At 47.2% G+C, this 57,671-nt stretch carries 52 protein-coding genes and 1 pseudogene (1 of these 53 running past the window's edge); 7 read left to right on the top strand and 46 right to left on the bottom strand.

The genetic code is table 11. The features are described from left to right. The 16 genes from ROJ03_RS06680 to ROJ03_RS06605 form a co-directional block, all read right to left on the bottom strand. Window positions 1-1,171, bottom strand: partial view of a GGDEF domain-containing protein gene (locus ROJ03_RS06680; RefSeq protein ID WP_313726233.1) — the 5' portion only. 179 nt of this gene lie to the left of the window's left edge; 1,171 of the gene's 1,350 nt are visible here — the first part of the coding sequence; its start codon is at window positions 1,169-1,171; its stop codon lies off the left edge, out of view. 282 nt (window positions 1,172-1,453) lie between these two features. Beyond that, window positions 1,454-2,026 carry a chromate transporter gene (locus ROJ03_RS06675; protein ID WP_313726232.1) on the bottom strand — a complete coding sequence of 191 codons (573 nt, stop codon included), beginning with the start codon at window positions 2,024-2,026 and terminating at the stop codon, window positions 1,454-1,456. After that, window positions 2,023-2,628 carry a chromate transporter gene (locus tag ROJ03_RS06670; protein WP_313726231.1) on the bottom strand — a complete coding sequence of 202 codons (606 nt, stop codon included), beginning with the start codon at window positions 2,626-2,628 and terminating at the stop codon, window positions 2,023-2,025. Before ROJ03_RS06670 ends, ROJ03_RS06675 begins: the two co-directional genes overlap by 4 nt. Before the next feature lie 23 nt (window positions 2,629-2,651). Further along, window positions 2,652-3,722, bottom strand: a complete 1,071-nt coding sequence (locus ROJ03_RS06665) for a radical SAM/SPASM domain-containing protein (protein ID WP_313726230.1) — start codon at window positions 3,720-3,722, stop codon at window positions 2,652-2,654. A 22-nt stretch (window positions 3,723-3,744) separates the two neighbouring features. Then, window positions 3,745-4,875, bottom strand: coding sequence for a GntR family transcriptional regulator (locus ROJ03_RS06660; protein WP_313726229.1), 1,131 nt, complete (start codon window positions 4,873-4,875; stop codon window positions 3,745-3,747). Then, the gene (locus ROJ03_RS06655; protein WP_313726228.1) at window positions 4,838-6,226 is read right to left on the bottom strand and encodes a sulfatase-like hydrolase/transferase; all 1,389 of its coding nucleotides are present in this window, start codon (window positions 6,224-6,226) and stop codon (window positions 4,838-4,840) included. Before ROJ03_RS06655 ends, ROJ03_RS06660 begins: the two co-directional genes overlap by 38 nt. Beyond that, window positions 6,226-7,716, bottom strand: coding sequence for a tripartite tricarboxylate transporter permease (locus tag ROJ03_RS06650; RefSeq protein ID WP_313726227.1), 1,491 nt, complete (start codon window positions 7,714-7,716; stop codon window positions 6,226-6,228). The genes ROJ03_RS06655 and ROJ03_RS06650 overlap by 1 nt, the downstream gene beginning before the upstream one ends. A gap of 10 nt (window positions 7,717-7,726) precedes the next feature. Continuing rightward, window positions 7,727-8,251: a tripartite tricarboxylate transporter TctB family protein gene (locus tag ROJ03_RS06645; protein WP_313726226.1), complete on the bottom strand. Its 525-nt coding sequence runs from the start codon at window positions 8,249-8,251 to the stop codon at window positions 7,727-7,729. A gap of 68 nt (window positions 8,252-8,319) precedes the next feature. Continuing rightward, window positions 8,320-9,282: a tripartite tricarboxylate transporter substrate-binding protein gene (locus ROJ03_RS06640; RefSeq protein WP_313726225.1), complete on the bottom strand. Its 963-nt coding sequence runs from the start codon at window positions 9,280-9,282 to the stop codon at window positions 8,320-8,322. 234 nt (window positions 9,283-9,516) lie between these two features. Further along, window positions 9,517-11,037, bottom strand: coding sequence for a sulfatase-like hydrolase/transferase (locus tag ROJ03_RS06635; protein WP_313726224.1), 1,521 nt, complete (start codon window positions 11,035-11,037; stop codon window positions 9,517-9,519). A gap of 11 nt (window positions 11,038-11,048) precedes the next feature. After that, the gene (locus tag ROJ03_RS06630) at window positions 11,049-11,900 is read right to left on the bottom strand and encodes a carbohydrate ABC transporter permease (protein WP_313726223.1); all 852 of its coding nucleotides are present in this window, start codon (window positions 11,898-11,900) and stop codon (window positions 11,049-11,051) included. Beyond that, window positions 11,900-12,808: a sugar ABC transporter permease gene (locus ROJ03_RS06625; RefSeq protein ID WP_313726222.1), complete on the bottom strand. Its 909-nt coding sequence runs from the start codon at window positions 12,806-12,808 to the stop codon at window positions 11,900-11,902. The genes ROJ03_RS06630 and ROJ03_RS06625 overlap by 1 nt, the downstream gene beginning before the upstream one ends. Window positions 12,809-12,868: 60 nt before the next feature. Beyond that, window positions 12,869-14,155: an extracellular solute-binding protein gene (locus ROJ03_RS06620; protein WP_313726221.1), complete on the bottom strand. Its 1,287-nt coding sequence runs from the start codon at window positions 14,153-14,155 to the stop codon at window positions 12,869-12,871. 21 nt (window positions 14,156-14,176) lie between these two features. Continuing rightward, window positions 14,177-15,205: a LacI family DNA-binding transcriptional regulator gene (locus ROJ03_RS06615; RefSeq protein ID WP_313726220.1), complete on the bottom strand. Its 1,029-nt coding sequence runs from the start codon at window positions 15,203-15,205 to the stop codon at window positions 14,177-14,179. A 223-nt stretch (window positions 15,206-15,428) separates the two neighbouring features. Continuing rightward, a complete protein-coding gene (locus ROJ03_RS06610; RefSeq protein WP_313726219.1) occupies window positions 15,429-16,613 on the bottom strand; it encodes an AGE family epimerase/isomerase in 1,185 nt (394 codons plus the stop codon). Window positions 16,614-16,647: 34 nt separating this feature from the next. Continuing rightward, on the bottom strand, window positions 16,648-17,871 hold the full coding sequence (locus ROJ03_RS06605) for an amidohydrolase family protein (RefSeq protein WP_313726218.1): 1,224 nt from the start codon (window positions 17,869-17,871) through the stop codon (window positions 16,648-16,650). Between the two features lie 39 nt (window positions 17,872-17,910). On the opposite strand from ROJ03_RS06605, the gene ROJ03_RS06600 reads away from it, so the two are divergent. Next, on the top strand, window positions 17,911-18,735 hold the full coding sequence (locus ROJ03_RS06600) for an AAC(3) family N-acetyltransferase (RefSeq protein WP_313726217.1): 825 nt from the start codon (window positions 17,911-17,913) through the stop codon (window positions 18,733-18,735). Window positions 18,736-18,745: 10 nt separating this feature from the next. Here ROJ03_RS06600 and ROJ03_RS06595 read toward each other — a convergent pair whose 3' ends face one another. The 5 genes from ROJ03_RS06595 to ROJ03_RS06575 are packed head-to-tail and all read right to left on the bottom strand — an operon-like array spanning window position 18,746 to window position 24,202. Next, complete coding sequence (locus ROJ03_RS06595) at window positions 18,746-19,750, bottom strand: LacI family DNA-binding transcriptional regulator (protein ID WP_313726216.1); 1,005 nt, start codon at window positions 19,748-19,750, stop codon at window positions 18,746-18,748. Then, window positions 19,747-21,108: an FAD-dependent oxidoreductase gene (locus tag ROJ03_RS06590; protein WP_313726215.1), complete on the bottom strand. Its 1,362-nt coding sequence runs from the start codon at window positions 21,106-21,108 to the stop codon at window positions 19,747-19,749. Before ROJ03_RS06590 ends, ROJ03_RS06595 begins: the two co-directional genes overlap by 4 nt. Window positions 21,109-21,151: 43 nt before the next feature. Beyond that, window positions 21,152-21,985 (bottom strand): carbohydrate ABC transporter permease, encoded by an 834-nt coding sequence (locus ROJ03_RS06585; protein ID WP_313726214.1) that lies wholly within the window; start codon window positions 21,983-21,985, stop codon window positions 21,152-21,154. Continuing rightward, on the bottom strand, window positions 21,975-22,877 hold the full coding sequence (locus tag ROJ03_RS06580; RefSeq protein ID WP_313726213.1) for a sugar ABC transporter permease: 903 nt from the start codon (window positions 22,875-22,877) through the stop codon (window positions 21,975-21,977). The genes ROJ03_RS06585 and ROJ03_RS06580 overlap by 11 nt, the downstream gene beginning before the upstream one ends. A 26-nt stretch (window positions 22,878-22,903) precedes the next feature. Next, window positions 22,904-24,202 carry a sugar ABC transporter substrate-binding protein gene (locus ROJ03_RS06575; protein WP_313726212.1) on the bottom strand — a complete coding sequence of 433 codons (1,299 nt, stop codon included), beginning with the start codon at window positions 24,200-24,202 and terminating at the stop codon, window positions 22,904-22,906. A 203-nt stretch (window positions 24,203-24,405) separates the two neighbouring features. On the opposite strand from ROJ03_RS06575, the gene ROJ03_RS06570 reads away from it, so the two are divergent. Both ROJ03_RS06570 and ROJ03_RS06565 read left to right on the top strand, forming a co-directional pair. Next, window positions 24,406-24,930 (top strand): hypothetical protein, encoded by a 525-nt coding sequence (locus tag ROJ03_RS06570; protein WP_313726211.1) that lies wholly within the window; start codon window positions 24,406-24,408, stop codon window positions 24,928-24,930. A gap of 85 nt (window positions 24,931-25,015) precedes the next feature. Next, entirely contained in the window at window positions 25,016-25,306 is a 291-nt protein-coding gene (locus ROJ03_RS06565) for a hypothetical protein (protein ID WP_313726210.1), read from the top strand. Window positions 25,307-25,494: 188 nt separating this feature from the next. On the opposite strand, the gene ROJ03_RS06560 is transcribed toward ROJ03_RS06565, so the two are convergent. The 5 genes from ROJ03_RS06560 to ROJ03_RS06540 form a co-directional block, all read right to left on the bottom strand. Continuing rightward, a complete protein-coding gene (locus ROJ03_RS06560) occupies window positions 25,495-25,770 on the bottom strand; it encodes a hypothetical protein (protein ID WP_313726209.1) in 276 nt (91 codons plus the stop codon). Between the two features lie 246 nt (window positions 25,771-26,016). After that, window positions 26,017-27,576: an extracellular solute-binding protein gene (locus ROJ03_RS06555; RefSeq protein ID WP_313726208.1), complete on the bottom strand. Its 1,560-nt coding sequence runs from the start codon at window positions 27,574-27,576 to the stop codon at window positions 26,017-26,019. Between the two features lie 54 nt (window positions 27,577-27,630). Next, entirely contained in the window at window positions 27,631-28,506 is an 876-nt protein-coding gene (locus tag ROJ03_RS06550; protein WP_313726207.1) for a carbohydrate ABC transporter permease, read from the bottom strand. Between the two features lies 1 nt (window position 28,507). Then, window positions 28,508-29,446: an ABC transporter permease subunit gene (locus ROJ03_RS06545; RefSeq protein ID WP_313726206.1), complete on the bottom strand. Its 939-nt coding sequence runs from the start codon at window positions 29,444-29,446 to the stop codon at window positions 28,508-28,510. A 12-nt stretch (window positions 29,447-29,458) separates the two neighbouring features. Further along, the gene (locus tag ROJ03_RS06540) at window positions 29,459-30,526 is read right to left on the bottom strand and encodes a LacI family DNA-binding transcriptional regulator (RefSeq protein ID WP_313726205.1); all 1,068 of its coding nucleotides are present in this window, start codon (window positions 30,524-30,526) and stop codon (window positions 29,459-29,461) included. 178 nt (window positions 30,527-30,704) lie between these two features. Here ROJ03_RS06540 and ROJ03_RS06535 point away from each other — a divergent pair, with 178 nt between their 5' ends. Then, window positions 30,705-31,709, top strand: a complete 1,005-nt coding sequence (locus ROJ03_RS06535; RefSeq protein ID WP_313726204.1) for a hypothetical protein — start codon at window positions 30,705-30,707, stop codon at window positions 31,707-31,709. Between the two features lie 21 nt (window positions 31,710-31,730). Continuing rightward, entirely contained in the window at window positions 31,731-33,020 is a 1,290-nt protein-coding gene (locus ROJ03_RS06530; protein WP_313726203.1) for a hypothetical protein, read from the top strand. A 163-nt stretch (window positions 33,021-33,183) separates the two neighbouring features. On the opposite strand, the gene ROJ03_RS06525 is transcribed toward ROJ03_RS06530, so the two are convergent. Further along, entirely contained in the window at window positions 33,184-33,732 is a 549-nt protein-coding gene (locus tag ROJ03_RS06525; RefSeq protein ID WP_313726202.1) for a hypothetical protein, read from the bottom strand. Window positions 33,733-34,050: 318 nt separating this feature from the next. Between ROJ03_RS06525 and ROJ03_RS06520 the strand changes: the two genes are divergently transcribed. Next, window positions 34,051-34,938 (top strand): fructose bisphosphate aldolase, encoded by an 888-nt coding sequence (locus ROJ03_RS06520; protein WP_313726201.1) that lies wholly within the window; start codon window positions 34,051-34,053, stop codon window positions 34,936-34,938. Between the two features lie 99 nt (window positions 34,939-35,037). Here the strand turns inward: ROJ03_RS06520 and ROJ03_RS06515 are convergent, their stop codons facing one another. The 14 genes and pseudogenes from ROJ03_RS06515 to rfbC all read right to left on the bottom strand — a co-directional run. Then, window positions 35,038-35,256 carry an AraC family transcriptional regulator gene (locus ROJ03_RS06515; protein ID WP_313726200.1) on the bottom strand — a complete coding sequence of 73 codons (219 nt, stop codon included), beginning with the start codon at window positions 35,254-35,256 and terminating at the stop codon, window positions 35,038-35,040. Window positions 35,257-35,348: 92 nt separating this feature from the next. Continuing rightward, window positions 35,349-37,166: an aminotransferase class I/II-fold pyridoxal phosphate-dependent enzyme gene (locus ROJ03_RS06510; protein WP_313726199.1), complete on the bottom strand. Its 1,818-nt coding sequence runs from the start codon at window positions 37,164-37,166 to the stop codon at window positions 35,349-35,351. Between the two features lie 123 nt (window positions 37,167-37,289). After that, window positions 37,290-38,084, bottom strand: a complete 795-nt coding sequence (locus tag ROJ03_RS06505) for a LicD family protein (protein ID WP_313726198.1) — start codon at window positions 38,082-38,084, stop codon at window positions 37,290-37,292. A 197-nt stretch (window positions 38,085-38,281) separates the two neighbouring features. After that, on the bottom strand, window positions 38,282-39,502 hold the full coding sequence (locus ROJ03_RS06500; RefSeq protein ID WP_313726197.1) for a CDP-glycerol glycerophosphotransferase family protein: 1,221 nt from the start codon (window positions 39,500-39,502) through the stop codon (window positions 38,282-38,284). Between the two features lie 14 nt (window positions 39,503-39,516). Further along, complete coding sequence (gene yidC, locus ROJ03_RS06495; protein WP_313726196.1) at window positions 39,517-42,255, bottom strand: membrane protein insertase YidC; 2,739 nt, start codon at window positions 42,253-42,255, stop codon at window positions 39,517-39,519. A gap of 125 nt (window positions 42,256-42,380) precedes the next feature. Then, the gene (locus tag ROJ03_RS06490; protein WP_313726195.1) at window positions 42,381-43,373 is read right to left on the bottom strand and encodes a capsular polysaccharide synthesis protein; all 993 of its coding nucleotides are present in this window, start codon (window positions 43,371-43,373) and stop codon (window positions 42,381-42,383) included. Window positions 43,374-43,427: 54 nt separating this feature from the next. After that, complete coding sequence (locus tag ROJ03_RS06485; protein ID WP_313726194.1) at window positions 43,428-44,633, bottom strand: hypothetical protein; 1,206 nt, start codon at window positions 44,631-44,633, stop codon at window positions 43,428-43,430. Between the two features lie 20 nt (window positions 44,634-44,653). Next, the gene (locus tag ROJ03_RS06480; RefSeq protein ID WP_313726193.1) at window positions 44,654-45,550 is read right to left on the bottom strand and encodes a glycosyltransferase; all 897 of its coding nucleotides are present in this window, start codon (window positions 45,548-45,550) and stop codon (window positions 44,654-44,656) included. Window positions 45,551-45,662: 112 nt separating this feature from the next. Continuing rightward, window positions 45,663-47,198, bottom strand: coding sequence for a polysaccharide biosynthesis C-terminal domain-containing protein (locus ROJ03_RS06475; protein WP_313726192.1), 1,536 nt, complete (start codon window positions 47,196-47,198; stop codon window positions 45,663-45,665). 34 nt (window positions 47,199-47,232) lie between these two features. After that, window positions 47,233-48,261 (bottom strand): glycosyltransferase family A protein, encoded by a 1,029-nt coding sequence (locus tag ROJ03_RS06470; protein WP_313726191.1) that lies wholly within the window; start codon window positions 48,259-48,261, stop codon window positions 47,233-47,235. Then, the gene (locus ROJ03_RS06465; protein WP_313726190.1) at window positions 48,258-49,256 is read right to left on the bottom strand and encodes a glycosyltransferase family 2 protein; all 999 of its coding nucleotides are present in this window, start codon (window positions 49,254-49,256) and stop codon (window positions 48,258-48,260) included. Before ROJ03_RS06465 ends, ROJ03_RS06470 begins: the two co-directional genes overlap by 4 nt. Before the next feature lie 39 nt (window positions 49,257-49,295). Continuing rightward, on the bottom strand, window positions 49,296-50,555 hold the full coding sequence (locus ROJ03_RS06460; protein ID WP_313726189.1) for a glycosyltransferase: 1,260 nt from the start codon (window positions 50,553-50,555) through the stop codon (window positions 49,296-49,298). Window positions 50,556-50,806: 251 nt separating this feature from the next. Then, on the bottom strand, window positions 50,807-52,099 hold the full coding sequence (locus tag ROJ03_RS06455) for a UDP-glucose/GDP-mannose dehydrogenase family protein (protein WP_313726188.1): 1,293 nt from the start codon (window positions 52,097-52,099) through the stop codon (window positions 50,807-50,809). 38 nt (window positions 52,100-52,137) lie between these two features. Further along, window positions 52,138-52,572 (bottom strand): annotated as a pseudogene (gene rfbC, locus ROJ03_RS06450) (dTDP-4-dehydrorhamnose 3,5-epimerase); the annotation flags it as partial. Window positions 52,573-52,751: 179 nt separating this feature from the next. Here rfbC and ROJ03_RS06445 point away from each other — a divergent pair. Beyond that, window positions 52,752-52,895, top strand: coding sequence for a hypothetical protein (locus ROJ03_RS06445; protein ID WP_313726187.1), 144 nt, complete (start codon window positions 52,752-52,754; stop codon window positions 52,893-52,895). A gap of 183 nt (window positions 52,896-53,078) precedes the next feature. On the opposite strand, the gene ROJ03_RS06440 is transcribed toward ROJ03_RS06445, so the two are convergent. Genes ROJ03_RS06440 through ROJ03_RS06420 form a run of 5 tightly spaced genes read right to left on the bottom strand, consistent with a single transcriptional unit; the run spans window position 53,079 to window position 57,617 of the window. Then, complete coding sequence (locus ROJ03_RS06440) at window positions 53,079-54,341, bottom strand: acetyl-CoA acetyltransferase (RefSeq protein WP_313726186.1); 1,263 nt, start codon at window positions 54,339-54,341, stop codon at window positions 53,079-53,081. An 11-nt stretch (window positions 54,342-54,352) separates the two neighbouring features. Continuing rightward, window positions 54,353-55,672, bottom strand: coding sequence for a 3-hydroxyacyl-CoA dehydrogenase family protein (locus ROJ03_RS06435; RefSeq protein ID WP_313726185.1), 1,320 nt, complete (start codon window positions 55,670-55,672; stop codon window positions 54,353-54,355). 42 nt (window positions 55,673-55,714) lie between these two features. After that, window positions 55,715-56,269 (bottom strand): GNAT family protein, encoded by a 555-nt coding sequence (locus ROJ03_RS06430; protein WP_313726184.1) that lies wholly within the window; start codon window positions 56,267-56,269, stop codon window positions 55,715-55,717. Further along, a complete protein-coding gene (locus ROJ03_RS06425; RefSeq protein ID WP_313726183.1) occupies window positions 56,269-57,240 on the bottom strand; it encodes a hypothetical protein in 972 nt (323 codons plus the stop codon). Before ROJ03_RS06425 ends, ROJ03_RS06430 begins: the two co-directional genes overlap by 1 nt. A gap of 26 nt (window positions 57,241-57,266) precedes the next feature. Further along, window positions 57,267-57,617, bottom strand: a complete 351-nt coding sequence (locus ROJ03_RS06420) for a WbqC family protein (RefSeq protein ID WP_313726182.1) — start codon at window positions 57,615-57,617, stop codon at window positions 57,267-57,269. Window positions 57,618-57,671 lie beyond the last annotated feature (54 nt).

Raw genomic sequence — 57,671 nt, 5'->3', positions numbered from 1 at the left:
TGACGGACTGTCCTACCTCAAGGGCATCTGAGCGTGAGGCTCCCAACAGGACTACCATGAACTCATCGCCTCCCAGGCGGATGAGGATATCACCTTCGCGCAAGAGAGAGCGGGTTGTGGAGGCGATGGTGCGCAGCACCCTGTCCCCCACCGTATGGCCATAGGTATCGTTGACCTGCTTGAAGTGGTCGATGTCGATCATGAGGACAGACAAGGCAATGTTCTGCTTGACGGCACGGATGAACTCCTCATGCAGGCGTGAGAGGCCGAACCTACGGTTATAGACACCGGTCAGGGGGTCGATGGCTGCAAGTTTCTGAACCTGGTCATGGGTCAAGGCGTTATGGAGGGCAAGGGCGAGGCTGGTCCCAAAGAGGTCAAGGTTTTCCAACACCTCGGCCCTGAAGGCCAGGTTGGAAGCCAATACCACAATACCCAAAGGCAGCTGCTTGTAGACGATTGGTTCCACAATGATCTGCTGGGGACGGAAGGATGTCATTACCCCTTCAAGCAAGATGTCTTCAGGAATGTCGATGATGGTACGTTTCAAGGTCTGCATGGTGTTGAGGATCAGGGGGTTGTTGTGCAACGAGCTGGATTTGGTCAACCCGACCGTATGGTAGGCCCTAAGTTCCCCACCTTCCTCTATGAGGATTGCCCCAGAAGGAGCGCCCACCATCTCCATCAGACTTATGAGGGCACTTCGGCAGAGTTGGTCTGTCTCAAGGTGGGTGGTGAGCAGCTGGGTATATCTACGGATGTCCATCTCGATCTGGATGGACTTGGCCAGGGTATCGACCAGGTTGTTGAAGGCGAGGGAGCTTGCCCCTATCGCATCCTTGGAATCGACAGGGATGTGGCAGTTGGCGGGGGTGCAGTCCATGGCCTCTGACTTTCCCGCTATGGTCTTGAGGTGGTTCTCAATATCCTTCATATGCTTTGCTAGCACTTTTAGGCGGTCTCCCACAATACGTTGGGCCAAGAGAATATTGACGGCCCCTACAAACAGGCCAGCTGACATGCATACGAAAAAGAACCACCAAGTCATTGCAATGGCAGGGTCCATTCCCAACACTACCATGAAAAAGGGGAATACAATGCCGACCAGAATGCCGAAACCCATCATCCAAATAGCGAGGTCTGTAAAAACCCGTTTTGTTATCCGTATCATTGTAAGAAGCTCCTTGGTGCTTAGGGTAGTCCAAAAAAGATGAAAAGCCTGATCAAAGATTATAGAATCAAGTAAAAACCTATGACAAATGATAGTGGCAATTATCCTTTGATGATAGGGAAATGTATACGAATTTTTACAGATTTTTCATACCAAGCAGTGAAAGGCAATGGGAATTCCAGTTCTTCACTTGGGAGATACACAAAAATGGCAGAAAAGGTAGGCGGCAATGTCTAGCTAGAATACCAGGTGACATTACTTCTTTCGCGCAAGGCTTGTCCCCTACACCACACCAGTGACAACACCATAGCCAATCCCTACAGCTGCCCCGATGATCAGCAGGATGATAGGTCCTACGCGAAGCTTCTTGCTGTTCAGTATCACAAAGGCCAGCAAGAAGACTATGACAGCAAAGAGGTCAAAATTTTGGATACCAAGACTAAATGAGCCGATCGCAAGCTGCAACAGGGAGAGACCGGCGGTAAAGATGGCGGCTACCACAACAGGGCGGACATTCTCCAGGATGCTCTTGAGCAGGGTCTGCTTGCTGTACTTCTCATAGAGCTTTGCCAGAATGATCATGATGATGCAGGAAGGCAGGATATTTCCTAAGGTTGCGGCAACCACCCCACCAATGCCCGCAACCTTCATACCCACGAACGTGGCCGAGTTGATGGCGATAGGGCCCGGGGTCATCTCTGCAATGGTGATGAGGTCAGCAAACTCAGCAAGGCTGAGCCACCCCTTGAGAACAACTGTCTGGGCCTGGATAAGCGGCATGGCCGCATACCCCCCTCCGATACTGAACAGGCCTATCTGGAAAAAGCTGATGAAGAGTTGGATGAATATGCTCATTTGTGCCCTTCCTTCTTGATCTCGACAAGGCTCAGTATGACAGCGGCAACAACGCAGACCACCATAACCAGCATGATGTTCACCTTAAAGAAGTAGAGGGCAACAAAGGCGAGGAGAAGCATGGCTATGGGGAGGATCTTCTTCTTGTCCAGGAGAGGCTTGAGGAGAGCCCAGGTTACCTGCAGGACAATGGCAGCGACAACAGGGCGCATCCCATGGAAAGCAGAGGCGATCCAGAGGTTGGTCTTCACCGCCTCATAGCCGAGGCTGACCAGGCTAAGGATGATCATGGGAGGGAGAACGGTACCAAGGGCGGCTACCAAAGCCCCTGGGATGTTTGCCAGGTGGTAGCCCACCATCAGCGAACCATTGAGGGCAATGGGCCCCGGCGAAGATTGGGCAATAATGACGAAGTCCATCATCTCCTCGTCGTTGATCCACTTGAGGTTGACAACCATCTTTTTCCTCATCAAGGAAATAATGACAAATCCTCCACCGAAGGTAAAAAGGCTCAGGGTAAAGGTGGTCCAGAAAAGCTTCAGATAGAACTTGAGATTTACCTCGGGCTTCTTGGACTTGATGGGAAGGTCTGGCTGGGACACTATAGCTCTCCTCTCTTGTTTCTCTATCGTACCATAGTACGAGCCACATGCTCCATCCGTTCAATGACATAGGGGAAAAAATCTTGCATGGTCGAGCAGAAGCGGTACCCTTCCTCTCTCCTATACCGTTTGCAACCGCCACGGCAGAGGACCCTCCAAGGACATTGTTCACACGCATCGATGGTGTTGGGAGAGTCCTCGATGAAACGAAGAAGCGCCCTACGCTCATCAAGGGCAGAAAACTCATCGGTCAGGATATTTCCCAAGACTGAAGCATCGTCACAGTAGAAGTCACAGGGAAAGACAGTGCCATCACTTTCGACCACATATTGGACCGAACAGATGCCTGCCATGTCACAACTCTCAGGAGGGTAGCCTGCAAGCATGCCTACCAGGTTATCAAAGAACCTGATGGAGACAGGGTCTCCCTTCTGCCATGCTTCATACCAGAGGTCAAACAGGCGCTTGAGGAACAGGGAGTAGTTTTCTGCAGTCAGGAACGGTTTCCTTCCATCACTGTCCAGACTCTCCATGCAGGGGATGAACTGCAGATACCGGTGTCCATGGCCGATCATGTACTGCCACATGAGATCGACGTTCTGGGCAAGCTCATTGGTGACGACACTCAGGAGATTGAAATCAACCCCATACTCGCGAAGGAGGGCTATTCCATCCAAGACCGATCGCGCACTCTTCTTTCCTTGGCCATCAAAACGGTGCATATCATGCAACCGAGGGGAACCATCGAAGGAGACACCCACCAGAAAGTTGTTCTGCTTGAAGAAGAGGGCCCAGGCGTCATCGATATGCATCCCATTGGTCTGGAACGCATAGTGGATGGAAGCCCCCTCAGTATTGAGGCGTTTCACCTCTGCGACAAACCTCTCATAGAAAGGCAGCCCTATAAGGGAGGGCTCCCCCCCCTGAAAGACAAACGAACAGTGCTTTGCCTCTGCCAAGGCCTTGGTGATGATCGAAAGCATCACATCCTCGCCCATGAAGGGGCGGCACCCCACCTCGCGGTTTTCTGCTATCTCATGGTAGAAGCAGTAGTCACAACGGAGATTGCACGCTGAGGATGAAGGTTTTATCATGACAGTACTATGGTTTCTGATGCTAATTCTCCTTGGTCCGGATATCTTGGATCGAACTGCCGTTGAAAATGGTCGGCTTGAAGGTAAAGGAATAGTCGTGGATCTTGTACTCGTTGTCACAGATCATCTGATAGATTCTCTTGCCAACCTCAAAGCCCATCTCAAAACCAGGATGGACGGAGCAGGTTATGCCACTCTGTTGCCAATCGGTGTCGGAGTAGTCGAAACTGACGATCGAATAATCCTTCGGAATACTTTTATCATGCTTGGCCAATAAGCGCAATACGCACTTTAGGATCATGAAATTACAGCAGACAATGGCACTGCATTTGGGCAGGGTCTTCAGGAAATTCCACAAGGAGCGTGAAACCTCCTTTTCGTCGAAGGTATCGTCTGAAATGAACCACTTCACATAGCTGTCATCATAGGTCGCCCCATACTTCTGCAGGGCACGGACATAGCCCTTGTACTTCTCGATGCCCTGGTAGTTATCATAGACAAATATTCCGGCGATATGCCTGTGCCCATTGTCGGTAAGCCGTTTGACCAGTTCATCGGCACACTGACCGTCGGCGATCGTGACCTTGGGGAAGCTGGCCCCCGCATAGTAGTTGTTGTAGAAAATGATTGGGATATCCTTTTCATACAGGGCAGAATAGCAGTCAAGGTTGAAATTTATCATGCTCGCCTTGACGCCATCGACAATAAGGCCGTGAAAGCCCTTGGAGCATGCCAGAAGGCATTTGCGCTCATTGCGCAGCTTGTTGTCGGTGTAGAATATCTTCAGTTCGACAGAGCGCTGGGAAAGTGCGCTCCGAATCCCCTTCAGGAGGTTGGAATTGGCGTTATGGTCCTGTCCCTGGACGATAACGCCAATCTTGAGCTCCCCATTTTCCGGAAGGTTCTCATGCATGAGCACCCGTTTCTTGTTGAAGAACGTGCCACTGCCCTTGACGGCATAGACAACACCCTCCTCGACCAGGAGGGCGATGGCTGTCCTTACCGTCTCCCGGCTGACACAGAGTTTCTTGCACAGGTAGTTCTCGGAAGGGATGCGGGTATTCTCGGTAAACCTCTGCTGCTCTATATAGGTCTTGATATACTCATAGACCTGTTCATATTTCTTGGTGTGCAGACTTTCCTGTCGGGTCATCTTCTATCCGTACTTCCTTCTGTTCTGCCTTAAGGATCCAGTGGAGTAACCGCTCTCTCAACTGAAGCTTATCACGGGTATAGGCCTTGTCGTGAATAAGGTTGTTGAGCTCGAACGGGTCGCTATCCAGATCATACAGGAAATCATCGACATAGACATCACTATCCTGCTCGATGCCCCCATTCTTCCCTGGTGCATATACAGCATACTTGAAGTGAGGAGTCCGGATACACCGGCCGATCCTGCTTTCCGAAATCTGGGCAAATATCTCATTGGCACGATCGGTCTCCTTTTTTGCAAGAACATCTGCAAGGTCTTCCCCTATCATCGCCGACCCGACATCAATGCCTGCCATGGAGAGGATTGTCTTAGGCAGGCTTGCCGTACTGACCAACTCCTCAACCACAGTTCCTCCCAAGAATGAGCCGCCACGTACTACCAGAGGAATGCGCAAGGCTGCATCATGACAGGTACGCTTGTAGTCATCGTACCCATTCAAGTGTCCATCCCTGTTGCGGGTCCTGAAGTGCGAGCCATGGTCGGAAGAGAAGATGATGATGGTATCCTCATAGATGCCCTTCTTCTTGAGGGATTCAATCAGGCGGCCCAAATTCTCATCGATGCTTTCACAAGCCCCCAGATAGTCTGGGTACTCCTGCCTGAAATCCCCTTCCAAGGCGGCAAGGTCGCCAGGGACTGGGTAGGTGCGGAACTTCTCCTTGGACCCGATGGGGCCCTGGTAGTGGTTGCTGTCATTCTGGTGGTGGGGCTCGATATGGGAGACGGTCATGAAGAATGGCTTTGACCCTGTGTAGCCGTCGATGAACTCAAGGGCGTAGTCGGTGATGCAATCGGCACGGTAGCCAGAGAAATCGCACCTGTTCATCTCCTCGTCATAGACATACCCGCCATATCCATTGGAGGTGAACTCCAACACATCGGCAGCCCTCCAGAAACCCTCATAGCCTCCCCTCAACTCCCTGGGGATGGGTTTGGTGTGGTAGTCGATCGCCGGTTTCTCTTCCAGCCCCCCGGTGGAGGCAAGGTGCCACTTGCCGATGTAGGCAGTTTCATACCCAGCTTCCGTAAGATAGTTTGCCAGGGTCTTCACATTGGCAGGGAGGGCAATGTTGTTCCTGAAACACCCGGTCTCTGTAGGATAGAGGCCAGTCTGGAAAATCGATCGGCAAGGCCCACATACAGGCTGGGGCGAGAATGCGAGGTCAAAGCGTACCCCTTCATCTGCCATCCTATCGAGATTTGGCGTTATGAGCAGGCTCTGTCCGTAACAACCACAGGTATCAAAGCGCTGTTGGTCCGAGAAATAGAAAATGATGTTTGGTTGTGGCATCACATGCTCCTTCGTGATTCTTTCATTTTGTTTCCAACAATAATTGCGACGGTGAGGAAAATTACCACGAGAAATGCAATGGCTATCGGTGACTGCACAAAAATCTCCCAGCTACCATCGGAGAGGATGAGCGAACGGCGGAAATTCTCCTCAGTGATGGCGCCCAACACCAAGCCCAGCAAAACAGGAATGGTAGAGAACCCCAGTTTGTTGAACAGGTAGGCAATGATGGCAAAGGCCAGCGTAACACCGACATCAAACATCGAGGCATTCACAGAGAAAGCCCCTGCAAAACAGAATATGACGATGATCGGGGTAAGGATGGATACGGGGATGGATACCACCCTGGCAAAATACTTGGTAAGCGTCCTTCCCTGCAGGTACATGAACAGGTTCACGAAGATGAGCCCGATCATGATGGCATACATGGTAACCCCATGTTTTGCAAAGAGGTTGGGGCCCGGGGTAAGGCCGTTGATCATCAAGGCTCCCAGCATGATGGCTACAGCACCGTCACCAGGGATGCCCATGGTCAACAGGGGGATGAGGGTTGCCCCTGTTACGGCATTGTTGGCAGTCTCAGCTGCGGCAATCCCTTCAACCGAGCCTTTTCCAAACTCATCCTTGTGCTTGCTCATCTGCCTCGCCCTGTCGTAGCTGACAAAGGAGGCCATGGAAGCCCCGGTACCCGGGATGATGCCTATGATCACCCCGATGATGGCGGAAAGAAAAGCAGGAAGTGCCATGCGCTTGTACTCTTTCTTCGATATCTTGCCGCTCTCGGATTTGACCTCTGCAAGGCTTGAGAGGGTCACCTGGTTGCTCTTCTTGCTTTTGGCAAGGACCTCGCTGAGGGCGAACAGGCCGATCAGGCAGATTACCAGGTCAAAGCCCGAGTAGAGGTTGATGTTCTTGAAAATAAACCGGGTAGAGCCGGTCATGGGGTCGAGCCCTATGGTGGCGATGAACAGGCCAAAGGCACCTGAGATGATCCCCTTGATAAGGGATTTTCCTGAGACTCCGGCGATGACCGTCAGGCCAAACAGACAGACCAGGAAATACTCAGGGGTACCCATCTTCTGGGCGAACTTGGCTACCTGGGGGGCAAAGAACAGCAGGGTAAAGGCACTGAACATGCCACCGAAGGTAGATGCCTGCAAGGCGATGTTCAAGGCCTTCTTGCTCTGCCCCATCTTGGTGAGGGCATACCCGTCGGCCATCGTCGCCGTAGCATGGGGAGTACCTGGGGTGTTGATGAGGATAGCTGAGATCGAACCACCATACCCTCCGGCACAGTAGATGCCCAATAGGAACATGAAGGAGTCAATGGGGCCCATGGTATAGGTAAAGGGCAGAAACAGGACGATACACAAAATTACCGTCAGGCCTGGGATGGCACCAAACACCAAGCCAAGGAGCAATCCGATATTCATGTATACGAAGCTTGAAAGGGTAAAGAACTGCTGGAAACCTTGTATGAATAGATCCATGATTGTATTCCTATGGTAGGCGGACGCCCAAGAGATAGCGGAAGATAAGGCCGATGACCAGTGCCGAAAGTACCACGATGAGGTAATACGACCTCTTCTTGATCCTGAAGTAGTAGAGCATCGCAACCGAAAACAACAGGGAGCTTGCGATAAACCCTATCAAGGGCATCAGGAGGGCGTAGAGGCCAAGCAAAGCAAGGATTACCACAGCCTTGATCTCGGTGAGGATCTCTATCTCCTGCACCTCGATCGTCTTTTTGCGAATGATCTTGAATAGCTCTGTCGCCAGCAACACAACCGACCCAACGACGATGATTTCCAGCAGCAACGTCGGGAATGTCCTGGCTGTGGTGGCTCCCTCTGCCTGGATCTTCACCTGGCTTGGCATAGCGAGAAATGCGGCCAAGGCGAACAAGAGGAAAACAATGGGCCCGACAAGCGTGGGGTAGAATTTGACCTTCTTGTCCTTGAGGGTTTCCCCCATCCTGTCGATCTTGCTGTCAAGTCTCAGCAGCAGTGTAAAAAACTTTTGCATATGTAACCCTTTCATAGGTATGGGCCTTCCTAGGATAGAAGGCCCACCTGAACCTATGGAATCGTTTCCTAGATGTTGGATGTAACGATAGAAGCAACTGTGGAGATATGCTTGTTGATGGAAGCACTATCCATGGGGTCGATCTCGATCATCATTGACTTGTAGAACTCAACAATCTCCGGTTTCTGGAGAATCGTCAGGTAGGCATTGCGCACCTTGTCGATGATCTGCTGGTCGGTTCCCTTGCGGGCAAGAATGAAACATCTGTTTCTGAAGAATGCATCGGAGCCGTACTCGCCTACACCCTTCACATTCCTGAACACCTCATTGTTCACACCCTTCTCGTCAAACACGACTACTGGGTTGAGGATACCGGCTTCCACGCTACCCCTTGCCTGTGACTGGTGGGAAATGGCAAAGGAGGTCTCACCTTTGGAAGCTGCATCGAGGGCAAGGTTTGCACCGTTGTAGCTTACCAACTCAAGGTTGATACCCAAATCCTTGGCAAGGGCCTTGGCCAGGAAAGCCTCAGACCCGGCAACACCGTTTACGGCAACCTTCAGCTTCTTGCCCTGTGCATAGGCCTTGAGTCCATCGAGGTCCTTGATGTTCAGCTTAGCATCTGAGGTAAGGACAAAGATGGAGGAGTAGAGGTTTATGATAGGCACATAATCTTCATACTTGAACTGGATGGCATCGGAGCCATCTACGTTAGGGGCGATGGAGAATGCACCTTCACCACCGAAGATGAGGTTGTAGGAGTTAGGGCCATTCTTCAGATAGTTGGTAAGGGCGACGTTTCCACCAGCACCCAACTCGTTTGTTGCCAGGACAGGCTTGCCCAACACTTCCACCCCATAGGTGGCAGTCTTTCTGTTTACAATATCAGCCACGCCTCCGACAGCCCAAGGGCAGATGACCGTGACAGCCTCTTTTGGCCAGGTGTCGGCAGCAACCTCAGCCTTTCCTGCAGCAAACAATGTCCCAAATGAGATCAGGACAACCAACAATACGAGCACACTCTTTTTCATGAGAACCTCCAAGTTTTTATGGTATGTACGGCTAATCGTACCATTGGTTTGCCAGAACACAATACAGAATATCAGTAAATTGAATAGAAGTTGTATGGTAAATAACAAATCCAAAGCAGTTGTATGCTACTTAATTGAAAAAAAAGAAAAAGCTGTAGGGGCGTTGAAAAACAGCCCTACAGCCTACAGTACAAGCTTATCCAATGCAGGCAATCAGCTCCTCTTGCCTTTCCCCTACTTTTTCATGTCGTAGAGCTTCTTGTTTCGTACAGCTTCCTGCATGGGTAGACCGGTATCGTAGTCCCACTGCCTCTCTTCATACTCATCATTCTCCCGTTGGCGGGTGAAGCCACTGTTCTGCCAGGAAGGGCTCTTGTCCTTCCTCCAGGGTCTTGCAACCCACTGGTAACCCCTGTAGAGGTCACGGCTCTCGTCCATATGGCTGATGAGCACATCATGCAACTCATCCCGTTTCTTGCTTGCCTTCGGGTCATTGATGAGGTTCCTTACCTCATGGATGTCGTCCTTAAGGTTATACAGCTCGTCGCTGTCCATCAGGTTGATGGTAAGCTTCCATCGCCCGTCGGTGACGCTACGCATCATCTGCAGGCCTCCAAAGCCATCATGGTCCACCTCGTAGCGGGTAAACTCACAGAAGACATAGTCGTTGACCTGCACCTTGGGGTCCTCGATCTGCCTCATCATGCTTACCCCCTGGAGGGCCTTGGGGAGAGGAAGGCCAAAATAGTCCAGGACGGTAGGGGTCACGTCGATATGGGATGCAGGATAGTCGACCACAGCCCCGCGGTTCTTCGCACTGCCCTTCCCCGCCTTGATGAGCAGGGGGATGTTTGCAACTTCCTTGTAGAAACAGGCATTCTTGGTCTGCAGCTTGTGGGAGCCCAACATATCCCCATGGTCGGAGGTAAAGATCACCAGGGCATCGGGGGCCACGAGGGCTATCTTGTCCAGCACCCTGCCGATCTGCTGGTCAACAAAGCTGTTGCAACCCAAAAAGAGGGAGAGCATCTTCGAGCTCTTGTTGATGGCCGAACCATCCTTCTCCAGGTCCTCCCCTGCCCAGAGCCTCTGCAGCAGGGGCTTGTCCTTCAGGGTATCGTGGAAGGTGGGGTTGTCCTCAAAGACAAAATCCTTGTACATCGTGTTGAACGGAGAGGGACAGATGCAGGGGCCATGGGGCTCGTCGTAGGAGACGGAGAGGAAGAAGTCCTCATCACTGTGGTTTTCCAGGAAGGAGAGGGCCTTGTTGGAGACCCTATGGGCATAGGTCATCGTCTCGTCCCAATCCTCGTCAAAGGAGGTATCGGCCTTACGGGAACGGACCCTGTCCTCTTCACTGAGCTCCAGAAGGTAGCGGTGCATGTCATACCAGTAGTCGGGATCCCACCCATCGGGGCAGATCCCATTGCCGAAGTAGTCCCCTCCATCGAGATGCCACTTGCCTGTATATGCACACCTGATGCCCTTGTCGCTCAACCTCTGGCCGAGGGTCTTCACATTCTCCCCAAGGGGGACACAGTTGGTAACCATCCCATTGGTATGGGGAAAGGTGCCGGTGAAGATGGCAGAACGGGCAGGACCGCACACCGGCTGGGTTGTATAGGCCTGGGTATACCGGATACCCTCCTCCGCCATCTTGTCCAGGTTCGGGGTCACCATCCTCTCATTCCCATAACAACCGAGCATATCCTTACGGGTAGTGTCGGTCATAATAAACACAACTTGTCTAGGCATTATCCACTCCATCAGCCCTTGACGGCACCAGCCACCAGGCCCTTAATCATATATTTCTGGAAAAAGAAAAACAGCAGCACTACGGGAATCGTCCCTACGATCGAGATCGTATTGACCAGTGACCAATCATAGGAGAGTTCGCCCAGGTACCGCAAGGCAATTCCCACCGAAAGCGTCCGTTTCATATCGGCCTGGATGAGCGTTGCTGCGTGCAGGTAGTCATCCCAGGTCATCAGAAAGGCATAGATGCCGACAGCCACAAGGCCTGACTTCACCAAGGGGGTAACGATGGAGAAGAGGATCCGCCACCTCCCAGCCCCATCGACGTATGCCGCTTCCTCGATCTCCTTGGGAATTCCTGCAAAGAAGCTGGACATCAGGATGATGCAGAAGGGGGCCTGGGCTGCAAGCAGGGCAAGGGAGAGTCCACCCAGGGTGTTGATGATGCCCAGCTTTCCCATGATCGAGTAGAGGCTGATCATCCGGCTGATGACCGGAAACATCTGGGAAGCCAGCAGGAGGGCGAAGAACCAGGTGTTCCACCTGTGCCTGAACCGCGCAAGCGAATAGCCGGAGAAGATAGCCACCACACAGCAGAGCAGTGCAACAAACGAGGATACGATGATGTTGTTCTTGTAGTAGACAAAGAACTGGTTGTTCTCGTGGAACAGGCTCAAAAAGCTGGTCAACACAGGGTGCCGGGGAAAGAAGGTCGGCGGGTAGCGGTAGGCTTCCATGTTGGTCTTGAAGGCAGTGATGAGCACCCAGTAGAGAGGGAACAGCAAAAAGAGCAGGATTACCGCAAGGGCAGCATACTTGAAGAAAGAGAAGAGCTTACTGTCGGACTTCATGGTAGTTTTCATCACATCTCCTGCACTCTGAAGAGCTTGTTGTAGCCAAAGATGACGGCGATCATCATGAGCATCCACAAGGTGGTGATGGCAGCGCCGGAACCAAGGTTCATCCCCACAAACGCTTCACGGTAGCTGAGGACTGCCAGGGTGGTAGTGGAGTTGTTCGGTCCGCCTCCGGTCATCGTCCAGAAGAGAGGGAACTGCTTGAAGTTCTCGATGATGGACATGGAGACCGAGACCTTGATGACCGGGCTGAGGTACGGCAGGATGATGGAGAAGAAGCGGCGAATCTTCCCCGCCCCATCGATCATGGCCGCTTCCGAGATGTCCTGGGGGACATTCTGCAACCCTGCAAGCAAAAGAAGGGTCATCAGGGGAATCTGCTTCCATAGCGCAGCAACCCCTACCCCTGTCAGGGCAGTAGAGGGGTTGTTCAGGATGGCAAAGTCACTAAGGTGGCCAAAGGTCACCAGTGAGACCAGATACTTGAGAAGCCCGTACTGTGGCTGGAAGAGCCACATCCAGATGAGGGCTGAGATGACCGTCGGCACTACCCAGGGGGTCATCATGACACTGCGCATGAACCTGGCCCCCCTGATGTTGGAATTGAGGATCAGGGCAAGCAGGATGGCCAGGAGGAACTGGACCAGCACCACCCCGATGACGAAGGAGAAGGTGTGCAGGGTTGCTCCGACAAAGTCGTCGGTCTTGAAGAGGTAGAGGTAGTTTGCAAAATCATTCCACACCCCGGGCTTCTTTGTGATGATGTTCTTGACTCCGTAGGCCTGGAAGCTTTTGATGACCGAGTCCACGATCGGGACCACAATGAAGGAGAGCAAAAGCAAGAACGCAGGCAAGTCAAGCAGCAGGGAGAAAAGCGTGTCGCTTCTCTTGCTGGATAGTGGTTTTGGTTTCATAGGGCAGCGACTCCTTGTGAAGGGGGGCTGGTAGAGTACCAGCCCCCTGAGACAACTCTATTACTGGGAGATCTTGACTGTAGCCGATGCCTTGAACTTCTCGATTGCAGAAGAGACATCCTGCTTGCCGACTGTCACGGCCTGGGCAAGGGAGCAGAGTTCCAGATTCAGGGTAGAGATCTGTGGGATGAAGGTCTGCACCCGAACCCTACCTGCTGCAGGAGAAGCACCCTTGAGGATGCCATTGTTGACCACGCTCTCCATCGAAGCCATGGAGTTCTTGGCTGGGTATGCAGGGGTGAGGTCACGCAGGTAGTCGTTGAGCACATCGGTGGAGATGACATACTGGACGAACTTGGAGAGGGCTGCAGTACGAGCCTTGCCATTGTCCATAAGGATAAAGCAGTGGGCCTGCAGCAAGCTTTCGCCACTGCCTGAGCCGCCTTTGAGAGGTTCAGCAGAGGCTGTGAAATCCACTGCCTTGGCATTGATGGACTTCACGCCATTGAAACCCCATGACTGGTCGTAGTACATGGCCAGCTGCCCAAGGGCAAAGAGGTTCCGGAGGTCCTTGAGCTTTGCATTCTGGGGGTTATAGCCCTTCTGGTCGAGCAGTTGCACCATGGAAATGGCATCCTTGAAGCCCTGGTTGTCTACGGAGAGCTTGCCCTGTGCATCGAGAACCTGGCCACCGAAGTTGAAGACCATGGCGTTCAGGGATGCTCCAGATACGGGTACTGAGGCGGTTGTCTGGCCAAAGGCATAGACCTTGTTGCCGTTTGCATCCTTGAGCTTGGAGAGCTTTTCAGCATAGCTGAGCATCTCGGTATAGGTCTTGGGAGGCGTGTTGGGATCGAGGCCAGCCTGTTTGAAGAGGTCCTTGTTGTAGTAGAGCACATAGGGTGATACATAGAGGGGGATGCCGTATGGCTGTCCATTGACCTCAAAGGACTTGAGTACATCGGGATAGAAGTCGTTGACGAATTCAGGGGGAAGGATATCCCTGATGGGGGCGGCAAGGCCTGTGTCGACAAGGCCTGGTACCCAGTCGATCTCGCCGAAGATGACATCGACCTTGTCACCACCGCCGGCCATGTTCACCACCTGGTTCACAATCTCGCCATAGGGGGCGGTAACCCACTCGATGGTGATGTTGGGGTTCTGGGCTTCAAAGCCAACCTTGACGTTTTTCCAGAACTGTTCGTACCCACTCTCAAGCAGGGCATAGTTTGCCACCTTGAGGGTGACAGGTTTCTCTGTTGCGACGGTCTTTTCAGCTGCTCCTGCTGCAAACAGGATGCTTGTCGTTACCAGCACTACCAGTAGCATTGCAAGTAATTTTTTCATGATCAGTCTCCTTTTATACTTCTATACGCTTGAGCGCATAATCAACTGGGTTTCCAGGTGCTCCTCTATCCTTGCGGAAAAGGAGGACCTGTTGTCGATCAGGGAGATGATCATCTTCATGACCAAGGCCCCGATGGCCTTTTGTTGGATCTCCATGGAGGAGAGCCTGGGGGTGGTGAACCTGCACATACGGGAGTTGTCAAACCCGATGATCGAGATGTCGGAGGGTACGTTGTACCCAAGGGCCTTCACCGCTTCCATCCCCACCAGGGCCATATGGTCGTTTCGGCCGAAGATCCCGTCAGGGACAAAACCCCTGTCCTGTACCAGATGGGTGATGGCTTGCATAAGCTCTTCCTCACTTTTGCAGCCTGCGATGACATTGGTTTCGGAGACATCCAGGCCATATTCCTGGCACTGGTCGAAGAAACCCTTCAGACGCCAGTCATCCCTGTCACTCCTGTGCCCTTCCTTGCTGATCCTATCCAGGTACAATAGGTTGCGCCTGCCGCGTTCATGGAGGCAGCGCACACAGTTCCTTGCCCCCCTGTACAAACCAGTGTTGATAAGTCCATAGACCCCTGTTATGGAGGAGTAGTCACGGATTTCCAGCAGGACTACAGGGATCTCCGAGTTGACCAGACGCTGGATCTGCCTGAGGGGGAAGTTTGCCGACCCTATGACGACTCCGTCGAAGAACCTTGAGTAGATCCTGTCGACAAAATCCTCGTCGTTGTGGTCTGCGCAGAGGGTGATGAAATACCCTTCGTTGTAGGCAAAGGCATCGATCTCGCTGATGAGCTTGCCAAAGTATTCACCCTGGATGTCATCAGCTATGAAGAGGATGTGGTTGGATTTCTTCCCTTTCAGGGCCCTTGCCATCGCATTGGGCCTGTACTTGAGTTTGGCAATGGCTGCCTCAACCCGCTCCCGTTTTTCGCTGTTTACATACCGGTTTCCGTTGATGACGTAGGAGACTACCGTCTCGCTGACTCCTGCTTCCAGGGCTATGTCGGCTCTTGTTATGGTTTTCAGCGTTTTGTCTGACATAGGGCTCCCAACAAAAGAAAAACTAGAGTGTACACACCTGTGTACATACAAAGACTATGACGGTTTTTCTGTTCTGTCAATATAATTCGGGAGGAACGTCACCTGAGTCATGGTTCTGATACTGCCGGCACATAGACGACAAGGCCCAAAGGGAACTTCCCCTAGGGCCTTGTCTACCATTCTCTCAATGTTGTGAATTCTCTGTTTGCCAATCCCAAGCCTACTACTCTACCTTCGCTAGCTCGCTGAACAGGCTGTTGCAGACCAGGTACATCCTGGGGATGTGGAAAGGCCCCTTGTACATGTTGCCTTTCAACGGGGTGGAGAGGGAGTTGTCCTTATGGAGGTAGCCATACCACTCGCCAAACTCACCGTCGATAAAGTGGCGTTTCACATACTGGTCGGCCTGGCTGAACTGTTCGAGATAGTGCCGGTCTCCTGTCAGGGAGTAGGCCATGAGGTTTGCAATGGTCGCCTCACACTGGGGCCACCAGAACTTCATGTCATGCCAGTACTCGGTAGCGCTCTTGCCTAGGGCATCACGGAAATAGATGATGCCGCCATGCTCCTTGTCCCAGCCCACTTTCCACATCCAGTCGAGCATCTTGGTTCCTAGCTGCATGAGGGTGGCATCATTGTTGCGATACCTGGCCTCACGCATGATGAACCAGGCGCCTTCAATGGCGTGGCCAGGATTGAGCAGCCTTCCTTCAAAGTGCTCAAGCTCGAGGGCTCCATCCTCGGCACACTGCTCTACCACAATCTCCAGCTCAGGGCGGACAAAATAGGTCTCGATCTCCTTGAGCAACCCATCGATGAAACGATTCAGTTCCTCGGCATGCTCAGGACATGCCTCGCGTAGCTCCTGGGCAGTATTGAGCAGGATCATGGGAAGCCCGAAACCTCGGGATTTTCGTTCGTACTTGGGTACCAGGATATCATTAGCCAGGGTATCAAGCACCGTATGGAAGAGGTTGTATGCCTTGGTTGCATACTCCTTCTTGCCAAAGGCCCTGCTGTAGGAAGCAAAGCCGATGATGGCAAAGGTCTCGCTGAACACATACCTGATTCGCTTTACCACAGGCTTGCCTTCCCTGCTTACCCTGAAGTACATGCGCCCGTCAGAAGGGTCGAAGCCAAACCGTTCAATGAAGGAGACCAAGGAAGAACAGACCTCCTGGTACTCGGCCTGCTTGCCATGGAGGCGGGCAGCTTCACTGAACACCCACAGGGCCCTACCCTGGAACCAGATGGACTTGTCAGTCTCAAGTAGGGAACCATCACGGTCGAGACCGGTAAGCATCCCGCCATATTCACGGTCGAAGCCATGGTTCAGCCAAAATGGCAGGACATTGTCCAGCAGCATAAAGCGATACTCGTTGGCAAGAATCGAAAACTTGTTTTTCATACCACACCTCACTTATGATCAGACAGGGTAGGTCCTACCCTGCCGTAAATACATCCAATACATCCATTGTTTCCGAGAGTAGCACCAGGTCTGCACGATAGCCAACCTGGACCTTTCCCCTATCAGGGAGAGTGAGCACCCGCCCCGGGTTCTCCGAGGTAACCTTGAAAAAGGAGAGCTTATCGAGCAGGCCCTGATGGTAGAGATTTCTGGCAGTTTCCACTATCAGAGTTGCCGAGCCTATCAAGAGGTCATTTTCCTTGAAATAGCAGGCCTTCCCATTGGAGTAGATGGCCTTTCCCGCATAGAGGCCTTCACATGCACCCAGGCCAGCCAAGTTCATGCCATCGGAGACGATGCAGAGCCGGGAGGTCCCCAAGGTGTTGAGGGTAAGGTCCACCACAGAAGGGTGGACATGCACGCCATCACAGACCAACTCGTAGGTTGCATGGCTATAAGCCCTGACAAACGGCAGGGTCGCCAAGCCAGGATTCTTGTGGTCGATGGGGCTCATGGCGTTGAAGAGGTGGGTCAGATGGTGTTTGGGCTTCACCTGAAGGTGGGAAAGCAGGGCGTTGCTATGGCCGTAGGCAACTACCACCCCATGCTCTTCCAAGACAGCAGAAAGTTCTTCACTACCCTCCAGCTCTGGGGCAATGGTCATTGTCGAGACAAGCGGGGAATTGGCATAGGTAAGGGCAAGGATGGAATCAAGATAGGCCCTATCATAGGCTTTGATGCTATGGGGGAAGATTCCACCCCGTTTCTCCTGTGCGATAAAGGGGCCTTCGGTGTAGACCCCAAGCAGGTGGGATGAAAGGAAGGGGCTTGCCTGTAGGGCTTGCCTTACAGCATTGAGCACGTCCATATCCATGACCGTGGCAAGTTGGAAGGCTGTTATGCCCCGCTCTGCAAGAAAGGAGGCCATCCCTTCCAGGCTAGCCTGAACATCATCTTGTGTAGGGTCAAACCCACCACAGCCATGGATGTGCATGTCGATCAGGCCAGGACCCACAAGGTTGGCCTTGGCATCGAAGATAGCCAGGCCTTGCAGCAAGGAAGCATCATACGGCCCAATGGAGGAGATAACCCCACCTCTGACCACTATGGTGGTATCAAAAAGCAACCCATCTGGGGAAGCAACAAGGGCATTGGTTATAGCGTAGTCGGCTTCATGGTGGATCATTTGGTAGTCGTTTCCATCCAGAAATAGCGTATCATGCGTCTCACACTCCTCACCTTCAATTCCACCTACCAATCTATCACAACTGCTCTTTTAATACGATAGGAGCTTTCTTTGAAAGATGAAATACGGATCATCCCGCCCATCCTTGATTCTTCCCCTCCCCTATGGCATCATGGCGCAATGCACACGAAAACCTCATTACAAGAAGATCTGAAAAAGATGGGAATTGACCCTAAGGGGACAGTTCTGGCCCACTTTTCCTACAATAGCCTAGGGGAAGTCGAAGGCGGAGCAGAAACCGTCATTGATGCCTTTATCGAGTATATGCGCGATGGCCTGATGGTCTTCGTTACCCATACCTGGGCTACCGTTGATGCAAGCCAACCTAGCTTTAGCAGGGAACACTCTGCCTGCTGTACCGGTATTGTCCCTGAGCTGGCAAGAAAGAGGAAAAACGGCTTCCGCTCCGGCCACCCTACCCATTCGGTTGTCGCCTTTGGCAAGGATGCCGAGAGTTTTGTTGCGGGTGACGAGCATTGTGGCACCCCGTGTGCCAGAGACTCAGCGTGGGGAAGGTTGCTCGACCGTGATGCCACCATCCTCCTGGTAGGGGTCGGCATGAACCGCGACACCTTCTTGCATGGTGTGGAGGAGTGGGTCGATGTCCCTGGTCGCCTGAGCGAACAGCCCTATATGCTTACCAGCAACCTGGGTGAGGGAAATACCGTCCAGGTCCTTTCAAGACGGCACATCGGCCATCCTGCCAACCAGTTTCCCAAGGTGGAGGAGCAGTTCAAAAAAGCGGGCATCATCAAGGAAGGGACGATTGGCGATGCCAAGGTCCTCTACCATCAGGCCCAGGCCATCTATGAAGCCCTTATCCCTATCCTGAAAGAAAACCCCAACCTGTTCGATGATGAAAGCATCAAAGAGTAGCTAAAGGTCCTCAATGCAGGGCCGAACTCTCCGCTATGATCAGATAGAGGGGGGTAAGCTTCTTCAAGGATTCCAGGGGAACGTCGGAAAGGAGTGCCGAAAGGTGCTCCACAGCCAACGAACCCAGTTCCAGACGTTGGTTTGTCCAACGGGTCCAGTTCTGGTGGCTACCCTGCCAGTCATCCTCCAACACAGCACCCCTGACATCACTACCCAGGGTCAGACCCCTCTTCTTGAGCTGCCGTTCAAAGGAATCGAGCAAGAAAAGGCGGTCGAATACCACCACCTGATGCTCCAGCACCTGGGCCCAGGCCTGTTCATCCAGATGGTTCTTCCCGTCGGCTTCCACAATGATGACATCCAAATCTGCCTTTTGGGCACTCTCCAACAGATAGGTCCGCTTGTCTCGCCTGGGCTCGTGCTCTGCTTCCATGGCCTCGACATAGATAAGAGAGCCAGTCTTGCATAGAGGACGCAAATGGGCAACAAGCTCGGCAATGACGGTGCGGTAGTCGAAGGTCACCCAGTGGGTCTGGACTCCGGCTACCTCTCGCCTACCGACAAACACCAGGGGAAAATTGTTCTTGACCAACCGCTCAACGCCCTTGTCATCCCTGTTTACACCCATCATGACAGCACCATCGGCAAGCACGATGCGTGAGGAGTTCTCCTCGGTCGGGCGGTTGTTCAGGATGAGGATGTCGTAGCCATGCTTTTCGGCACTCTCCTGGATACCCACGAAGAACCGATAGTACTCGTTCAGGGACTCTACCGGAAACATCTGCTCATAGGTAAAGACGGCGAGCAGGGAGTTGTTCCCACTCTTGAGCTTCCTTGCAACCATGTTCGGCACATAGCCAAGCCTTGCGGCACATTCGAGGATCTTCTCCTTGGTCTTTGCCCCCACCCGGATGCTCTGCCCGTCCTTGCCGTTGAGTACAGCCGAAACTGAGGCATAGGAGACCTCAGCAGCCTTTGCCACATCCTGCAGGGTTACCCGTTTGAAATCCTTCATCCGATGAACGCTCCATTTTCTCGCAAGGTCCTCTGCAGCAAGGGAATATCGATCGAGAACAGATCTTTCCCAGTCTTTACGGCGATGGCGACAGCAGTGCCTGCACCCTGCCCTATCGCCGAGCAAGAGGGGCTGACCCTCAGGCTAGCATGGGCTTCAAACTCGCTGCTGGTGTTCCTTCCTGCAGCCATCACATTGGGTACCTGGGTATTGAGCAGGCTTCGTAGCGGTATGGTATAGAAGGCTCCATAGGGGAAAAACTGGGTATCCGTAGCCTCTCCATCGGGGGAGTGGACGTCGATGGGATAGCCACAGGCCGAAATTGCATCTTCAAAGATGGTCTGGGCGAACAGGTCCTTGACCGTCACCCGATAGGCACCCTTGAGCCTTCGGGAACTGCGGATGCCTATCCGCGGTCCGCTATAGGTCAACCGGGCATTCTCGAAGCCTGGGATATGGGTCTTGAGAAAGCTATAGAGCTCCCAAACCTGGCGCCTGCCCTCCAGCTCTGCCCCGGTCAGGGCGATGGGGTCAACAGGATTCTTCCCATTGATGCGGGTCATGTTCACAATGACCTCATTCTTGGCGTTGGTCTCAAAGCAGAGCACAATGTCCCGGTCGAAGGTTATTTCACCCTTCTTCACCCCCTCCATCATGATCTCCTGGAAACCGGAGAAGGAGAGCCGGGAGGCGCTGTGCTGCAACCCTGCCTTGGGCGCAAGGAAGGGGAACAGCTCGATGTCGGTATCCATCAGGTTCCTGATAACCTGGATGTCCACCCCGACCAGCTTGAAGTTCATCGTCATCGGCTGGTCCCTCCCATCACTTTCACGCCCCTGCTCATACGGGATTCCGGCCATCGCGATGAGGTCGGAGTCCCCGGAGGCATCGATGAAGAAAGGGGCCGAGAGGGTAAAGAGGTTGCCTGCACACAAGCACTCTATGCTGGATAGGAGGCCGTCACGGAGGGTGGCCTTCACAAAGCTTGTATGGAAAAGCAGGGTAACCCCTGCCTCAATGCACATGAGCTCCAGCTCGTGCTTCATCCCCTCTGCATCAAAGGGGGTGACCGTATAGGTATACCCTGTTGAATCGGGGATATGCCCCACCGAGAGGCCTTTGGCGACAAGACGTTGGATCATCTCATCCCCCAAGCCCCTCACAACCTGCTTTTCACCTGCATGGAAGGTCATCATGGGGCCGGTGCCGCAGGCTGTCAGGGTCCCTCCAAGGTAGCCCTCCTCATCAAGCAGCAATACCTTCAGGCCCAACCGACCTGCCGCGATGGCGGCCATGCTTCCGGCCATACCACCACCGACGACGATGAGGTCAAAAGATGTATCAGCATATATATCCATTACACACTCCTTGGATACGAACGTCATAGAGTTACTTGAAGCTTTACTTCAGACCAGAGTTTACCATAGCATTGGAGACCTTCTGTTGGAAGAAGAGATAGACAACCATGATGGGGAAAATCGAGAGCGTGGTTGCCGCTAGCTGGAGATTCCACTGGGGAAGGCCATAGGTGTCATTGAAATTGGTGAGCGACAGGGGAAGCGTATAGTTCTCGATGCTCCTGAGGAAAACCAAGGGCTCGAGATAGGTGTTCCAGATCGCTATGAACGCAAGGATGCCAACCGAGCTGAGAACGGGAACTGCTATCGGCAGCATGATCTTGGTGAAGATGGAGAAGGGATTCAGCCCATCGATACGGGCTGCCTCCTCAAGCTCATTGGGGACGGTCACATAGAACTGCCTCAACATGAAGGCCGAGAAGGCCCCTTGGCTGCCGAAGATGGGCAGCAGCATCAGCGGCGTCAGGGTGTCGAGGGCCCCGAATGTGCGCATCTGGAAGAACAGGGGGATGATGGTAACCTCAATGGGCATCATCAGGGCGGTGAGCAAGAGCAGGAAGGCTGCATTGCGGCCGGGGAAGCGCATGCGGGCAAACGAGTACCCTGCCATGGCAGAGACAAACACATTGCCCAGGGTCCCGACGAGGGCAACCAACATGGTGTTGGCGTAATGGCGGGCGAAAGGCTGGACGGTAAAGATGTCGTGGTAGTTCACGAATGCCCAGCTTTTTGGCAGCAACTTGGGAGGCCCAAAGATTTCGGCACTCGTATTGAGTGAGTTGACCAGCATCCACCAGAAAGGATAGACAAACAGGATGGTGAGGGCCACAAGCAGTGCCCAGTAGGGAATCTTCTTGGCAAGACTCTTATGATTCATAATAGGATATCCTCTTTCTGGAAAACCACTGCAGGGCAGTAAGGAGTAGGACGATCAGGAAAAGCGTCACAGCAATGGCTGAGGCATATCCCGTCTCAAACATCTTGAAGGCCTGGTGGTAGATGTAGTAGACCATCACCATCGTAGAACCCTCAGGACCTCCGTCGGTCATGAGCTTGATGGTATCAAAGACACGCATCGACCCGATGACCGTCACGATGGTGACCATCATGACCGTAGGCATGAGAAGCGGCAGCTTTATCTTTGCAAAGAGGGTCCACCCTCTTGCCCCATCGATCTGGGCTGCCTCGATGACATCCCCTGGCATATTCAGCACAGCACCCATGAAGATCAGCACGTTCATGCCCAGGTTCTTCATGACCCGTGTCACGATGACACTGGCCATCGCCCACCCCTTGGCGTAGAGCCAGTTGGGTCCTTCAATGCCGATGTGGGCCAAAAGCCAGTTCACCGGACCGGCAGTCCCCCCTTGCAAAAGGTAGCGCCATACAATGGCCCAGGCAACGCCTGAGGTGATCACTGGCAGAAAGATGATGCTCCGCACGAATTTCGTACCATTCCTTCCACCTCCCAGGTAGAGGGCGAGCATCAGGGAGAAGATCAGGTTCATGGGAACAACCCCTGCGCTGAAGATCAACGTATTCACCAAGGACTTGATGAACAGAGGATCCTTGAACAGGTTCCCATAGTTGGTCAACCCAATAAAGGTGGTTGTCCCGAAAAGCAGGTTCTTCTCCTGCATCCCATACAAGAAGACTGAAAACAGTGGGAGCAGGACGAAAATGACAAATCCTGCCATCTGCGGGGTGACGAACGCCCATCCGATGATGGCTTCCCGTCGATGTATCGATCGTAAGGACTGTTGTTTCATTTCGTCCTGGCTCCTTATGCGGTCAGTTATTTGATGTACTTGGCATACACAGCAGCGACTTCATTCAAAATGGACTGGACATTGGCATTGGGCTGCCAAAGCTTGTCAAAGCTCATCTTGGACTCAACTTCGATCTGAGGATACTTTACATGGGAAGGCAGTACCCGGCCAGTCTTGATGGAAGTGCCTACGGCCATTGCCATCTGGGAGGGAGTCACCTTTGGGTTGGAGCTCAAGAACGCCTCGGAATCGAGCACGGACTTTCTGGCTGGAGGCCAGATGCCTGCCATGGCGGCAACGGAGCTCTTGTTGGTCATGTATGCGACCAGCTCACTTGCCAAGGCAACCTGCTTGCCCTTGGCGTGTGCACCAATGGCGGCCTGGCCGATGACAGGAGCCTCTCCCTTGGGCCCTGAAGGCATTGGGGCAAGGCCCCATGCAAAGGAAGCGCCGTCGAGCTTGGAAATCCTGGAGACCTGTCCAATGGTCATGGCAGCACTGCCTGAGAAGAAGTCGCTCTGGTTCCCTGGAGGAACAACCGACTGGTCCACATAGACCATGTCGTGGAAGAGCTGGACAGCAGCCACGGACTCACTCTTGTTGATGAGGATCTTGCCGTCATCGGTCCAGAAGTCACCGCCGTACGAGCGTACGATAGGGGCGAGGTTGTGCAGGACTCGTGCATCATAGCCCTGGCCGTCGACAGTCTGCAGGGCCCACACCCCGGTCTTGTCCTTGACCTGCTTGCTCACAGATCTGAAGGTATCCCAGTTCCAGGCACCCTCTGCAATGAGGTCATCAGGTGTCTTGGCCCCTGCTTTGAGGAACAGGTCCTTGTTGTAGAGGATAAAGAAGGGGGAAGTGGAGAATGGGATGGCATAGACACTGCCAGCCTTGCTCCAGAGGGCCAGTGCATCGGCTGAGATATCCTCAGGGTCATAGGCTTTCATTGCCTGGTCAAGCTTGGCGAGCAATCCTGACTCAATGAAGGCAGGGGCAGCGGTCTCCAGGACCCAGAAGATGTCCGGTCCGCCGGCGCTCTGCAGTTCGAGGGAGAGCTTGGTGTTGTATTCGCCGAAGGGGATTGATTCAAAGTTTGCCTTGATCTCAATGCCCTTGGACTTTGCAAAGCCCTGGACAAACGAATCCAGAAGAGCAATCTGGTCGGGGTTGCTTGTCCATGTAGCGATGGTCAAGGAAACCGGTCCGGTCGGTGTGGTGGCACTCTCTTTCGCGCCTTGGGAAAAGGCCATCCCGAGAATGAGGCCGAAGACCAAAAGCATGGCGAAGGCACGTTTTGCCCCCTGTGAATGGATCTTTTTCATAGTTCCTCCTTAAGATTGATTAATCATTTAATCAGTGAATATATCCTAGCTCATGGTTTTTATGTCGTCAACAAAAATGTGTGGACAAGTTGCAAGGGAAAAACCACCGACAAAGGCACAGGAGAGGGGATTTCTTATATAAGTATGCAAAACCACGTTTCCATCTGACACTTTCCTACAGAAAACCAGAAAGGAGAGATTGCATGCAAGAAGGAACAAACATAAGCGAGAACGAGAAGAACGAAGTTCAGACGAAGAAGAAGCTCAAGCTGACAAAACCCCATGTTGCCATGATCAGCGCATGTGCAACCACCTTGGTGTTCTTCCTCGCCTTCAGTTGCTACGGCTGCAGTTACCAACCTGTCAGCCCACCTACCCAGGAAGAGGCCAAGGCCTCATTCGAGAAGATGTACAACTCCACCTGGCTCCTTGATACGGCTGAGGGGGTACCCACCCTACCGGAGATAGGTGGCCAGACCATCGAGAAGATCGTCATCGAACAGAAAAGAGAGGATTCCACCTCGGTCAGCGCAAGCCTCTACATCCCCAGAAATGCACCGATGCTCGTTCAGCTGACCTACCAGGAGGGGTATGGATTCCTCATGAAGGCTGGTTCGACACTGCTGCCTTGCAAGCTGCTCTACTCCGCAAGCAAGGATGGAAAGAGTGAAACTCTGACCTTATTAGGAAATGATAGCAATACGCACTGTTACTACTTGAAAAAATAGGTGTTTATGTCGATATTGGTAGCATAGCAAGCGGCAACCTTCACATTCGGTGGAGAAGCCGCTTGTTGTACAAAGGATATAAGCCATGCGATATACACCACACTATCTTTTGCTTGATGAAGAGCAGTCTATAGTTACCACCCCCTTCCTGCTGGAGATCCTCGACTCTGCCCTGATAGAGAACATCCAGATGGGAAACATCCAGGCCGCCTATGGGGTTTTGGATTTGAGCATCAGCCTAGCCCAGGCCACGGAAAAGGATCCGCTCTCCGCCCTTGAGGGCCAGCAGATCCTCGCCAAGGTTAAGAGGGCCATGGAGAGGGGCAACATCGCCAGTGCCAAGCAGCACATGGTGGAGTTTGCCCTCAGGCCGTAAGGGAGCAGAGAAGAGGCAGTAGGTATAAGACAGTAGGCAACAGATGACACTTGAACAAAGAACATGCTTCCTTCATACAAAGAGGGAAGCATTTTCTTTCTCCTCGGCTTTCAAGAGTAAAAGTGAAAAATCTTGGCTCTTTTCAGTCCTAGCAGTGAAATGCCATCTTTGCCTACAGAACTCTACCTCTAGCTTCTCAATTCAACAGGGAATTCCTTCTTTATGATATCCTTGACCAAGACCGTCCTACCCCTAGCTGGTGCCATTGCTTTTAAAGCAGAGACTCTTTCTTGTACAGTCAGTCCTTTCATCCTAGTCTGCCAGGAGATCCAGGCAAGATATACCTCACTGTACTTGGTTGCAAAGCTTCTCCTTGAAGTAACAATCTCAACAAGCAAGGAGTGAAAATTGTTTATTGTCTGGAGGTTATAACTTCCATATCTTGACTCTGTCTTGCTGTCCAAGGCTACATGAGATATCTTATTTCTTTCGGCATATGATTTTCCTGACTTGCTTCTGTCTGTAACCAGAACAATGCCTTCATCCGCACAAACACTCGCATGCTTGCACTTGCCTTAGGCTAGTGGTTCTGCCCTTGGCAGTACCGCATCCACAGTGGACTTTCACCACCTAGTTATTGCCCATGCTGGGCAAACGTAACGAATCCCCTGCCTTGTATCTGGCAGGGGATTCACTTTGAAAAAAGAGTATTAGCGGGTAGAGGCGTAATATTCGTTCATTTCTCTCGTAATGGCCTCACCACCATTCTTGTTCCAAAGCTGTACAAACGTATCCCATTCCGAAAGCGGATACTCTCCGATAATGATCTTCACCGCATATTCGATCCATAACTTTTGTAGTTCTGGGCCAAACTCGAGCAGAGAATCAGACTTGTAGTAGGGAATGGCCGAGGTGACTGCATCATCGGCAGATACCTTGAGAGCCTCCCAGGCAAACTCAAAGAGATCCTTATCGTGCTTTACCTCATCCAAGGCATTGAGCTTGAACTCCTCTTCAGACCAGGGAACGTAGCTGAAATGGTACAACCTTCGGTAGATATCAGGGGGATTGGTGACACTGCGAGTCCGCACTCCGTCGATCAGATCAAAGTTGATTCCCTTAAAACCAAAGTCATAGTCCCTTCCTGCTGGACTGAAAAGCCAATTGAATAGCTTTACCGGTACGGATGGATCCTTACTGTCGACTGTGATGAAATATACACCTTCGCTCAAGGCAAGGGATGCAGAGTTTCCTTTCAGTCCTTTTGGTCCAATTGGAGCATGGATCGGCTTCATAAGTCCACCCACCATCGGTTTCACCCCAGTGTTTTGCAGAATGGAGGTTGTTCTCTGTTCGGGTTCCCACCAGGAACCCTGCCAGACCCCAATCTTTCCTTGGTATACCCGTTCCATCCACTGGGAGCTATTGAGCATATAGAATTCAGGATCCAGAATGCCTTCCTTGTATAGGGAATTGAGATATGCCAAGGCATCTTTCATTTCTGGTTTTGTCGGGTTATAGACCACTTTCCCGTTGACTTCAGACCAGGTTGAACCATACTGGATCACCCCGAAGGCGCCAAAGATCGAATCAAGGCCCCTGAGCTCACCACTGGCCATGTACCCACTGATTCCCAGCGTATCCTTTTTCCCATTTCCATCAGGATCATTGAAGGTAAAGGCTCTCAGCATTTCTGTGAATTCTGGTAAGGTCTTTGGTTCTGCAATCCCGAGCTTGTCGCTCCAATCACGGCGTACCCAGAGTACTCGGTTAGGAATGCTGTCCTTTCCTTCCACGGGGTAGAAGTAGACAGAGGGGATCCCGTAGATCTTACCATCGACCTTGACATGCTGCCAAGCATTCTCTGGCATCCCTTCAAGGATGTCCTTGCCATATTTGGCGAGTAGATCGTCAAGCGGAACAAGAAGCCCTTCTTTTGCATACCTGTATAAATCCTCGAACCTTCCTTGGACCAGGTCCGGCATGTTTTTTGACGACATGATGAGGTTCAACTTATCATAATAGGTTGAGGCCTCAGGTCTCAGGAAAACAGGGTCGATCCCACTCGACTCCCTGATGAAATTGATATAGGGGTTGTTGTTGAAATCAACTCCCTCCGGCAACTTCTCCTTACTTGGCCTTGTGTTGAAGATAACGACTTTCTGCGGTCCTGCAGAAACCGCAGGTTTTTTCTCCTGAGTTCCAGCAGCAGTGAGGTTTGGAGTTATCAGAAGCAACATCAAACCCAGTAATACTACACTCCTCTTCATAGTTCTCTCCTTTTACCCCTTTTGGGGTATTCCAATACATTGGATGAGCTACACTCATCCTTTCACAGAACCTACCATCACACCTTTGACAAAATATTTTTGGACAAAGGGATATACACAAAGAATCGGTAAGATACTCACAAGGATTGCCGCCATACGAAGCGATTCCAGCGAAACGAAGGCCGAACCACCCTCCGCCAATTCTGAAGCATGCTCAGATTGTGAGATCATTTCCCTCAGGAACATCTGCAAGGTCCAAAGCTTGCGGTCGTTGATATACATGATGCCACCCAAGAAGACGTTCCAATGATCCACTGCATAGAACAGGGCAATAGTCGCAATTGCTGCCATGGAGAGAGGCATGATGATCTGCAACAAGACCCTTCCATACCCGGCTCCATCGATGATCGCAGACTCCTCCAGTTCCTTCGGGATGGAGGCAAAGAAATTGCGGAGTAGCAGACAGTAGAAAGGGGAAACCAACGACGGAAGTAGGTATGCCCAGTAGGTATCCGTCAACTTGAGGGTGCTTACCACCAGATAGGTAGGGATCATACCACCGGAAAAAAACATCGGTAGCAGCACCAGGATATTCAAGACCTTTGAAAAGCGGAGGTTCTTCCGGGAAAGCGGATATGCCAACATGGCCGTGACAAACAGATTCATCAGCGTCCCTACACAGGTAATGAATACCGTGTTGGCCATGGCACTCTGGTACCCCCTATGCACCAACAGTTGCCTGAGGGCCTCAGTAGTAGGTCTGACAGGGAAAAACGTAACCATGCCACCAAGAACAGCGTCATTTGCACTTAAGGCACTGGATGCCACATGTGCAAAAGGATACAAGATAGTAAGCGAAAATAGAGAAAGCAGAGTTAGGTTGAGTATCGTAAAGGCTTTTTCTGCACCGGTTTCTTTGTATGCTTTCATTTTACCAAAGACTCTCCTCAGTCAATCTCTTGCTGATCTTGTTCGCGACAACCAACAACACCAACCCGATCATGGTATTGAAAAGTTCCACTGCCGTTGTATAGCTGAACTTTCCTTGCCCTAGCCCAACACGATAGACATAGGTGGCAAATACATCACCCTTCTCATAGAGGATGGGATTCAAATAGACATAGACCTGCTCGAATCCTACACTCATGATCCTTCCAATATCGATCAAAAGCAGGGTAACCATGGTCGGTATGAGCGCTGGCATGGTGATGTGCCAAGTCTTCCTCAGCTTTGAGGCACCATCGATCTGGGCAGCTTCATACAACTCAGTGTTGATCCCTGAAAGGGCTGCAAGGTAAATGATCGAAGCCCACCCCAGCTCTTTCCAAGCCCCAAAGACTACAAGCATGGTCTTGAAGCTTTTTGGGCTGCTCAGAAAAGTCATTGGTTGCATGCCCAGCTTTATCAATATCTGGTTCAACGTCCCAGAATATGGAGAAAAAAGCTGGAATGTAATTCCTGATATCACCACCCAAGAAAGAAAGTGAGGAAAGTACGAGATGGTCTGCATTATCCTTTTCGTATACACATTACGGATTGCATTCAGGCAGAGTGCGAACACCATCGCCAAGGGAGTCATCACAGCAATTTTATAGACATTCAAAAACAGGGTATTTTTCAGCAAGATAGCAAAATCACGGCTTGCGAACAATCGCATGAAGTGCTTCATGCCAACCCAAGGGCTTTGAAGGATACCAAGCCTGGAAGAGTAATCCTTGAATGCAACGGTTACCCCATACATCGGCACATACTTGAATACGAGCAGATAGAGCAACCCCGGCAGTGCAAGGATGTAGATCCAGCGGTACTTTATCAGATCTTTCAGGAGTGAATCCTGGGTAGCTTTTTTATGGAGTTGTTTATTAGCCATGTACTGCTTTCCTTAGTGTGATGATTCTCTGATGATGAGCTCAGTGTCGAATGACTTGATGGTAAACGGCACTGTCCCTCCTCCCATAAGCAACAACAGATTTGTAAATGCCGCCTTTCCGATGTCCTTGATGGGTACCGAAATTGTGGACAGCTTGGGATTCCAAAAAGATGCTTCCAAGATATTGTCGAATCCGATGACCGATACCTCGCCAGGGACAGAGAAACCTGACTTCGTTGCCGCCGAAAGGATACCAAGGGAGATGGTGTCTCCAGTACCCACATATGCAGTAGGAGGGTTCTTCAAGGATGAAAGGTGTGCAAAGCAGTCCGATCCTCCCTGATACCCGTCTGTGCCTGTGATGATCAGTTCACTGGAGAATGGGATTGCTGCCTCTGCCAGTGCCCTTTTGTATCCGGAAAGCTTCTTCTGGTAGGGGATATTCTGGGGATAGGTATTCACCACCCCTTCACCGATGAATCCGATCCGGGTATGACCGGAGCATATCAGATGTTTTACCGCTTCATAGACCGCTTGCTCTCGGTCTATCTTAAGGAGCATGAAATTGCCATCATCCTTTGGAATTCCAAAAGTGTCCAGAAAGACTGAGAACTGTTCCTCTTCATTGTAAAATACAAAGGGAGTCTTTCTTTCGCTGAAGGCTTGCATGATCTGTTTTGCCTTTTTCAGATGATTGGGGGCAGGAAGGGGTGGGATACCGCAGATGATGATACCATCGACCATCCTGTCGTACAAATCGGTAAGATAGTCAAAATTGCTGAGTATGTTCTCATGGTCATAGCTGAAGAGGATGACCTGATAGTTGTTCTCATGAGCAAGATACTCAACGGTATGGATAAAGGTCGCATAGATAGGATTGGTTATAGTGGGGAGCAACACAGCAATAGCCATGGTCTTCTTCGTTTTGAACCCCCTGGCAACCATGTTGGGCCTATAGTTCAGGCTCTCAATACACGCAAGGACTTTTTCTCTGGTAGCCTCACTTACCGTTGTTTTCCCATTCAATACAAGGGATACAGTTGCGATCGAAACACCAGCATGGTCAGCTACTTCTTTCAAGGTACTCACTATTTTTACCCTCAATCTAAAACGTTTAAATAGAGTATTATGGAAATATACTCTTGTCAATAATAATTTTATAAAATAATTTTTCGTAATATTTATTGACATTTTCAAACGTTATAGTAGAATTGTTTTCTATATTACTCAAGACACGCAATTTTGGGAGGAAGCTATTTTGCAACATATTGAAGTATATTCTGAGCCTGGCCGGTTTGGTGGATGGCCTGCTAACCATGGACTCTGGGGATGGGGAAATGAAATCGTAGTAGGTTTCCAGAGCTGTGCCTTTAAGGTTATCGACGATGGGAACCATGCAATAGACAAGACAAAACCCCGTCAGAACCTCCAGGGCCGATCGCTCGATGGAGGGAGAACCTGGAAGATAGAGGAAGGCCCATCGGTCCAGACTGAAGGAATGGCAGTCCTCGATAGCAACGAACTCTCCACCTTTGACTTCTCCGGCGTTGACGTAGCAATCTCCTTTGAGACAAACAAACTTGAGAAAGGAACAATGTACCAGTATGTCTCTTCTGATAGGTGTAAAACCTGGAAAGGTCCTTACCAGATTCGACTTTTTCCCGACCGCTGCATTGAGCCAAGAATCGATTACATCATCGAAGGAAAACAATCCATCACGGGCTTCTTCACTGCCCATAAGGACAATGGAGAAGAAGGGAACATCTTTTGTGCAAAATACTGGGATGGTTCCTGGAATTTCTTCTCTTGGCTTGATAGTGAACATGCAGGGTTTGTCATCATGCCTTCGACGCTCAGGATGGGGGCACATGGCTACCTCACCTCTGCAAGATGGCAACGTGAAGGCAAGTGGGGACTTTCCACCTTCCTCTCTCCTGATGAAGGCAAGACTTGGAAACTTGGATCCTCCGTATATGAGGGGGAAGGCTTGAGCAATCCTCCTTCCCTGTTCCGTCTCCAGGATGGGAGGCTCTGTGTTACCTACGGGATGCGTACCCTCCCTTACGGTATCTTTGCACGTCTCAGTGATGATGGAGGGCTCTCCTGGAATGATGAGAGGATTCTCCGTTCTGATGGCGGGCATTGGGACCTTGGATACACAAGATCATATCAAGTTCCAAATGGAGACATCGTAACGATCTACTACTTTTGTCATGACAAAAAAACTGAACGGACTATTGAAGCAACAATTTGGCGTCCTTGAGCCAACAAGAAGGAGTATGCTTTGAAAATTGTAATAATTGGCGCAGGCAGTCAAATCTTCGGGAGGCGGTCAATCATTGACATCCTTCTGGAGAAAAACTTTGGCAAGACACCTGTTGAACTGGTGCTTGTGGATATCAATGCTCAAAAGCTCGAGCTGATGTATAAATTCTCTCGCGTTGTTGCCGATGCGGTAAAGACCCAAGTAAAAATCTCAGCAACAATGGACAGGGCTCAAGCCCTCATCGGAGCTACCCATGTATTCATTGCTGTCTCCTACCATCGGTATGAACTATGGGAGCAGGACTTCCGTCTCCCATACTCCTATGGATTCAAGCAAGCATATGGCGAAAATGGGGGGCCAGGAGCCCTCTTTCATGCTCTCAGGAATATCCACATCATCATGGGTATCTGCTCGGACATAGAGAGGCTTTGCCCCGGGGCATTGGTGTTCAACTTCTCCAACCCTGAAAGCAGGGTGTTGTTGGCCATCAATACACTAACAGATATCAACGCCATCGGGCTTTGTCATGGACAGCATGATGCCCTTCAGGCTGTCTGTGGGATGCTTGACCGGCCTTTGGAATCGGTAACCATGAGAGGTGGCGGCATAAACCATTTCTTCTGGATCCAAAGCATCCTTGATTCAAAATCTGGAAAGGACCTCTATCCATTGGTAAAGCAAAAATCTGCTGAAAATACTTCACCCGAGTTTGCATTGACACGAGACCTGCTGAGAATATATGGAATGCTGACCTATCCAGACAATACACATGCAGGAGAGTTCATGTCCTGTGGATACACATACATGCAGGGAAAATGGAAACATGGATTGGAGAGCCGAAGCATCTCTGCCGTGCACAAGTCTGAGATAGATACCATCACCCCCTATCTTTCCGGAACCATCCCCATCGAATCCATACTGGTTGCTTCCAGGGAGATAGCAGTGCCCATCATCGCTGCCATGCTCAATGACACCCCGACAGAGTTCCCTTCAGGGAATTTCATCAATACAGGGTTGTTCATCCCCAATCTCAATCCAGATGGCGTGGTTGAGGTCCCCATCCTTGTCGATGGCAAGGGTATCCACCCCCAACCCATTGCAGCCCTTCCTGAAGGGGTGGCTTCAATGTGCCGAACACAGATGTCAATCCAAAAACTCACCGTTCTGGCTTACAAGGAGAGGTCCAAAAACCTCCTGTTGCAGGCTCTACTGCTAGAACCTACTGTCGATGACATCCCAAAGGCAGAGGCTCTCATCGATGACATGCTGGAATTGCAGAAGGAGTACCTTCCTGAATTCCATATCTAGGTTGCACAAAAATAGAGAACATGTTTCCTTCATAAAAAGAGGGAAGCATGTTTGTGCTTGTCCGTCTTCTGAGTAAGGGCCAGAAATATATCCAATCTCACCAAGACCCTACTCATCCTCCTCCCTATGGGAAGTGAGCATCTCATCCACCCAAGGCCCTTCCTCATACACCATGCCATTTCGGCCAGGAACCTTTCTGGTTGGGCTTGCAGCTCTTCGGTCCATAGCAGAAAGTCTCACCCCTGTATTTTCTCTTTCCTGGATTCCACTGGTCGATGATGATCTCAACTGCCATGTTGCAGCCCCACATGCAGGAGGTGCATTTGGTTTCAAAGCTCCTTACAGAGAGTCTTCTTGGCCCCCTCTCCCGATAGACAGGGATGGGAGGGGCTACCAGGTTCCAAGGAGGATTGGTGCTTTCCAATGGCTGTTCCCCAAGGACTTTCATCTTGGAGACACGATAGCACGCTACCGTTTCCATCTGAGGGCCGAGAACCGGCACACAATAGCCGGAGATAGTCATCCCAACCCTCAGCTGGTGCTTCTCCTGCACTCCTGCCCTGATGCCAATGGACATATCCTGTCTGGTTGTCTCATCAGAAACAACCAAGGCGTAGCCCAGATAGGTGTGTGATGATTCATCAAACGAACGAAGCAGTCGAATCCTTGGTTGGACCGAGAGGACCACCCCCTGAAAGAAGACCTTTTCCATATGCTATACCCTTCCCCTGCAAACAGCCTTGGCACCTATGGAAAGCATGTGCGGTGCCTTACCATGAACATACAGTCATTCTCTCCCACTATGTCTACATTGGCAATTGCATACTCAGGCTATATATGCTGCTCCACAAGATAGAGGAGAGGGAGAAGAAGAGGAGAAACCAGTATCTAGGAAATGTTCACGTTTTGTTGAGCTTGTCCAGTAAAGCCAAGGAAACCATCAAGGTGCCTCTCACTTGCCGGAACAAGAGCAATGCTGTACAATTAGATTGTTACCAACTTAATAGTTTCAGTTACATAAGGAGAACCTATGAACACAGAACAGCTCGCTCGTATGAAGACAGGAAATGGCTTTATCGCAGCATTGGACCAAAGTGGTGGCAGTACTCCCAAGGCACTCCTGCAATACGGGATTTCCGAAGACTCATACTCAGGCGACAAGGAGATGTTTGCCCTTGTGCATGCAATGCGCACACGCATCATCACCAGCCCAGCATTTACCTCAGACCATATCCTCGGTGCCATCCTGTTTGAAGACACCATGGACCGCAGCATAGAGGGCATTCCAACAGCAGAGTACCTCTGGAAAACCAAAAGAATTGTCCCCTTCCTCAAGATAGACAAGGGCCTGGCAGACCTCAATGATGGTGTCCAGCTGATGAAGCCCATCCCAGACTTGGATGCCCTTCTCAGCCGTGCAGTAAAACTGGGGATCTTCGGCACCAAGATGCGATCGGTCATCAAGGCAGCGAATCCCAGAGGCATCAAGAAGATCGTGGACCAGCAGTTTGAGCTGGCCAAGATCATTTTGAAGGCTGGCCTGGTACCCATCATCGAGCCGGAAGTAGACATCCACAGCAAGGACAAGCAGGAGTCTGAGGGCATCCTCAAGCAGGAGCTTGCAAGACACCTGGCCCTTCTTGGCAAGGATGACAAGGTGATGCTCAAGCTCTCCATCCCCACCGTTCCCAACTTCTATGCTGACCTGCAGAAAGAACAGCATATGGTCCGCATTGTAGCCCTCTCCGGTGGCTACAGTCAGGAAGAGGCAAATGCCCTGCTTGAAAAAAACCATGGCCTTATCGCCAGCTTCTCCAGAGCGCTCTCCCAGGACCTCCATGCCCAGCAGACAGATACAGAGTTCAATACAATGCTTGGCTCTTCCATCAAGGCCATCTATGAGGCTTCCATAACCTGATAGCCACTCTTTCAAAAGGGTGTACTGCGTAGGAAAGCCTTGCTATCCTACGCAGTTCTTTTCTCAATTCCCTATCCCTTTGTCCTTGGTCCCCACCCTCTAGGTTGCCTGGTTGTAGAGAACCGTCTTCTGGTAGTCGGAAGGCAGCATCCCGTAGTACTTCCTAAATGCCCTCCTGAAGGTCTGGCTATTGGCATAGCCACAGAGAGCGGTCACCTCGCGCAAGAGGCTCAGAGGTCCAGATCCATCCCCTGGACGGGGAGTTCGAGGCTGAGCTGGTGCTGCTGTAGGTTCTAGGGGTACCCAAGACAGATACACATAAGGCTATTAGACACCAAGGGGGAACCTGTTGCCAGATTCCCCCTTGGTGGTATTTCCCTATTCTGTGATTTCAGTCCGCCACTCTATTGTTACGTACCTATTTCCTGCAACGCTTTAACCAGCTTCCCGTTATCGACCTCATCTCTCACTGCAAGCCTGATGAACTGCCTTGGGGAAATCCCCTTCTTGGTAGAGAGGTCTTTGATAAAGAGGTTGTACTTGGCAAATAGCTCAACAGCCAAGTCATAGGATTTCCTGCCTCCCACAACTTCACACATGACGTAGTTGGCCTGGGATGGCAGTACTTTCAAGTACGCAATCTTCTCCAGATCCTGCACCAATTTCTTCCTCGATCGGATGATCGCCTGCAAGGAGGCTTCATAGTGGCCCTTGTACTTGTTCCAGATCTGCATGAAGAACTCCCCGTAGGAGTTGATGTTCCAGATAGAGACCTCTTTTGCAACCTTGGCCAATACATCAGTATTGGTTGTAGCCAATATTCCTAACCGTACCCCAGGGACACCGTACGATTTGGATATGCTCTTGATGACAACCAGGTTGGGATATTTGACGAGGAGTTGTTGTTGAAGAAAGGATATTTCATCAGAGGAGTCAACAAAGTCACTGAATGATTCGTCAAGGATGAGAACGATGTTCCTTTCTTTGGCCCATGCTACAAGGCGAAGCACATCCTTATAGGGGATGTAGTTTCCTGAAGGATTATCCGGGTTGATAAGCAGGAGAGTTGAAAGACCCTTGTCAGCAAAAAAGGCCATCAGATCATCAACAGTATAGGAGAAATCGTTGTTCTGTATGGTAAAGATAGAGAGCTGTTCTGCACTACATCTATTTCGGTACTCATCGAATGATGGTGATACCATACCGATCGTCCCATCAGTACTTTCCATGATACCCTTGATGAGCTCTGCAGCACCGTTTCCTACCATGACATTGCTTGCATGCAGGCCATAGTAGTTTGCAGCAAGGAGGTTGTTCACCTTCTGCCCAGAAGGGTATGCACGAAGGAGGACATCAAAACTGGCTTGCATCTCATCAACAAGCTTTGCAGGAGGGTAATAGGGGTTTACCAGATAGCAGTAATCCAACAGGTTTGGATATCTCCAGTAGCCACCATACCGGCTACAGAGCTTGTTGTAGCGGTCAGACGGGTCAACGGCAAACATACTCTCAGCAATATCGAGGTCCTGGATGTCATCGATCTCATACCATTTCTTGCCTTCAAGGACCAAGGCCTTGATCTCAGGCTTATCCAGCAGGGCAATGACCTTTAGTACTTGTTCGTAATATTCATTGTCTCCCAAGGCCTTGCTATACGCCTCCAAAAAAGGAACGTAGTGGCTGTTGGAAAACTTCTTGCTGAACTTGTAGATGTTGACTGTCTTGTAGTAGTGCTGGACATCCCCAAAGTGAAAATGCTTCTTGTCCAAGAAGCTGATGATGTTCTGGTCCTCATCCAAGGTAATGACTGTCCCGTCCATCCAACTTTCATATTTGGCGACCAAAGCAAGGCTTGGACAAGGGTTTTCGATAAGGGTTTCCAACACACCATCCTCTATGATGAGGTCAGACTCAAGAAGCAGGGTATCCTCTGCAAGGAGATACTCCTTGGCCAGGTAGAGCGAGTAGATGTTGTTGGTCTTGTCATAGATCGGGTTGTCAACAAATACCATAGGGGTGGAGATACCCAGAGTCCCGATATAATCCATCAGTTTCTGGCCCATATACCCAACTACTATGACGATCCTATCCAAGCCTTGGCTATCGAGTTGTCGCAACACTCGCTCTACGAGTGTCTCGCCGTTAACCTTCACCATGCATTTGGTATTGTCTACGGTAAGGTCCTTCAACCTCTTGCCCATCCCTGCGGCCAAAATTATTGCTTGCATCCTACTCTCCCGTTACCCATGTATTCTTGAAAACAAATTCATTACATAAACTATGAAATCATTTGGAGTATATACCAAAATGGCTCATCATTGTGAACAATGCCCAAAGATGAGCCATAACTCCTATTTTTCTTGTTTCCATCCCACCGTATAACGGTGCTCCGAAGCTTGTTGTGCAAGTGGAGGTAATTGTAAGTAATCCCCATACAGTCCAGAAAGATAGCTTTCATATTGGGCGATAGCATAGAACTGAGTATCCTCAAACTCCAATAAGGTCAGACTCTCAAAAGATGACCGAGAAATTGGTACCAATTTCACTTCACCGAGCATTACTGCCACTTGAGGTTTCTCTTCATAAGCAAAAAGCAGATAGTTCTGTTCTAATTTCTTGATGACTTTCCCTATCGGAAAGAAGAGTGCGATCATTCGGGCAAGTAACAACAGGAGATTCTTGGAAGCGTTCCATTCTCGGGAAAAACGGTATTTCATGCTCATATGAAGCTTGTAGAGAAATTTCTGCTTCTTATACAGTCGCACTTGCTGATCATACTCATCAGGGAGCCCGTCAACAGGAAAAATATCAATGAACACTCCCATATCTGGATAGGTATACCGTAGATCTTCCTGAAGATAGGTGCGTTTGTCATACACCTTGGCATAGGGGTAGAAATATCCAGAGTCGGAGGAAGAGACCACCTGGTAATCTCCACTTTGGAAGGAGTGGCGGAAGGCATCATAATCAGGGCGTGGCATGAGAATATCGATGTCATCATCCCAAGGAATGAAACCTTTATGGCGTACTGCGCCAAGAAGGGTTCCATACCCAAGAGAATAGGTAATACCGTGAGCCTGACAGAAAGCATGGATCTCTTTCATCATTTCCAGCTCAATGTGTTTCATTCCATCCAAGTCAATCATTTTAAATGCTATTTTCCTATGACAATAAATACTCGTATGAGAATAGTAGCACAAAAAGAAGAAGTTAGTCTGAAATTGGCAGGGCTTTTTCTCCATATTTCAAAAACAGAAGAGGACACTACAGAAGACAATCCTAACACTCTTATTCGAATCAAAGTCAAGGGTCAATCAAAGCAGAATCAGGAGCAATCTGGTGCTTACGATAGCTCTTTCTGCTTCTTCACTAGATAATCCACAGCCCTCTCCCCACTCTTGCCTTGATACTGCCATGCAGTTTCCTTGGCTTTCTTCCGGTTCTCAGTCAGCAGCTCATTCCCACAAGCTCCCAAAAGTACTTCTTTTATCGTAGGGAAGCTTTCTGGCTTGAGTTCGATCCCAATTTCTCCAAGTACCCTAAACTTCCAAGGCTCTTCCTCAACATCATATGAATCATAGGGCATGGCATCGAAGTCTGACCTCACATAGAGGAAGGGTCTGTCAAACAAAAAGGTATAGTCAAAGATGACACCAGAAAAATCGGAAATCATGATATCTGCCCTTGATAAGGAGCCTAGGTTTTCCCTGTTGAAATCCCACTCAAGGCTAGGCTTCTGCACATACCGCTGTTTCAGACGCTCGAGCATCTCCTTCTCCGATTGGGAAGACTGTGGATGGGGCCTCACTATGACAGTGAAGCCTGTCTCCACCAATGGGTCGAGAAGCTTCGCCCCATAGCGGGTGAGAATACCGCTGGGCCCCCAGGAGGGGGCAACAAGGACAGTGAAGGGGCAATCTTTGGCTTCATCAAGAGAGGCTACCTTCTTCTGCAACTCGTCAAGGTAGGGACACCCTACGACCTCGAGGTCTTTTGCCTCTATCCCACGCTTTTCTTCAAGCAACCTGACGTGAGCTTTCTGGTATTCGCCGGAGAGCAGCACGGAATCAAAGTAATCCAACCCAAACAGCCTGTAGCTTGTGGCATCATCGACAGCATGCAGGATATGGGAGTAATGCTTTACACCCCGGGACCGCTTGAGCTGGTAGACATCGAGGCCGGGGGTGGTCATCAGGCATACATCTGCCTCAAGGAAGTTGAGGCGGGTGAAGGCCTTGTTCCCCTCTCCTATGAACTCAGGCTTAATGTAGGTGTACTGTCCGGAGAAGACAGGGTCCTTTTCCGATGAGGTATAGAACACCACGGGGACCTGCCTCCTCTCAAACTCTTCTGCTATCGGTTTGAAGACGTTCCAATACCTTTCCCCTTCGGAGTAGATCACAAATGGATAGCGGTTCCCATTGGCGACTGCCTTACCCCCAGAGAGCACAAACTTCAACTTTATGATGGCAGCCTTGGCTACAAAGTAGAGCATTGTCACCAAGCCTATGACAATGGAGAAAAGCATGCTCCCTGTTCCTGGGTCTATATAAAATAACATCATTGCCTAATTATTCCTCATTTTGTTTCTTGGTTTCCAATTGAAGACCAATTGGACTCTTCAAATATGGAATCGTGTATTGAGTAACGTCGAAATACATCATGGCTAAAGATATTTCCAGAAATATGGCTTGGGTCACCAGGACCTGTGTAGAGGATTGGGTTCTTCTTATCAACCATTTTTGTGAGGTCATTTCCAGTAAAAGGATTTATCTCTGCAAAACCAAGGTCTCTTGCAGCAAATACTGCAGCATCAGCATTTACCATAAAGGAATTATCAACAACATACTCTCCTGTTGCACCAAAATCTTTGAAAAGCAGTAAAGGATTAAAAGTTGAATATTCATACATGTTCTTGGAAAATCCATCAAAGTAAGTTGAATACAGGTCATACCCGTGGTCGCCAACAATAATGATCCGGGTATTGTCATACACCCCGGCTTCTTGTAACGAAGCAAACCAAAGTCCTACTTGCCTCAAGGATGCTGCATTTGCATGGTAATGATGGATGTCCACATCTCTCATTCCTGGATTATCATCCAAAGGAGTACTTCTATCGGTAACTACAGTCTGGGGTTCGTACTTTGGAGCTTGCAAGAACATGGGTTGGTGGGGGGTGTCATTGGAGATAAAGGTGTAGGTATTTCCTTCAGCCTCAAAATCGGTCAAGTTCTTTAAATAATGCAGTTGTGCGTATGGATCAATAAACTCTTCAGTGTTTTGTGAATTGCCGAATGCAAGAAAATACCCTCCTTTCTCATACAATGTTCTCCGTACAATTGGGAGCGTTGTTTTCAGGATGGAGAAGAGAGGCAGACGTTTTGTAATGATTGTACTTTCATACTCTTTGTTCCAACTTAATACATCACTAAACTCATCCTTGTAATTGATGGAAAATTTTCCTTTATGTTGCATAACTTGCATTTCTGGATATTGATCAAATGGGGTGTAATCTCCTTCCCATTTATAATTGCAATAAGGAGGGTCCGTAATGGTGACCGAATATCCATTGTCAAGAAAGAGTTTGGGAAGCACTAAGGAGGCCTCATTATGTTTGTCTACCAGTTTTTCTGATGGTCTTGCGTTCATTGCTTCTGGGGAGTATTCGTATCCACCCATCATTGCAGGTGAACCAAGCAGTGTATTACGCCCAAAGGAGATCGTATTTGGATAATAGACAAAGCCTTTGAATTGTTGCTGCATTTCAGGAAACTGCTCATAAATATATGGGAAATAGAAATTAAAGGCTCTATCAAGGAATATATAGACGACATTCTTACCCGTTTTGGAGAGATGAAATACAGGTTTTATCTCTGCAGCTTCATCAAAGAGAGCATTTCGTTCAAGTACATTTTTCTGATGAGCCTTATATTCACTCTGTATAGTAAAACAGGAAACTAATCCGCTAACTGCTGCGGTGAGGGTGAGGATGATCAGCAAGGTAGAAAGATAGTGAGCTTTGTTCCAATTCAACAAAACTAGGCATACAACACAAATAATAGCAATTACAGCAAAGGGAGCAACCACAAAAACCTTATCAGCAGTCAGAAAAGAAGCATCATCAAATTGAAGAAGCCTGCTGACTAATCCATAGTTACCTTTAAAGACAAAGAGATTCACCAAGGCAGTCAAAGAAAGGATGCAAAGCAGGAAAGAGAAAATTGCTTTCATCTTCTTTTTCCCCATCGCATAGATAAAACCCGACCAGACTACCCACAATCCGAAGAAAATACTTGCTGTATTACCCACATAGAAGAGAGGGTTATCTACGGTCCCCACATATGAAAACTCAATAGTAGAAGAAGCAATTAGATTAGCAGGTATAACTACTCCGTTTATAAGAAAGAGTAATAATCCAGAAAGGAGAAATATAAGGTTCCTTTGTTTCCTATTTTCAGCAAATTTTGCAAGAAATTGATTGTAGCTTATAGTAACTATCCAAAGCAGCAAGGGAAGAAAAGCAACAAAGAGGACCCCACCCACAAGGAGTATCCTTTCAGAGTCTGTGAGAGTTGGATGCCCTATCCACATGGCAGTAGCCAAAGCTAAAGTCCCAAAGGTGGCGATAAAATAGGAGACTTTCAAGGGTTGCTTTAATTTATAGAAGATATTCTTGACCAACGAAAAGACATTGTTTAAGGTCCAATACAGGACAAGACCAGCAGGAGAGGTATACAACAGGACAAGAAACAAACCAGCCATACCATATAGCTGGACCTTATCCCGAAGAGGGAACCCCTTGGTGTAGATAGCCCCCGCGATAACATTGATGAGTGTCATAACAATAGGTAAAAGATTAATCGAAATTTCGCCAAATGAGAGGAACCCATCAGGAGCCCCCAGGTTAGGGATGAATAAAAAGCTTTGCCCTTGAAGTTGTTGAAGATGAGACAGAAAGTGGTATGCAGCAATAAAAAATGGAACTTGGATGATCAGGCTTATTGAACTTCGTAAGGCATATGCCGGGTGATAGTGATTCTGTTTATAGAAGGTAGAGAGCATCATATACTGCTCATCACCCTTGAAGGCTGCCTTTATCCTGGAAATGCCAGGTTGAAGCCGTAAACGCTCATCACGTTCTTTCTTCTGCAGGGATTCAGCAATATTGTAGAGGGGTAGAGCCAAGAGATTTACAATGACACTAATTGCTGCAATGGAGAGCCCTGGATTCTTAAAACCTTTGTAAAAGAATGCATATACAAACTCCACGAACATCTCTAACGGATAGACAAGTATAGTATATAAAAAAGTACCCATTCATTACTCCCCAAACCATTTCAGCCAAATACAAATATGCACAACTAACGTACCATGAGGGCGGTACAAAAGAAACAATAACACATTTGAAATACCGGAAAAGATAGGAAAATAAATATTTTCCACTAAAATATCTTTGCTGTATCTTGTGAGAGGAACCAGCCATACAAGGTCATTTTTTCATCAATAGTTACAGGGACCTGCTGTTTCCAAGAAAGCTTAAACAACTGAGTATCTTTCATCAATCCATCAACTAGAGATGGGTTCCAAAAATCTTGCAGGCTTCCTTGCATTCCTAAAACCTGGATATTGTTTGGTTGAACACCATCAATTAGAGTTTTGACTTCTTCAACGTTTTCATACAAAAAATTCATGAACAAGTCCACTAAGAAATAGTCAAGCATTACATTGTAGTGAGCCCAATATTGAGAAAAGAGTTCTTTCATGAGGTAGAATATAATGCTGTTTTTTTCAGAACCAATAGCATAGATGGTCCAGCGTCCCCTAGGAACAAACTTATGGGTGCTCCCAGGTTTTTTGATACTCCAGAAAGGCCCCTCAAACGCATAGGAGAAATCAGCCGTTGCGAAGATGGTGGCATCTAGCCAAAGACCTCCTCTATCGGCAAGGGCGGTTACCCGCACAATATCTGAAAAATGAGTAAGGGTGATGATACCTGTTTCTAGTTTCTTGTAAATATGATCAGGGATTGAGCAGTATTCTGCCAAGTTATCTTTGGTCAGAATGATTAGTTCTGCATCGTCGGGCATATGCTTTTTAATACTATCTATGCATGTGCGAATGACAGGAAGTTCTTGATGATTTGCCTGCCACCAGAACATCCAAATATATTTCTTGGAAGGTTTCGCTAGGGAACTTGAACCGGTTGCATAATACTGTGCAACAAGGCTAGAGATGGTATCACTGAAATGAGAACGTAACCATGCCCCTTTTAGAGCATGATCTCTATCATATATTTGTTCTTTTAAATATCCTTTTGTAAATTTTTTACATATCTTTAGGAATCGTGCATGTGTTTGTAGCACGAAACCAAACTCTTTCCGGTACAAAACATTATGTTGTCTACCCATATTACTAACACCTCCGTCAATCTTCATCAGCAGAATGGAAACTTCCATCCGATTCTTTATATTTCAATTTTAAGGAACAGATTATTTATTATGGATACAGACCAATCTTACAAGGGATATGGGTTTATGCGTACTAAGCCAAGCTTGGGGTTTGTGCAATGAGAATGCTATCAACAACAAGGGAATTAAGACTATATCACCAATTTCTATGGGTGAAAGATATTCAACAAATCCATACACAGTATGAATCAGCAATATTGAGAACAAAATAAATGAATGGTTCCAGAAAATAACAAGAGCAACAATAATCGCTATAATAAAAAATATCGACATAATCCCTAGGTATAAAAATGCCATTATAAAGGATGCATCAATTCTTGAATGCAAAGAAAAGAGGTCAGGGATAAATCCAATTAGGGCTTTTTTCCACGTTACCTCTTGTACTAATTCTTTGACTATTTCGACTCGAAGAGAGCCATCTAGCCCTTGGGTAGCAAATCGAGAATTTGCAAAAAGATAAATTATAATAGCAACCAATAAACACCCAATCCCCGCAACACAAAGCATCAGAATTATGCGCATTTTATCAGTAAGTTCCTTAAAATTCCACTTGCCAATAAATTGCCAGCCATCGTATACGACAATGAGAATTAACAATGCAATTGATAACAAGAGCCCCGCTCTACTTTTTGAATAAAAAGAGCAGACGACAATAATGGCGAGAGGTATCAAAGGCATCATTTTTCTATTATTCATCACTTCAACAATAGCTAAAAGAGAATATGTCAATATCAACAACAAAGGGATTGAATTTCTATTCATCTGAATATATTGATCGAAAAATTCCATATCTGCTTTAACGACAAAAAAAGTGTACAAAAAAGGTAGCAAGGCAAAAATCGAATAGCAATAAAAGCTCCATTTAGGCCATCTCAAATATTTGACAGAAACGCCTAAACAAAATCCGATCATCGGTAATGGAAGGTTATTCAAGAGAGAAGTACGGCCACACTGAGATACAAAGCGAGCATAGAAAAGGATACCCAGAAACAAAGAAAAAATGATGAGATCTATCCATACAATATCATTTCTTAGTTTCCAAATAGTCACAAACAACAGAATCAACGCTAAAGATACACCTAAAACCTTTCTATTTGGAATGTCCCAAAATCCATCATATATATAAATATACAGATTCAAATATATAAGGATTTGCATGAAAATTGAAATATTTGGTTTGTCTTTTCCGCTTAATTTGGCTGAAAGTAGTTTTTCTATTTTTTGCATTGTTTCCCCATTCTTCTTGATTATTTAAAAAACGACCAATAGATTTTTTTAATCAAACCTTTCCCCCAAAATGGCAGTATACCTACAAATGAGATAAAAGACAGACCGCACTCTTTCCTAAAGAGTGCCCAGGCTTCTTCTGAACGCTTCGAGGCAATAAGCCCAACAAAAATATCACCAAAGTATGTCATTTTTATTTTTGGATATGCCGCGTATTCCTCTTTGTATTTTTCCAAGAGCATAAGTCGCCCACGAATCTGTCTTTCCTGGGAACTGCTGATAGAAACATCACTGAAATGATAGATCACCAAAGGGTCATCTAAATATTTGATCTGGTATTTTTTTGCAATCCTTCTATACAGGTCAGTATCTTGGGAAGCAGGTAATCTTTCATCAAACATACCACAGTCGTCAAATACCTTACGAGGGATAAGAGGGATGGAGCAGCCTCCAATGAAGTTGGATTCAAGCAATTGAGGCAAGACACTCCCATCATATTTTTTCCTCGCTTTAACCCTAATAGGAGCTCCATTATGATAGGTAAGGTAGTTACAATAGACGAGCCCTATCTCCCCACTGCCGAAACACTGCAACATCAATGCATTTTTATTTGGAAGCCATTGGTCATCATCGTCAAGCAACGCAATATACTGTCCTGTTGAGCACTTGATGGCTATATTTCTAGATGCACATGCTCCAAGATTCTTAGGATTTTGGATGTATAGCAATCTGTCAGAATACACTTCTTTCACCCGATTTTTTAGCATTTCTCGTTCTGGGCTGTCAGGGCTATCATCAACAACGATGATTTCAAAGTTTTGGTGAGTTTGTGTTAACGCACTGTCAATGGCCCTTGATAAGATTTCAAAAGGACGCTTGTAGGTTGTTATTATTACAGAAACCTTACATTTCTCCATCAATTCCCTCTTTTAAGACCCCTATAGGACAAGGAGTGTATTATAAAAAAGCTATAGTTATTTAGAAATACATACCTATCACAATTTTGTTTTTATACTAAAAATCTTCAGCTTATTTCCCTCTTTTTTTCATGTGTTGAAAAACGTGTATCATTTCCCTTTTCACATGGCCAAAATCTCTTGAACGATAATAAGTTAACAAATATATGGAATTAGGCACAACAGCGCAAAGAACCATAGAAATTAGAAAATCTAAATATCCGTTTTTAATAGATACGGAATTTACTATACCATAGGTAATCCAACCGATTACTATTGTCACAAGGGTGTAAAGAATATATTTATAAAAATATTCTCTGACAGGGAGTTTCAAACCAAACCTAAACAACACATAAGGTTCAAACCAGAAGCAAGTTGTGATCGTACTAATTGCCGTTCCAATAAGTATACCAACCAAGCCAATCTTCTGGGCAAGATAGATGGAAGCTCCTAAATTAATCAATGATTCAATCACAGGTTTATATCTATCATACCAGAATAAACCCATAGACGAATGGAAGGTCCTTACAGGCCGCAACATTCCATACAAATAAAAATTAATGACAATAACAAAGACAATTTTAGGTTCAAACAGATATACTGTGCCAAGCCATAAAGAGATAAAAGAATTTAATAATATCAGGAGACAGATAGAGGAAAATCCAACAAGCCAAGCGGAGACGAAATACAATTCATCAAATATACTCTTACTTTTCTGTAGCTGATTTTCTACAACCAAATTACCAACACTTGCCGATATTGAGTTATATGCGATACCAAGTACACTGTTGAGCGCAGAAGTTATCATCACATAGTTTGAATTGATACCCGCACTTGCAAGATTCACAAATTTCACCATAAGAATATTATCCGTTCCACTAATAACAACGGAACCAAGCTTATGAAATATAAGTGCAAATACATTTTTTTGTATTTTTAACTTTTCATCTCGATCGAGAGTTTTTTTCCCCTTCTCCAAGAGAAAAGGATAAATTTTATTCGCTTTTTGGCTAATCACAAGATTTTCAACAACTGTCGTGAATAGCATTACAGATAAGAACAGAATATAGTTATTTGTAAATACTAAAACAATAACCTGCAATACATATTTGACAACCTGGAAACCATAATAATATGTTGTATCCAAGTATTTTTTTTGATCTGCTATCAAAAGAGTTCTCTTATATCCTAAAAAATAGCTAATTCCAGAGTTTATAACAAATAAGCTATAAATGAAATTAATGTGAGGGATTTCTGGAACTTCCCCCAAGATAGAAGGGAGCAAAGGAATAAGTGATAGTCCAATTCCAAGAATAAGCAGGCCAATTGTTGTATATGCTTTTCTAAACAACTGCATAAGTGCTTGAATCTTATCAATTTCATTGAATGCCAACGGTTTGTATAAACTAAAACAAATTGCCGTTCCTATCCCAAGTTCTGCAAAGGAGAGTAATGAAAGAATATTAGAAAACAACCCATTCAGACCTAAGTACTCAACGGTAAGATACATTACAAATATCTTCCGAGTCACAAAGTTACCAAGATAACTTATAAAATACCCGACAGTTCCGAATTTAAAATTTTTTACAGAATTTGATATTCTAGACAAATTTATTCCTCTCGAACAGAGCTAATTTCAGTTTTCAGTATGCATTTTTTATCATGTTTAGAATACGAAAAAAAAACAATACCATTTGCAGCATTCGAAAATTTCCACGCTTCAATAAAAACAGACAGAGTGAACATCTTTTATGATCCCACACAATATTTACGTGTGCAAGATACGTTTTACAAATGCCTGATGAAAGATATACAATTATTTGTCTTTGTTCTTGTTTTGTATATATAGGAGAGAATAGTGCATCTTGGTAAAAGCTTTTAAAACATTTATAAAAAACATTCCTGAAGGATTGATATATTGGATCTAAAGGAATAATCCATTTCTTTGCATATGAAAATAATTGTTCTTGCACGAATACATGAGAATCGAGATAAAGTGGGGTTAGTTTTCTTCTAGTGAGACCTTCTTCATTATAAAAATAGTTGTAAAAAGCATTAGGAACAAGAAGAACAGATGAAGCCTTGTCAACAAAAGCCAGATTTTGTAACAAATCTTCACCAATAAAAATATGATAATAATTGGTATAATCGGTAGAAAAATCAATGATAGCTCTTCGTACTACTTGGGCCCAAAGTGAAGACATCTTCCCCGCTACAATCCTCTCATAGATAAATTGCATATCTTTTCCTTGGTATAAAAAAAGTTGGTCAGTAGGAAGTTCTTCCTTGTTTTTTGATTGAGCAAACCCAACTTTCCGAAATCCAAACACTATGATATCGGAATCATACTCAACCTGAAAAATATCAATCTCATTCAGAAGATTAGCATCCCAGTAGTCATCAGAATCCAAGAAACATAGATATTCTCCCTGAGCATAAGCAATGCCTACCCTTCGTGCACACAATACCCCACAGTTGTTTTGATGGATTGTATATATTTTCCCAGGATAGTTTTTTGTATATTCATCACAAATCATAGGAGAAGAATCAGATGATCCGTCATTAACAAGAATTAGTTCCCAATCAAAAAAAGTTTGGTTAATAACTGAATCAATACATCTTTTAAGGTATCGCTCAGCATTATATACAGGAACAATCACACTATATTTCATTGTTTCCTCTTTGTTATGTTCCTTTTAATGGTCAATATTCCTACTAATAGTATTGGACAATAGCGAAGAATGCCCATTTTAATTTTCTCTCGACTTGTTCCCATATCGAGAGCTTCTTGATAATATTGGAGAAATGTACGCTTAATTGTGGGAATATACTCATCATAAAAAGGTTTTACCCTTTCTACTTTTGGAAGAGCATACCAAAAAACTAACAAGTCATAGCAAACCATACAAGATGCAGACTTGATATTGCTTAAGGCCTTCCCATTGGAATCATCAAAAAGAGATAACACCTTTTCATAAGAACATATCTTGGCATATGTTTTGGAAAACCCGTATCCCAAATATGCAAAATCATGATTCTCTAAAACCTTGTAGTGGTAGCCTTTGGTATTGAGAACACTTACACTTTTTGACGGATTAAAAATAATATATCTTACAACATATTCTAGGTCTTCACAAACTGTTAATTCTTCATCCAGCAATAGGCCTGTATTATAAAATAATTTATTCCACAGATAACCACGCAGACCTCTCTTTTTTGTAATTTCTTCAATTGCTTGTTTGGCAGATATACAAGTTTTTAAGGCTCCTAAGCAAAGGCGGTCTAGATACTCGGTCCAACCATCATTGTAAACCCCAATAATCGACATACAGCAGTTATCATCGGATTTGATACCCTCATATAACTTCTCAAACATAGCATCATCAATCCAGTCGTCTGAATCGACAAATCCAACAAAGGTCCCTTGAGCAATTGCAATACCTTCATTTCTTGCTCTTGAGACTCCGTGGTTTTCTGTATCTATTATAATTATTCTTGAATCAGTTGCTTGATATCTTTTACAAATTTCTAGGCTGGAATCCTTTGAGCCATCATTGATCAAAAGGATTTCAAGGTTTGTATATGTTTGCCTAACAATACTTTCCAAGCAGTAAGCAAGAGTATGTTCAGCATTATATACAGGGACAATGATACTGATTTTTTCCATTCAAATTCTCCAAATCCACAAAACTCCAATTATTTCAAATTATTTGAAATAATCTGCTAATTGTATCGCCCAATCTTGAAAATTCTTCTGTGCATCAAAACGCTCAAGCCAGTTCATTCTTGCCCGATGGCGATATTCTTCTTGTACTTCTACATTTAAGCTCATAAACTCTTTCAAGTATTCCGCTAATTGGATGGCATCAAGGTTTTCTGGTAGCAATCTACCAACGGTATTATTAACAATCTCAGAGGTCCCTCCCACATCTGTAGCATAACATGGGATACCAAAAGATTGTGCTTCCATGATGGAAACAGGTAATCCCTCACTTTCACTTACATTGACAAACAAATCAACATGCTTTTGTTTATAGAAATCCAGTACCTGACTGTTGGAAATGCGCCCCATAAACTCAATATGTGCATTCAACGACAGGTTCTCTGAAACCTGGGCCATGAGTCTTGAGAGCAACGTTCCATCACCAATACAGATCCACAAAAAATTGTCAAATCCTTGATTTACCAACAACAACAATGCTTCTGCAATTAGATGGACTCTTTTCACTTCGACAATGTTTGAACAGGAAACCAGAATAAACTTATCAGACTCTTTTTGTATATTTATCCCATAATCAGTGGTACCTAAGTATGCCGTATGAAATTTATCTGCATACAATGGATGGGTTTGGGTGAGATGGTTTGTTCCATCTTGAGAACAGGGAATTACTGCATCAATATGGCTTAAAACTAAATCCCTAAATGGGAATGCTCGGTATTTTCTCCTATTTGCGTAGACATCGTATCGATGGGCCCGAGATACAATATACATCAGAATTTGATTCTTATATTGTGCTGCCAGTCTATTTGCAATGAAGGCATGCTCCAAAAACCAATAGCTATACACAACACAGTTATCGAAACTACTGATATCAATGGATTTATGAAGTTGAGATGTGGCTCTAGCAACCAAAGCCAATACTGTACCATACATATATAGGCAATTTGCTTTCCAACCAATTTCTGGTTTTTTGTGTACCTCATTCCAAATAAGTTTGTCAGCGTTTAACATCCCCTTGAAACTTAATCCAACTTTTCTCCATATTCCCAATGAGGAGTAACCTAATCGATGAACCACAACATTAGAAGGTAAAGAGCGGGTCTGGACATCCTTCTCAGTTGCATAAGCTGCTAAAATAACAATTGTATCAAAAGCATTCGCTAAATATGTTATTTCATTCTCAATGAAAGATTCATCTTGGTTATATGGAAATTTATGGGTAATCATTATACAGAGTTTTCTCATGCAAACCTCTGTGGAAAAAAGAAATGAATATTGCTAAGGACAAAAAAAAGAGGAAAGCCATCCCACTGGGATGTTCTTTCCTCATATCTATTTCTTATACTATAATCTTGTTGCATACCACTTCCATCGACCTGTATCATCATGTGGCTATAGTAGTATGGTATTATCCCTACTGCAAGTCCTTTCAGAAAAGGAACTATGAACCATAGTTTTTTTAGAAGTAACCAAAACAGTAGATGCTCATACCTCTGCTACCTTCCCACCGAATAATACTCCACCCCAGCTTCCTTCATCTTCTTAGGATCAAAGAGGTTTCTTCCGTCATATACCAAGGCAGTCCTCATCAGACGCTTGAACTCTGAAGGAGCAAAGGCCTTGATCTCCTTCCAGTCAGTGAAAATGAAGCAAACCTGGGCACCAGAGAGAGCTTCATCAATGGTAGAGGCATACCCTATCTCAAAGGAGTACTGCCTCTTGCAGTTTTCCTGGGCTACAGGATCGAATGCCGTTATGATGGCCCCATGATCCAGAAGAAGAGGAATGTTATACAAGGCTGGAGACTCCCTGAGGTCGTCAGTCCCTGCCTTGAAAGCAAGACCTAAGACTGCAACCTTGATCCCTTCAAAGGTTATCATACGCTTAGAGGCCTTACGATATAGCAGAGTTCTCTGAGTGTTGTTTACCGAAACAGCGGCAGAGACTGTCCTGAGGTTGTAGCCATGCTGCTCAGCAAGATATTCAAGGGCTTTGGTATCCTTGGGGAAACAGCTTCCACCATACCCTACCCCTGCCTTTAGGAAGCGCGACCCTATCCGTTCATCATAGGACATGCTTCTTGCAACATCTTCTATATCAGCACCAACCAGCTCACAAAGGTTGGCCAGGTCGTTCATATAGGAGATCTTGAGGGCAAGGAAGTCATTGGCTGCATACTTGCTCATCTCAGCACTCCTGCGGGAGACAGCAACTATGGGAAGGTCGAATGGGGCATAGACAGTACGAAGGGTAGATTCTGCTTTCTCACTCTCCACCCCGATGATGATGCGCGAGGCATGCATCATATCATGTACTGCAGAGCCCTGGGCCAAAAATTCAGGATTGGAAGCTACCTCTACACAGACGTCCCTGACCAATGAGTCCTTGATGAACTGCTCAACCTTGTCGTTGGTGCCCACAGGAACTGTTGACTTAACCACTACCAGGCAATCGTGTTCCACACTTTCAGCTATCTGGCGAGCTACAGTAGCCACATAGCTAAGGTTTGCTGACCCGTCAGGCAATTCAGGAGTCCCTACCCCTATAAAGATTACATCCGCAGAAGCATATGCCTTCTTATAGTCGGTAGTGAAATGAAGCAGGCCAGAAGAGAGACCTTCCTGCAAAAGAGCTTCCAAGCCCTCTTCATAGATGGGGCTGATGCCACTTCTAAGTTTTTCTATTTTCTTGGGGTCTACATCAACACAGGTTACCCTATGCCCGACATGGGCAAAACAGACTCCTGCTACAAGACCAACGTAGCCTGTACCGGCTATGGTGAGATTCATAGAAATTCCTCCACTGTTCTGATCATTTCGTAACACCCTTATTCCAGTCTCAATGGTGCTAACAGAGAATCTTTCTCACTCAAGCAAATCTCACAGTCCAGTTCTGGCCAGACAATTCCAATAGCAGGATCATTCCAAGCTATCCCACCCTCATCCTCAGGATGGTAGTACTCGTCACACTTGTAGGAGAATTCAGCAACTTCAGAAAGAACCAGGAACCCATGGGCGAAGCCCTTGGGGATGAAGAACTGGTTCTTCTTTTCGGCTGTTAGCACAGCTCCCACATACCTTCCCCATGTCGGGCTACCCTCACGAAGATCGACGGCAACGTCAAAGACCTCACCCTTGGTCACCCGAACCAGCTTGGCCTGGGGATAACTCTTCTGGAAGTGGAGGCCCCGTAGTACACCTTTCTTCAACATGCTCTGGTTGTCCTGCACGAAGGTGCAATCGATGCCTGCCTTTTCGAAGTCAGGCCTTCGATGTGGATGAGGCCTATATCAAGTCCAAGGCAAAAGCCCTTGGTGAAGGGATATCAAATAACATAAAGAAAGACAAAGCTGAATAGGGAGGAGAAGACAAAAAGACAAGGGTCAAACTCGCAGACTCCATTGATGCAAAGATTGCAAAGGCCCAGGATACTGTCGTAAAGGTGAAGGGAAGATACGATTTGGCATTGGCAGCCCTTGAGAATCTCATGGCGAAAAAGAATGAGCTGATGTGGAAGGAACTGCTAGAAGCTTTCGTCAAAAGTGGCAAGTCCTATGCTGAAACCTTGAAGTTTTTGAAGGGATAATTAAGGACATTTTCAGCTATAAAGCTAGTTTGAGTGGTACTTTTACAGAAAGTTAACATTATAGAAAGTGTCTACCAAATGGGGATTAGTTCAAACCCACCACCACCTATAACAAGCAGATTCTTTCTTTGCCTGATTTCAAATGGCTCTGTATATTTCACATCAAGTTCCTTATAGATTACATCATCTCCCAACTACAAACGTGCAGCTTGTTGTTGCAGAACCACCAATATTGAGCATCATCCCTGTCTTAGCCCCGTCTATCTGATAGCCCTCAGCATTGTTGCTGACCTGCTTCCAGAGATCGAGGAACATCCTTGCTCCACTTGCGCCTACAGGATGACCTACACCTATTAGCCCTCCGCTAGGATTGATCGGATGAGAGCCTTGCCTATGAACAAGCCCCTGCTCTATTGCCTGATATTCTTTTCCAGGATCAGTTATTCCAAATGCAGAAATGGCAGCATACTCACTGGAGGTGAAACAGTCATGAGTCTCAAAGACATCAATGTCCGCTACTGATAGATTTGCCCTAGCATATGCATCAAGCACAGCCTGACGTGTCCAGGGAAGCACATACGGTGTGGCCTTTCCTTCTTCCACCTTAGCCTCAAAGCGTAAAGGTGCCACCCTATGGCCCCACCCGAGAATGCGGGGTATAGCATCGAGTTTCAGATTTCTCTTGGTTGCATACTCCCTTGCAAACTTCTCAGATGCCAGAAACACTACCACAGCACCATCAGTAACTTGGGAACAATCAGAAATAGCCAGTCGGCCACCAACAAGAGAGTTTGTGGAGGTTCCTCTCTGTTTTGCCTGCTCTAGGCTCATAAACCACTTGCGCGTCTGTGCAAGTGGATTATGTTTGGCGTTGCTGTAATTCTTGTTGGAAATCTCAGCTAGGCAATCAAGATAGCGTTTCTCATCCAAGGCATATCTTTCCAGATAGACATCAGCAAGTCTTCCAAACAACTTGGGAAAGGGAAAAGAAATTCCAGCGGCCTCTTTTGCCTGATAGGCGGCAGAACCCAAGAAATCACCACACACCGAAGAATTCACAGTCTTCATCAGTTCAGCACCTACCACCACAGCAAGATCAAGAGCACCCACTTGGATCTTGGTCATTGCCGCATCGATCGCAATGGCAGAGGAAGCACAAGCTGCCTCATAACGGGCAGAGGGGATACCGTTGAACACAGGAGAGACTTCAGTGAGGAATGCCCCGAAATGCCCTTGGTTCAGATAGTGCTCACCATCAAAGTTCCCGACAAACACCCCGACCCTATCGGCTTTTCCTAACTCTGCAATGGTTGAGTAATCAAGAGAGGTAGCCTTGAAGGAGTCTTCAAGAGTCTCCCTGAGCAATGATACAAGGTTCTTCTTTTCCTTGGTAAAATTCCGTTCAAAGTCTGACTGTTCACCACCAAGCACAAATACCTGTTCCATATCTACCCCCCTTACCTGGATGCCTTGAAGTATCTTCGATAATCAATAGGGGGATATGTTCTCTCATTATCCAATACTGAGAGATCAAGGGAGCCGATACTTTCTTTAAGCCTTATGTCCCTCTCTATGATATTTTCTATGCCTACCCTACCGCCAAGCAAGAAACAGAGAGATGTGGGTGGAACCCAACCATACCCATAGGCCATGGCTATATCTGCTGAATCAACAGATTCGGCAACCTCAAGGGCACTGATATACGAACAGACCACGTACTTAACAAGAAAGTAACGGCAAATGGATGCTTCGTCACTGCTATCTGCTAGCAACACATCGATTGCCTCTTGATACAATCCATCCTGCAAGTAAGTAACCATTCTGTCAGCATAGGGAAGTATATATTTCTGAAGTGGTCGATAGCTGTCCAGGCCAATGTCATATACCATTTTTTGCTTGGAACCATCAGGAAGGTATTCCATCTTGAATAAGCCTGAACCACTTTTCCTGCCTAGTCTTCCCTGAGAAACCAAACGGGTAACAAATTGTGGAATCTTCTGCTCACCAGAAAAGAACTCGGGTGCTTTTTCTATCAGGTTCTCCATAATTGCAACATGGATATCAAGACCAACAAAATCTACAGTATTGAGGGGTGCCATACTTCGTCCAGTAAAAGGACCGAGAATTGCATCGAGGTAGTCTATACCCCCTCCTCCGCTACATTTCTTGTGTATTTCAGCAAATTGTGCAACTTCGTTGAGAAACAGGAAACCAATCCGGTTTCCCAGGAAGGCTGCCTTGTCATTGGTCTGTACTGTCTTCCGCAATACAACCGACTGCAGATAGTCATAGAAATCAGTAGCTACTACAGGATTGCTCCATTGCATCTGGGTAAATTCCATAAATGGAAGGTTATAAGGAGGATTGAAGAAATGAGTACCGAAGTACAAACTCCTTCCTTCTTCATTAAAAACAGCGGCTAGCTCTTCAATTGAAAGACCGGAAGTACCTGAACTTACAATGGTTCCAACTCTCCTGTTCTTAGCAATATGGGTATTGATTTCAAGTTTCACAGCCAGATCTTCAGCTACTGACTCAAAGACCCAGTCAGATTGTTGCACACATTCAGGCAACTCATGGTAAGTCATTGGAACAAGAAGTGGCCTTATCGAGTCAGCACGAACAGACTTGACAGCCTGCTCTATCGCAGCAATGGACTTTTCCATGGAGCGGCTCACCATGAAGACCTTGGCATTACAGAATGCTGCAAGCAGACCACATACCTGTGATCCCACTGCTCCGTTAGCGCCGATGACTGTTATTGTATTAATTACCATTCATAAATCCCTATTATTGCAGGCTAAAAAAGAAGTTAAGAATCATGATTCCCAATATTTACTGTTCTCGACCATTTTTTCGTAATCTTCTCGTAGCAATCCTACAACCTTCAAGTCATGGTACTTTCCATCCTTGTAAATCGCTTGCCTTTGTATTCCTTCAATGACCCAGCCACATTTAAGATAGAGGTTTTCAGAGGGCTTGTTGTAATCAAGCCAGGAGCCTTCCAACCTTTGAAGTTGTAATTGGTCAAAAGCATACCGTTGCAAAGCCATTACGGCATCAGTGCCAATACCTTTTTGCTTAGGGCTTGAACTATGAAGTTTAATACCTGTATAAGCCTTCCTGTTCTTCCAATCAACATCTGTAAGACTTGTGCTACCAACGGCTTTACCTTCATACTCAATAATAAATCGAAAATCTTTCCCATTATTTGATAATTGGCGAAACCACTGCTCTTGTGAAAATTCAGATATAGGCCACGCCCAACCTACAACCATTTGTTCAATGGAAGGATCATTCAACATTTCTCGCAAGAGTTCCATATCCCGTAATTCAAAGGCTCTCAAGACAACACTCTTACCATAAATATTCATTACTTTCTCCTCGGTTCTTTAGCTATCAAAAACTTGATAGCATCAACCATTATAGCCAAATCAATCTCTGTATATCTTTGATCACAAGGTATAGGCAGTATATTTTTCGCATAATTAACTTCTAGACTATCTGGTTGACATTCGTCGATGATCTCAGGCCACAAGGTAGGAATATATATTTTTCTCTTTTGTAGCTGCTTTCGTATTTCTGAGCCATTATCTATTAACAAGGGATAGGCAAAAGGCCCTTCAGGAATAGTTAGCGATAACTTATTAATAGTACCAAGATGAGATTGCAGATAGATAAAATTAGCTGTTCTTTTATCCTTGATTGATTCATAATCAATTGCCCTAAGAAGATTGTGCGTCAACTTGGACATACTCTTAATGGGTTCTGTTTTGAATAATTTGTTGTTGTCCACAGATTCTTGATAATGATCTTCTGCATTGGTCTCGTAACGAGCAAGAAGAAAATTCATCCTAGGGTAAGAAATATCCACTGGCAAGGTTCTATTCAATTTGGAATCAGTGACTAAATATGCCCCATCAGGAACCCCAAAGAATTTCCTGCAAGTATATATTGTATCAATACCATCAATTGGCCTTTGGAAAAAGGCTTGAACGTTGTCTATTATTACATTTCGATATTTTGATTTGAATTCAGAGAAAATATCGTTAGACAGCTGGCCATAATAGTTTACCAGATAAAGATATTCATTATCTTTGATAAAAAAGTCTATCTGAGGTAAAAAGTCATCATTAATTGGGTAGAACCCAATCTCAACTGAATACTTTTCACATACTTCTCTAACAGAAGAGCACAACATCAAAGGGATATATATCTTTTTTATCTCTCTAGCTTCTATCAGAAAGGCAAGACAGTTCCTAGCACAATTCAAAGCAACAGCATCTGGATAAAAATCAAGGCCATTGTAGTGTTCAAATTCTATGTATCCACCAATTTCTTTCATCTGATTCCCTTAGGTATACAAACCACCTATTCCAGAGTGTATTGCTTCAGCTTATCCTTGACTCCACCCTGAGAGACATGCATCATCATATCGATCATTGAGAGGTTGGGTACAAAATCATGGCTTGATTGGGCATATGTTACATTCCCAGTCTTCAGGAAATGCAGCGCAATACCCTTTGATGTGAACTCATCCTTGCCATACAGTTCCATACCACCGATTGCATTGAAGTATTGGCCGGCCTGCAAGACCCTGCAGATTTCCAACACCTTTTCCTGCCCTTTGAGGGAATTGTCCTTCTCCAGCCCGGAAGACAATACTATCTTTTGGAAACGGTAAGGTGTTTTTACCTTCCCACGGTAAGAACTTTTTAACACTTACGGTAAGCAGTTTTTAGACCCTTGTGGTAAGGAATATTTTAGTCTTTACGC

This window comes from Sphaerochaeta sp. PS (assembly GCF_032144095.1).
Classification (GTDB): Bacteria; Spirochaetota; Spirochaetia; order Sphaerochaetales; family Sphaerochaetaceae; genus Sphaerochaeta.
This window is presented reverse-complemented; position numbering and strand designations above follow the sequence as displayed.

What these genes read in the sequence shown, in the direction of transcription:
- ROJ03_RS06675 (WP_313726232.1), bottom strand. Translation starts at nt 2,026, where the DNA reads ATGAGCATATTCATCCAACTCTTCATCAGCTTTTTCCAGATAGGCCTG.
- ROJ03_RS06665 (WP_313726230.1), bottom strand. Translation starts at nt 3,722, where the DNA reads ATGATAAAACCTTCATCCTCAGCGTGCAATCTCCGTTGTGACTACTGC.
- ROJ03_RS06660 (WP_313726229.1), bottom strand. Translation starts at nt 4,875, where the DNA reads ATGACCCGACAGGAAAGTCTGCACACCAAGAAATATGAACAGGTCTAT.
- ROJ03_RS06655 (WP_313726228.1), bottom strand. Translation starts at nt 6,226, where the DNA reads ATGCCACAACCAAACATCATTTTCTATTTCTCGGACCAACAGCGCTTT.
- ROJ03_RS06650 (WP_313726227.1), bottom strand. Translation starts at nt 7,716, where the DNA reads ATGGATCTATTCATACAAGGTTTCCAGCAGTTCTTTACCCTTTCAAGC.
- ROJ03_RS06645 (WP_313726226.1), bottom strand. Translation starts at nt 8,251, where the DNA reads ATGCAAAAGTTTTTTACACTGCTGCTGAGACTTGACAGCAAGATCGAC.
- ROJ03_RS06640 (WP_313726225.1), bottom strand. Translation starts at nt 9,282, where the DNA reads ATGAAAAAGAGTGTGCTCGTATTGTTGGTTGTCCTGATCTCATTTGGG.
- ROJ03_RS06635 (WP_313726224.1), bottom strand. Translation starts at nt 11,037, where the DNA reads ATGCCTAGACAAGTTGTGTTTATTATGACCGACACTACCCGTAAGGAT.
- ROJ03_RS06630 (WP_313726223.1), bottom strand. Translation starts at nt 11,900, where the DNA reads ATGAAAACTACCATGAAGTCCGACAGTAAGCTCTTCTCTTTCTTCAAG.
- ROJ03_RS06625 (WP_313726222.1), bottom strand. Translation starts at nt 12,808, where the DNA reads ATGAAACCAAAACCACTATCCAGCAAGAGAAGCGACACGCTTTTCTCC.
- ROJ03_RS06620 (WP_313726221.1), bottom strand. Translation starts at nt 14,155, where the DNA reads ATGAAAAAATTACTTGCAATGCTACTGGTAGTGCTGGTAACGACAAGC.
- ROJ03_RS06615 (WP_313726220.1), bottom strand. Translation starts at nt 15,205, where the DNA reads ATGTCAGACAAAACGCTGAAAACCATAACAAGAGCCGACATAGCCCTG.
- ROJ03_RS06610 (WP_313726219.1), bottom strand. Translation starts at nt 16,613, where the DNA reads ATGAAAAACAAGTTTTCGATTCTTGCCAACGAGTATCGCTTTATGCTG.
- ROJ03_RS06595 (WP_313726216.1), bottom strand. Translation starts at nt 19,750, where the DNA reads ATGAAGGATTTCAAACGGGTAACCCTGCAGGATGTGGCAAAGGCTGCT.
- ROJ03_RS06590 (WP_313726215.1), bottom strand. Translation starts at nt 21,108, where the DNA reads ATGGATATATATGCTGATACATCTTTTGACCTCATCGTCGTCGGTGGT.
- ROJ03_RS06585 (WP_313726214.1), bottom strand. Translation starts at nt 21,985, where the DNA reads ATGAATCATAAGAGTCTTGCCAAGAAGATTCCCTACTGGGCACTGCTT.
- ROJ03_RS06580 (WP_313726213.1), bottom strand. Translation starts at nt 22,877, where the DNA reads ATGAAACAACAGTCCTTACGATCGATACATCGACGGGAAGCCATCATC.
- ROJ03_RS06575 (WP_313726212.1), bottom strand. Translation starts at nt 24,202, where the DNA reads ATGAAAAAGATCCATTCACAGGGGGCAAAACGTGCCTTCGCCATGCTT.
- ROJ03_RS06570 (WP_313726211.1), top strand. Translation starts at nt 24,406, where the DNA reads ATGCAAGAAGGAACAAACATAAGCGAGAACGAGAAGAACGAAGTTCAG.
- ROJ03_RS06565 (WP_313726210.1), top strand. Translation starts at nt 25,016, where the DNA reads ATGCGATATACACCACACTATCTTTTGCTTGATGAAGAGCAGTCTATA.
- ROJ03_RS06555 (WP_313726208.1), bottom strand. Translation starts at nt 27,576, where the DNA reads ATGAAGAGGAGTGTAGTATTACTGGGTTTGATGTTGCTTCTGATAACT.
- ROJ03_RS06550 (WP_313726207.1), bottom strand. Translation starts at nt 28,506, where the DNA reads ATGAAAGCATACAAAGAAACCGGTGCAGAAAAAGCCTTTACGATACTC.
- ROJ03_RS06545 (WP_313726206.1), bottom strand. Translation starts at nt 29,446, where the DNA reads ATGGCTAATAAACAACTCCATAAAAAAGCTACCCAGGATTCACTCCTG.
- ROJ03_RS06525 (WP_313726202.1), bottom strand. Translation starts at nt 33,732, where the DNA reads ATGGAAAAGGTCTTCTTTCAGGGGGTGGTCCTCTCGGTCCAACCAAGG.
- ROJ03_RS06520 (WP_313726201.1), top strand. Translation starts at nt 34,051, where the DNA reads ATGAACACAGAACAGCTCGCTCGTATGAAGACAGGAAATGGCTTTATC.
- ROJ03_RS06510 (WP_313726199.1), bottom strand. Translation starts at nt 37,166, where the DNA reads ATGCAAGCAATAATTTTGGCCGCAGGGATGGGCAAGAGGTTGAAGGAC.
- ROJ03_RS06505 (WP_313726198.1), bottom strand. Translation starts at nt 38,084, where the DNA reads ATGATTGACTTGGATGGAATGAAACACATTGAGCTGGAAATGATGAAA.
- ROJ03_RS06500 (WP_313726197.1), bottom strand. Translation starts at nt 39,502, where the DNA reads ATGATGTTATTTTATATAGACCCAGGAACAGGGAGCATGCTTTTCTCC.
- yidC (WP_313726196.1), bottom strand. Translation starts at nt 42,255, where the DNA reads ATGGGTACTTTTTTATATACTATACTTGTCTATCCGTTAGAGATGTTC.
- ROJ03_RS06490 (WP_313726195.1), bottom strand. Translation starts at nt 43,373, where the DNA reads ATGAAGATTGACGGAGGTGTTAGTAATATGGGTAGACAACATAATGTT.
- ROJ03_RS06485 (WP_313726194.1), bottom strand. Translation starts at nt 44,633, where the DNA reads ATGCAAAAAATAGAAAAACTACTTTCAGCCAAATTAAGCGGAAAAGAC.
- ROJ03_RS06480 (WP_313726193.1), bottom strand. Translation starts at nt 45,550, where the DNA reads ATGGAGAAATGTAAGGTTTCTGTAATAATAACAACCTACAAGCGTCCT.
- ROJ03_RS06470 (WP_313726191.1), bottom strand. Translation starts at nt 48,261, where the DNA reads ATGAAATATAGTGTGATTGTTCCTGTATATAATGCTGAGCGATACCTT.
- ROJ03_RS06465 (WP_313726190.1), bottom strand. Translation starts at nt 49,256, where the DNA reads ATGGAAAAAATCAGTATCATTGTCCCTGTATATAATGCTGAACATACT.
- ROJ03_RS06460 (WP_313726189.1), bottom strand. Translation starts at nt 50,555, where the DNA reads ATGAGAAAACTCTGTATAATGATTACCCATAAATTTCCATATAACCAA.
- ROJ03_RS06455 (WP_313726188.1), bottom strand. Translation starts at nt 52,099, where the DNA reads ATGAATCTCACCATAGCCGGTACAGGCTACGTTGGTCTTGTAGCAGGA.
- ROJ03_RS06440 (WP_313726186.1), bottom strand. Translation starts at nt 54,341, where the DNA reads ATGGAACAGGTATTTGTGCTTGGTGGTGAACAGTCAGACTTTGAACGG.
- ROJ03_RS06435 (WP_313726185.1), bottom strand. Translation starts at nt 55,672, where the DNA reads ATGGTAATTAATACAATAACAGTCATCGGCGCTAACGGAGCAGTGGGA.
- ROJ03_RS06430 (WP_313726184.1), bottom strand. Translation starts at nt 56,269, where the DNA reads ATGAATATTTATGGTAAGAGTGTTGTCTTGAGAGCCTTTGAATTACGG.
- ROJ03_RS06425 (WP_313726183.1), bottom strand. Translation starts at nt 57,240, where the DNA reads ATGAAAGAAATTGGTGGATACATAGAATTTGAACACTACAATGGCCTT.